At 64.5% G+C, this 57,413-nt stretch carries 48 protein-coding genes, 4 tRNA genes and 1 pseudogene (1 of these 53 running past the window's edge); 28 read left to right on the plus strand and 25 right to left on the minus strand.

The features are described 5' to 3' along the window. Positions 1-287: 287 nt before the first annotated feature. Both ACFZAI_RS24600 and ACFZAI_RS24605 read right to left on the minus strand, forming a co-directional pair. Positions 288-1,037, minus strand: coding sequence for a response regulator transcription factor (locus ACFZAI_RS24600; protein WP_391569388.1), 750 nt, complete (start codon positions 1,035-1,037; stop codon positions 288-290). Positions 1,038-1,599: 562 nt separating this feature from the next. Next, a complete protein-coding gene (locus ACFZAI_RS24605; protein WP_391569389.1) occupies positions 1,600-3,204 on the minus strand; it encodes a hypothetical protein in 1,605 nt (534 codons plus the stop codon). A 349-nt stretch (positions 3,205-3,553) separates the two neighbouring features. Here ACFZAI_RS24605 and ACFZAI_RS24610 point away from each other — a divergent pair, with 349 nt between their 5' ends. The 10 genes from ACFZAI_RS24610 to ACFZAI_RS24655 all read left to right on the plus strand — a co-directional run bounded on the left by ACFZAI_RS24610 (position 3,554) and on the right by ACFZAI_RS24655 (position 17,850). After that, positions 3,554-4,225, plus strand: coding sequence for a TetR/AcrR family transcriptional regulator (locus tag ACFZAI_RS24610; protein WP_391569390.1), 672 nt, complete (start codon positions 3,554-3,556; stop codon positions 4,223-4,225). A 60-nt stretch (positions 4,226-4,285) separates the two neighbouring features. Continuing rightward, positions 4,286-6,634 carry an acyl-CoA dehydrogenase gene (locus ACFZAI_RS24615; RefSeq protein ID WP_391569391.1) on the plus strand — a complete coding sequence of 783 codons (2,349 nt, stop codon included), beginning with the start codon at positions 4,286-4,288 and terminating at the stop codon, positions 6,632-6,634. 12 nt (positions 6,635-6,646) lie between these two features. Continuing rightward, entirely contained in the window at positions 6,647-7,942 is a 1,296-nt protein-coding gene (locus tag ACFZAI_RS24620) for an acetyl-CoA C-acetyltransferase (protein ID WP_391569392.1), read from the plus strand. Further along, a complete protein-coding gene (locus ACFZAI_RS24625) occupies positions 7,939-9,873 on the plus strand; it encodes a 3-hydroxyacyl-CoA dehydrogenase NAD-binding domain-containing protein (protein ID WP_391569393.1) in 1,935 nt (644 codons plus the stop codon). Before ACFZAI_RS24620 ends, ACFZAI_RS24625 begins: the two co-directional genes overlap by 4 nt. 137 nt (positions 9,874-10,010) lie before the next feature. Continuing rightward, positions 10,011-11,333, plus strand: coding sequence for an OmpP1/FadL family transporter (locus tag ACFZAI_RS24630; protein ID WP_391569394.1), 1,323 nt, complete (start codon positions 10,011-10,013; stop codon positions 11,331-11,333). 54 nt (positions 11,334-11,387) lie between these two features. Beyond that, entirely contained in the window at positions 11,388-13,778 is a 2,391-nt protein-coding gene (locus ACFZAI_RS24635) for a 3-hydroxyacyl-CoA dehydrogenase/enoyl-CoA hydratase family protein (protein WP_391569395.1), read from the plus strand. Between the two features lie 10 nt (positions 13,779-13,788). Next, positions 13,789-14,988: an acetyl-CoA C-acyltransferase gene (locus ACFZAI_RS24640; protein WP_391569396.1), complete on the plus strand. Its 1,200-nt coding sequence runs from the start codon at positions 13,789-13,791 to the stop codon at positions 14,986-14,988. Positions 14,989-15,024: 36 nt separating this feature from the next. After that, complete coding sequence (locus ACFZAI_RS24645; protein ID WP_391569397.1) at positions 15,025-15,570, plus strand: DUF4442 domain-containing protein; 546 nt, start codon at positions 15,025-15,027, stop codon at positions 15,568-15,570. Continuing rightward, entirely contained in the window at positions 15,534-16,124 is a 591-nt protein-coding gene (locus tag ACFZAI_RS24650; RefSeq protein WP_391569398.1) for a chalcone isomerase family protein, read from the plus strand. Before ACFZAI_RS24645 ends, ACFZAI_RS24650 begins: the two co-directional genes overlap by 37 nt. 16 nt (positions 16,125-16,140) lie before the next feature. After that, complete coding sequence (locus ACFZAI_RS24655) at positions 16,141-17,850, plus strand: AMP-binding protein (protein ID WP_391569399.1); 1,710 nt, start codon at positions 16,141-16,143, stop codon at positions 17,848-17,850. Between the two features lie 43 nt (positions 17,851-17,893). On the opposite strand, the gene ACFZAI_RS24660 is transcribed toward ACFZAI_RS24655, so the two are convergent. Both ACFZAI_RS24660 and ACFZAI_RS24665 read right to left on the minus strand, forming a co-directional pair. Next, positions 17,894-19,462, minus strand: a complete 1,569-nt coding sequence (locus ACFZAI_RS24660; protein ID WP_391569400.1) for a sulfatase-like hydrolase/transferase — start codon at positions 19,460-19,462, stop codon at positions 17,894-17,896. Positions 19,463-19,473: 11 nt separating this feature from the next. Beyond that, positions 19,474-20,445 carry a Bug family tripartite tricarboxylate transporter substrate binding protein gene (locus ACFZAI_RS24665; RefSeq protein ID WP_391569401.1) on the minus strand — a complete coding sequence of 324 codons (972 nt, stop codon included), beginning with the start codon at positions 20,443-20,445 and terminating at the stop codon, positions 19,474-19,476. A 178-nt stretch (positions 20,446-20,623) separates the two neighbouring features. Here ACFZAI_RS24665 and ACFZAI_RS24670 point away from each other — a divergent pair, with 178 nt between their 5' ends. The 6 genes from ACFZAI_RS24670 (at position 20,624) to ACFZAI_RS24695 (ending at position 27,868) form a co-directional block, all read left to right on the plus strand. Continuing rightward, positions 20,624-21,160 (plus strand): MarR family winged helix-turn-helix transcriptional regulator, encoded by a 537-nt coding sequence (locus tag ACFZAI_RS24670; protein WP_391569402.1) that lies wholly within the window; start codon positions 20,624-20,626, stop codon positions 21,158-21,160. Between the two features lie 294 nt (positions 21,161-21,454). Beyond that, positions 21,455-23,521 carry a TonB-dependent siderophore receptor gene (locus ACFZAI_RS24675; protein WP_391569713.1) on the plus strand — a complete coding sequence of 689 codons (2,067 nt, stop codon included), beginning with the start codon at positions 21,455-21,457 and terminating at the stop codon, positions 23,519-23,521. A gap of 183 nt (positions 23,522-23,704) precedes the next feature. Further along, positions 23,705-24,694, plus strand: coding sequence for a 2-keto-3-deoxygluconate permease (locus tag ACFZAI_RS24680; protein WP_391569403.1), 990 nt, complete (start codon positions 23,705-23,707; stop codon positions 24,692-24,694). Next, positions 24,691-25,908: a D-threonate kinase gene (gene dtnK / locus ACFZAI_RS24685; protein ID WP_391569405.1), complete on the plus strand. Its 1,218-nt coding sequence runs from the start codon at positions 24,691-24,693 to the stop codon at positions 25,906-25,908. The genes ACFZAI_RS24680 and dtnK overlap by 4 nt, the downstream gene beginning before the upstream one ends. After that, complete coding sequence (pdxA, locus tag ACFZAI_RS24690; protein ID WP_391569406.1) at positions 25,905-26,957, plus strand: 4-hydroxythreonine-4-phosphate dehydrogenase PdxA; 1,053 nt, start codon at positions 25,905-25,907, stop codon at positions 26,955-26,957. Before dtnK ends, pdxA begins: the two co-directional genes overlap by 4 nt. A gap of 5 nt (positions 26,958-26,962) precedes the next feature. Further along, positions 26,963-27,868, plus strand: a complete 906-nt coding sequence (locus tag ACFZAI_RS24695; protein ID WP_391569407.1) for a GntR family transcriptional regulator — start codon at positions 26,963-26,965, stop codon at positions 27,866-27,868. Positions 27,869-27,878: 10 nt separating this feature from the next. On the opposite strand, the gene ACFZAI_RS24700 is transcribed toward ACFZAI_RS24695, so the two are convergent. Genes ACFZAI_RS24700 through ACFZAI_RS24720 form a run of 5 tightly spaced genes read right to left on the minus strand, consistent with a single transcriptional unit; the run spans position 27,879 to position 32,909 of the window. Then, complete coding sequence (locus ACFZAI_RS24700; RefSeq protein ID WP_391569408.1) at positions 27,879-29,420, minus strand: class I adenylate-forming enzyme family protein; 1,542 nt, start codon at positions 29,418-29,420, stop codon at positions 27,879-27,881. A gap of 9 nt (positions 29,421-29,429) precedes the next feature. Then, complete coding sequence (locus tag ACFZAI_RS24705) at positions 29,430-30,164, minus strand: CoA-transferase subunit beta (protein WP_391569409.1); 735 nt, start codon at positions 30,162-30,164, stop codon at positions 29,430-29,432. Then, positions 30,157-30,990 (minus strand): CoA transferase subunit A, encoded by an 834-nt coding sequence (locus tag ACFZAI_RS24710; protein WP_391569410.1) that lies wholly within the window; start codon positions 30,988-30,990, stop codon positions 30,157-30,159. Before ACFZAI_RS24710 ends, ACFZAI_RS24705 begins: the two co-directional genes overlap by 8 nt. A 30-nt stretch (positions 30,991-31,020) precedes the next feature. Beyond that, positions 31,021-31,743 (minus strand): enoyl-CoA hydratase/isomerase family protein, encoded by a 723-nt coding sequence (locus tag ACFZAI_RS24715; RefSeq protein WP_391569411.1) that lies wholly within the window; start codon positions 31,741-31,743, stop codon positions 31,021-31,023. Beyond that, on the minus strand, positions 31,740-32,909 hold the full coding sequence (locus ACFZAI_RS24720; protein WP_391569412.1) for a CaiB/BaiF CoA transferase family protein: 1,170 nt from the start codon (positions 32,907-32,909) through the stop codon (positions 31,740-31,742). Before ACFZAI_RS24720 ends, ACFZAI_RS24715 begins: the two co-directional genes overlap by 4 nt. Before the next feature lie 312 nt (positions 32,910-33,221). On the opposite strand from ACFZAI_RS24720, the gene ACFZAI_RS24725 reads away from it, so the two are divergent. Continuing rightward, positions 33,222-34,187 carry a Bug family tripartite tricarboxylate transporter substrate binding protein gene (locus ACFZAI_RS24725; protein ID WP_391569414.1) on the plus strand — a complete coding sequence of 322 codons (966 nt, stop codon included), beginning with the start codon at positions 33,222-33,224 and terminating at the stop codon, positions 34,185-34,187. A gap of 11 nt (positions 34,188-34,198) precedes the next feature. Next, positions 34,199-34,711, plus strand: a pseudogene (locus ACFZAI_RS24730) (FAD/NAD(P)-binding protein); the annotation flags it as partial. A 1,036-nt stretch (positions 34,712-35,747) separates the two neighbouring features. On the opposite strand, the gene ACFZAI_RS24735 reads toward ACFZAI_RS24730, so the two are convergent. Together ACFZAI_RS24735 and ACFZAI_RS24740 are read right to left on the minus strand one after the other, a co-directional pair. After that, positions 35,748-36,512, minus strand: a complete 765-nt coding sequence (locus tag ACFZAI_RS24735; RefSeq protein WP_391569415.1) for an IclR family transcriptional regulator — start codon at positions 36,510-36,512, stop codon at positions 35,748-35,750. 80 nt (positions 36,513-36,592) lie between these two features. Continuing rightward, on the minus strand, positions 36,593-37,219 hold the full coding sequence (locus tag ACFZAI_RS24740) for a cysteine dioxygenase (protein WP_391569416.1): 627 nt from the start codon (positions 37,217-37,219) through the stop codon (positions 36,593-36,595). 189 nt (positions 37,220-37,408) lie between these two features. On the opposite strand from ACFZAI_RS24740, the gene ACFZAI_RS24745 reads away from it, so the two are divergent. The 3 genes from ACFZAI_RS24745 (at position 37,409) to ACFZAI_RS24755 (ending at position 39,239) form a co-directional block, all read left to right on the plus strand. Next, positions 37,409-38,188 carry an NAD-dependent deacetylase gene (locus ACFZAI_RS24745; RefSeq protein WP_391569417.1) on the plus strand — a complete coding sequence of 260 codons (780 nt, stop codon included), beginning with the start codon at positions 37,409-37,411 and terminating at the stop codon, positions 38,186-38,188. Between the two features lie 109 nt (positions 38,189-38,297). Then, positions 38,298-38,894 (plus strand): helix-turn-helix domain-containing protein, encoded by a 597-nt coding sequence (locus ACFZAI_RS24750; protein ID WP_391569418.1) that lies wholly within the window; start codon positions 38,298-38,300, stop codon positions 38,892-38,894. A gap of 96 nt (positions 38,895-38,990) precedes the next feature. Then, on the plus strand, positions 38,991-39,239 hold the full coding sequence (locus ACFZAI_RS24755) for a hypothetical protein (RefSeq protein WP_175171395.1): 249 nt from the start codon (positions 38,991-38,993) through the stop codon (positions 39,237-39,239). A 12-nt stretch (positions 39,240-39,251) separates the two neighbouring features. Here ACFZAI_RS24755 and ACFZAI_RS24760 read toward each other — a convergent pair whose 3' ends face one another. Further along, positions 39,252-40,136: a LysR family transcriptional regulator gene (locus tag ACFZAI_RS24760; protein WP_391569419.1), complete on the minus strand. Its 885-nt coding sequence runs from the start codon at positions 40,134-40,136 to the stop codon at positions 39,252-39,254. Positions 40,137-40,272: 136 nt separating this feature from the next. Here ACFZAI_RS24760 and ACFZAI_RS24765 point away from each other — a divergent pair, with 136 nt between their 5' ends. Next, positions 40,273-40,869, plus strand: a complete 597-nt coding sequence (locus tag ACFZAI_RS24765; RefSeq protein ID WP_391569420.1) for a short chain dehydrogenase — start codon at positions 40,273-40,275, stop codon at positions 40,867-40,869. A gap of 189 nt (positions 40,870-41,058) precedes the next feature. Here ACFZAI_RS24765 and ACFZAI_RS24770 read toward each other — a convergent pair. Then, a tRNA-Arg gene (locus tag ACFZAI_RS24770) sits at positions 41,059-41,135 on the minus strand. A gap of 174 nt (positions 41,136-41,309) precedes the next feature. Between ACFZAI_RS24770 and ACFZAI_RS24775 the strand changes: the two genes are divergently transcribed. Next, the gene (locus ACFZAI_RS24775) at positions 41,310-41,534 is read left to right on the plus strand and encodes a DUF3079 domain-containing protein (RefSeq protein ID WP_391569421.1); all 225 of its coding nucleotides are present in this window, start codon (positions 41,310-41,312) and stop codon (positions 41,532-41,534) included. Positions 41,535-41,743: 209 nt separating this feature from the next. Here ACFZAI_RS24775 and ACFZAI_RS24780 read toward each other — a convergent pair. Next, a tRNA-Arg gene (locus tag ACFZAI_RS24780) sits at positions 41,744-41,820 on the minus strand. A gap of 137 nt (positions 41,821-41,957) precedes the next feature. Next, positions 41,958-42,034: transfer RNA gene (locus ACFZAI_RS24785), tRNA-Arg, on the minus strand. A gap of 304 nt (positions 42,035-42,338) precedes the next feature. Here ACFZAI_RS24785 and acpA point away from each other — a divergent pair. Further along, positions 42,339-44,075 (plus strand): acid phosphatase, encoded by a 1,737-nt coding sequence (acpA, locus tag ACFZAI_RS24790; protein WP_391569422.1) that lies wholly within the window; start codon positions 42,339-42,341, stop codon positions 44,073-44,075. Between the two features lie 47 nt (positions 44,076-44,122). Here acpA and ACFZAI_RS24795 read toward each other — a convergent pair whose 3' ends face one another. Continuing rightward, positions 44,123-44,926, minus strand: a complete 804-nt coding sequence (locus ACFZAI_RS24795) for an ankyrin repeat domain-containing protein (RefSeq protein WP_391569423.1) — start codon at positions 44,924-44,926, stop codon at positions 44,123-44,125. A 15-nt stretch (positions 44,927-44,941) separates the two neighbouring features. Further along, entirely contained in the window at positions 44,942-45,454 is a 513-nt protein-coding gene (locus ACFZAI_RS24800; protein ID WP_391569424.1) for a DUF2199 domain-containing protein, read from the minus strand. Between the two features lie 86 nt (positions 45,455-45,540). Here ACFZAI_RS24800 and mnmH point away from each other — a divergent pair, with 86 nt between their 5' ends. Beyond that, entirely contained in the window at positions 45,541-46,587 is a 1,047-nt protein-coding gene (mnmH, locus tag ACFZAI_RS24805) for a tRNA 2-selenouridine(34) synthase MnmH (RefSeq protein ID WP_391569425.1), read from the plus strand. A 76-nt stretch (positions 46,588-46,663) separates the two neighbouring features. Here mnmH and ACFZAI_RS24810 read toward each other — a convergent pair. The 6 genes from ACFZAI_RS24810 to cysS all read right to left on the minus strand — a co-directional run bounded on the left by ACFZAI_RS24810 (position 46,664) and on the right by cysS (position 52,590). Further along, positions 46,664-46,756: transfer RNA gene (locus tag ACFZAI_RS24810), tRNA-Ser, on the minus strand. A 91-nt stretch (positions 46,757-46,847) separates the two neighbouring features. Further along, a complete protein-coding gene (locus ACFZAI_RS24815; protein WP_391569427.1) occupies positions 46,848-48,113 on the minus strand; it encodes an aspartate kinase in 1,266 nt (421 codons plus the stop codon). Between the two features lie 147 nt (positions 48,114-48,260). Then, positions 48,261-49,235 (minus strand): tRNA lysidine(34) synthetase TilS, encoded by a 975-nt coding sequence (tilS, locus tag ACFZAI_RS24820; RefSeq protein ID WP_391569714.1) that lies wholly within the window; start codon positions 49,233-49,235, stop codon positions 48,261-48,263. A gap of 233 nt (positions 49,236-49,468) precedes the next feature. Then, entirely contained in the window at positions 49,469-50,434 is a 966-nt protein-coding gene (locus ACFZAI_RS24825; RefSeq protein ID WP_006225512.1) for an acetyl-CoA carboxylase carboxyltransferase subunit alpha, read from the minus strand. Positions 50,435-50,470: 36 nt separating this feature from the next. Further along, positions 50,471-51,115, minus strand: a complete 645-nt coding sequence (locus tag ACFZAI_RS24830; RefSeq protein ID WP_054426750.1) for a DNA-3-methyladenine glycosylase — start codon at positions 51,113-51,115, stop codon at positions 50,471-50,473. Positions 51,116-51,135: 20 nt separating this feature from the next. Then, positions 51,136-52,590: a cysteine--tRNA ligase gene (gene cysS, locus ACFZAI_RS24835; RefSeq protein ID WP_391569428.1), complete on the minus strand. Its 1,455-nt coding sequence runs from the start codon at positions 52,588-52,590 to the stop codon at positions 51,136-51,138. A 316-nt stretch (positions 52,591-52,906) separates the two neighbouring features. Here cysS and ACFZAI_RS24840 point away from each other — a divergent pair, with 316 nt between their 5' ends. The 3 genes from ACFZAI_RS24840 (at position 52,907) to ACFZAI_RS24850 (ending at position 55,000) form a co-directional block, all read left to right on the plus strand. Further along, positions 52,907-53,590, plus strand: coding sequence for a tetratricopeptide repeat protein (locus ACFZAI_RS24840; RefSeq protein WP_391569429.1), 684 nt, complete (start codon positions 52,907-52,909; stop codon positions 53,588-53,590). A gap of 134 nt (positions 53,591-53,724) precedes the next feature. Next, complete coding sequence (locus ACFZAI_RS24845) at positions 53,725-54,234, plus strand: peptidylprolyl isomerase (RefSeq protein ID WP_391569430.1); 510 nt, start codon at positions 53,725-53,727, stop codon at positions 54,232-54,234. Further along, the gene (locus ACFZAI_RS24850) at positions 54,227-55,000 is read left to right on the plus strand and encodes a UDP-2,3-diacylglucosamine diphosphatase (RefSeq protein WP_391569431.1); all 774 of its coding nucleotides are present in this window, start codon (positions 54,227-54,229) and stop codon (positions 54,998-55,000) included. Before ACFZAI_RS24845 ends, ACFZAI_RS24850 begins: the two co-directional genes overlap by 8 nt. Before the next feature lie 109 nt (positions 55,001-55,109). On the opposite strand, the gene ACFZAI_RS24855 is transcribed toward ACFZAI_RS24850, so the two are convergent. Together ACFZAI_RS24855 and ACFZAI_RS24860 are read right to left on the minus strand one after the other, a co-directional pair. Further along, positions 55,110-55,973: an undecaprenyl-diphosphate phosphatase gene (locus tag ACFZAI_RS24855; RefSeq protein WP_391569432.1), complete on the minus strand. Its 864-nt coding sequence runs from the start codon at positions 55,971-55,973 to the stop codon at positions 55,110-55,112. Positions 55,974-55,992: 19 nt separating this feature from the next. Next, positions 55,993-57,413, minus strand: the 3' portion of a protein-coding gene (locus tag ACFZAI_RS24860; RefSeq protein WP_391569433.1) for a TerC family protein. 166 nt of this gene lie beyond the right edge of the window; 1,421 of the gene's 1,587 nt are visible here — the last part of the coding sequence; its start codon lies off the right edge, out of view — the gene reads right to left on this strand; the stop codon is at positions 55,993-55,995.

The following is a 57,413-nucleotide window of genomic DNA, read 5'->3' on the forward strand; positions in this document are numbered from 1 at the left end:
GGTTCTTGTGCGGCGACGACCCCTAGGGAATCTCGTCCGCGCTATTGGATTGTGATGGCGAGGTGTGGTGATTCGCGCTCTCAACCCATGCTTGCGGACACAACCCATGCTATCAGTGGCTACGTTCGCTGAATCTCGTTCAGGAGGATGAATGGTGGTTGAAAGGCGCGCCAGCAAAGGCGCTGCGTACTGCGATGTATGTACTAGGCGGGATGGTGGGGCGAACCCGGCAGCAACAGAACAGGACCTGTTCCTGGGCTGCCGGGCAGGCGGCGCGGCCTGTTCACTTACCCAAGCTTGCGCCCATAAAGCTGCCCGGCGTCCGAATCCCTGTTATTGGGTTCATGCCATTCCAAGGTTGCTCCGCGTTGCAGCGCGGCGTACACGGCTTCGCCCTTGTTCTTGACATGCAGGCGCTGGTAAAGCGTGCAAGCGTGCGTCTTGGCGGTCGCAACCGAGATGTTGAGCATGCGGCTGACCGTCTTGATCGGATAGCCCCGAGCCAACAGCACCAGCACTTCATATTGACGGGGCGTGATTTGCAGCAATTGCGCGCCCGCGCTGACCGGCATCGTGCCCTTGCTGGACACGTCATCGGCATCACGGGTGGGCAAGGCGCAGACCGCGGCGGCGGGCGCTTGCAACGCCTGCTCGCTGGGAAAGCATTGTCCGCCCGCCATCACCAGGCGTATCGCGGCTTCAAGAATCTCGACCGAGGCGGTCTTCATCAGGCAGCCATACACGCTTGCGCCAGGCAGGCCCTGCACCGGCATCGGCAGGGGCATCACATCCGTCAACAGCAGAATCCGCTTCGGCGTGAGCACGCGCTGAATTTCGTGCAGCGCGCTCCATGCTTCATCGGTATCTACCGGCAACCCATAGATCAGGAGATCGGCGCCAGCGTGCGCGCCATCGGCCTTGGACAAATCCGCCAGGCCCATCCCCTCGATCTCCCACACATCATCCAACTTGCTAAGTATCTGCCACAACCCCAACCGCAGTAGCGGATGGGCTTCAATCAGGACCATCTTGGCCATGGTGTCCTCCCGGTTTTTCGACGGGCCTAGAAGGGATCTTCGCTGTGCTGAAGACTATTTTTTTTCCAGCCCCGCGGGGGTGGTCCGCAATATCCCGGAATATCTAATGAAGCTGGACCGGGGCATTTGGGCTGGGCAACTTTGGTAGCCAACATAACGGATGGCATGAACCCATCTTATGGTTCGAAACCTTCAAAATCAAGACGTTTCAGGGCGATATAATCCGATAAAAACAGAAATCATTCGTTAGCCTTAATCACTATCCTAAATAGGGATGAGATGACGTCCTCAACCTTTTAACCGCTAGGGTTTTTACTAGCTCTCGCCGTGCGCCCAGGGGATTCCCTCTATGAGAACCCGCCCCCAACGCCAATATCAACGGGGTTTTGACCCCGATACCAGCCGAAAAAAAGCCGCGGCCCGGCACATGCCGGGCGCGGCAAGAAAGAAGCTTTTTCGACGAAAAGACTGTCGATATGTTTCCGCCGACACAACCTGCCCGTGCCGGGGATGGGCAATCGAAATATAGGTAACATTTTTATTTTTGTGCCGGACCTGCCATTTACTCCATATAGGCGAAGTCAAATACCGTATGACCCCCCTGATGGTGCCAATGGTGCATTGAAGCATGACGCTTCCTCAGGAAGCTTGCATAGTGGATTTCGCCGTCGGTTTCAACGTAGGTGGACGGGGTGAGTTCTTCGATGCGGTTGAGCGACACGCCCTTTCCGTAGTGGCAAAAGCCCTGGTACTGCGCGCAGCGGATGACGTCTCCGCTAGGCGAGACAACGATTCCCGCGTTGCGGGCCCGCATGGGGTTGCGAACGATGGGGTTGCAGGCGTGGGGCGTCCACTCAGTCGAACGCGGCGAATCCGAGAAAAACGCGAACAATTCATCGCAATGGCTTTGCCCGTCTGTTCTGTCTATATTTGTTAATAACCACCAGTATTCCCCGTGTTTAAAAATAATAGTATCCACGGCGGATATATTGGTCATTAACGTAACATCCAGCTCCCACTTAAGTGGAAATTCTGTGCATTTCCACAGCTCTATACTGCGATTTCCACACGTCTCCGGCACCATGTAAGTGACGCCTTCGTGTTCAAAAATATACGGAAAAGATAAATGATAGGGCAGGTTCAGCGCAGTGCCCAACAGCCGGAAAGCCCCGTCAGAGTAGGTCGCAACGGAAATCGTGCCCTTGCGCGAAGTGAAATCGTAATCTTCAAAAAATATATAGGGTTTTTTATCATGCGTATAAACAAACGGATCGGCGAAGAACCTGCCCTTTGGAGGTTGCAGCACCATAGCTTCGGATACCACCGCTTGTTGGCGGGATGACGGAAACATACCGATCCGCCATCGCACATTGCGTTTCATGATGCGCCGCACAATCAAATCCGATATTAACCACGCTTGACGCGCAATATATGAAGCGCTGTCCCACTCCGCCGGGTCGCCGCGCCGAGGCCCGCTCATGATCTGCATCTCGGGCGCGGCAACGGCCTGCCTGGCCCGCGCCAGCGCCTGCAAGGCGTCATAGACCATGAAATTTCCCAAGCTGAATGCGCGCGCCTGATTTTTCAACCAGAACACTTCGGTGTTGAAACTGCGCTGGTCCAGCAGTTCGTCCTGATCGGCTTCCGGCCCCACGCGCCAGAGTTTCACCGTGGTGTGATCCTCGCGCTGGTAGACCTCCCAAAATCCCGCGTAGCGGCTGGTCGACACGGCAATGTCGGAATAACTCAGCTGCCAGACCCCCAACCGCGCCCACCCCGTCATTTGCGCGCGTGTGGCCAGCGACGCGCCCAGGGTGATCACCAGGTCCAGCCCCAGCGCCCCCACGGCTTCTTGCGCCCCCGCCTCGGGCTCGCCCGGTTCAAGCGGCAGCACCGGCGTGCTGGCCGGCAGGCTCTTACGCATATCGCGGCAGTCGGCCAGCATCTGCCGTTGTTTGGCGGGCAGCATGCGGGCCTCGAAGCGCGACAAGGTTCCGAACAGCGCCCTCATGCCCAGCCTTGGCCCTTTGCTGACGCCCGCTGCCGTCATCACCAGCAACGCGGACATGACGAAGTCCTGACTATGGATCAGCCAGTCAACCATCTCATGCATCCAGCCGGGTTGCTCATACCCGTCAACCAGCAGTCCCACTCGGTAGGTCTTCATTTTGTCCTGCTCCTGTGTCAGGGCGTACGGTTCGCCGGGGCTACGCATAGGTCTACGCGCTGATACTGATGCGTTTTCGCCCTGCCTTCCAGACCACATTCATCCTAGGGCGGCCGTCCGAGGACAAACGGTTCACTTACCCCCCTGTGACGGAGATCCGGCTCGTCCGACGGCGCGAGGCGCCTCATCCATCTGAGCTATCTGACCCGGTGCGTCAGTACCTGAAAGGCGCACAATGCAGCACACCCGAAACCCCTTAGGGGTAAACCCTATTGGGGATAGCCGAGGCTCGCGTCTCCATCAACCCTCACGCATAATGGTTTTTAAACGAACGTTTGAATTCAACCTTATGCAAGAAATCAGAACTCCCAACACCCGCGAAACCATCCTCGACACGGCCGAAGCCCTGTTTGCGCAGCAAGGCCATGACGGCACGTCGATGCGTCAAATCACCGGCGCGGCCGGCGTCAATCTGGCCTCGGTGAACTACCACTTCGGCTCGAAAGAGTCACTCGTGCAGGCGGTGCTCAAACGCCGCCTGGAAGTCCTGAATCACGAGCGCCTGCGCCTGTTGGACGAACTGGAGGCGCAATCCGGCGGCAAGCCCTTGAAGCCCTCGCAAATCGTTGACGCGTTCTTCGGCACGCTCTTGCGCCTGGCCGCCGACCCGGCTCAAGCAGGCAGCACGTTCCTGCCCCTGCTGGAACGCACCATGACCGACCCGTCCGACTTCATCCGCGCACTGTTCGCGGAGGAATACGCGGATGTGCTCGAGCGTTATCGCAACGCCCTCTTTGCCGCGCTGCCCGATGTGCCCAAGACGGAAATCATGTGGCGCTTCCAATTCATGTTGGGCGCGACGTCCTACGCCATCATCGGCACCGACCTGCTGCGCTCCGTGACGGGAATGACCGTCGATGAATCCGAACAGCCCGACAACCCCGACCTGCTGCTGCCGCGCCTGATGAGCTTCCTGCTGGGCGGCCTGCGCGCGCCGTTGCCGCCGGTGGCGGGCGCCTAGCCGCGCCGCCCGGATGGCGGCCAGGACAGAACAAGACAGAACCCCTACGGAGACAAAGAAATGAACGCAGTCCTCCTCGCGCTGGTCGTCATCGCGCTCCTTGCCGTCATCGTGCTGGCCGTGCGGCCCGTGCGCCGCGCACTGCTGTCAGCGCCGATCTTCAATCTGTACCGCAAGGTGCTGCCGCAGATGTCCGACACCGAGCGCGATGCGCTGGAAGCCGGCACCGTGTGGTGGGAAGGCGAATTGTTCCGCGGCCGGCCCGACTGGAGCCGCCTGCTGGCCTACCCGCGCCCGACGCTGACCGCTGAAGAACAACACTTTCTGGATAACCAGGCCGAAGAGGCCTGCCGCATGGTCAACGACTGGAGCGTCACGCAGGAACGCTACGACCTGCCGGCCGACGTCTGGAACTATCTGAAGACCCAGGGCTTTCTGGGCATGATCATCCCCAAGGAATATGGCGGCCTGGCGTTCTCGGCCTATGCCCATTCCGAAATCGTGACCAAGCTGTCCACGCGCTCGTCCGCGCTGGCGGTCTCGGTGATGGTGCCCAACTCGCTCGGCCCCGCCGAGCTGCTGCTGCACTACGGCACCGAAGAGCAAAAGAACCACTACCTGCCGCGTCTGGCGCGCGGTGAAGACGTGCCCGCCTTCGCGTTGACCAGCCCCTGGGCCGGGTCGGACGCCGCCGCCATTCCCGACAGCGGCATCGTTTGCAAAGGCGAATGGCAAGGCCGCGAAGTGCTGGGCATGCGCGTCACCTGGGACAAGCGCTACATCACGCTGGCGCCCGTTTGCACCTTGCTGGGGCTGGCGTTCCGCCTGTACGACCCCGACGGCCTGCTGGGCGGCAAGAAAGACCTGGGCATCACGTGCGCGCTGGTGCCGCACGACCACCCTGGCGTGGACACCGGCCGCCGCCACTTCCCGCTGAACGCCATGTTCATGAACGGGCCCACGCGCGGCAATGACGTCTTCATGCCGCTGGACTTCATCATCGGCGGCCCCGCGATGGCCGGCCAAGGCTGGCGCATGCTGATGGAATGCCTGGCGGCCGGCCGCTCGATTTCACTGCCCTCTTCCAATACCGGCATGTCCAAGCTGACGGCGCGCGCCGTGGGCGGCTACGCCCGCGTGCGCAGCCAGTTCCGCATGCCGGTCGGCAAATTCGAAGGCGTGGAAGAAGCGCTGGCCCGCATCGGCGGCAACACCTACATGATGGACGCCGCGCGCAGCATGACGGCGGGCGCGGTGGATCTGGGCGAAAAGCCCTCAGTGGTATCGGCCATCGTCAAATACCACGTCACCGAACGCGCACGCCAGGTCGTCAATGACGGCATGGACGTGATTGGCGGCAAGGGCATCTGCCTGGGTCCCAACAACTTCCTGGGCCGCGCGTATCAGCAGATTCCCATTGGCATCACGGTTGAAGGCGCCAACATCCTCACGCGCAGCCTGATCATCTTCGGCCAGGGCGCCATCCGCTGCCATCCGTACGTGCTGGCGGAAATGCGCGCCGTGCAATCGCCGACCAAGCAGCAGGGCCTGACCGATTTCGACAGCGCCTTCTGGAGCCACGTGGGCTTTGTCGTGCGCAACAAGCTGCGCGCGTTGGGCACCGCGCTGACCGGCGCGCGGTTCGTTACCGTGAACGCCGATGTCGCCCCCGGCATGAAGCGCTACTACCAGCTGCTTAGCCGCTATTCCGCCGCGTTCGCGCTGCTGGCCGATACGTCGATGCTGGTGCTGGGCGGCAGCCTGAAGCGCCGCGAACGGCTGTCGGCGCGCTTGGGCGACGTGCTGTCGCAAATGTACCTGGTGAGCGCCACGCTCAAGCGCTATGAAGATGAAGGCCGCCAGGCCGCCGACGCGCCGCTTGCGCACTGGTCCATTCAAGACGCGCTGTACAAGTTGCAGGAAGCCATTGACGGCGTGCTGGAAAACTATCCCAACCGATTCGTGGCCTGGGGCCTTGCCCGCATCATCTTCCCGTGGGGCCGCACCCAGAAGCTGCCCTCTGACCAACTGGGCCAGGATGTGGCCCGGCTGCTGATCAACCCCTGCGACACGCGTGACCGCCTGACCGCCGGCTGCCATTTGCCCGCCACCGAAGACGAGCCGGTGGGCGCCATCGAACAGGCGCTGGCCGCAACGCTTGACGCCGAGCCCATCGAAGCCAAGATCCGCGAACTGGAAAAGCGCGGCGCGCTGGAAGGCAACCCGCAAGCCAATGTGCGTGACATTGCCGACGCCGCGTTCGCCATGGGCGGCATCACGGCGGAAGAATATACCGTTGTGAAACGCCGCAACCGCTTGCGCGATGCCGTTGTGAAAGTGGATGATTTCCCCTTTGATCTTGGCGCATCGGACGCAATCAAGCCTGCGGCCGAACGCAAGGTCGCTTAAGGGAGGATACGGATGGCATTCAAACCGGTTTACGTCGTTGATGGCGCCCGCACTCCTTTCCTGAAAGCTCGCACCGGGCCGGGGCCCTTTTCCGCTGGCGACCTGGCGGTGCAGGCGGGCCGCGGCCTGCTGCTGCGCCAGCCCTATGCGCCTACGGAATTGGACGAAGTCATCATCGGCTGCGCCGCCCCCTCGCCCGACGAAGTCAACATTGGCCGCGTGATCGCGCTGCGCCTGGGTTGCGGCAACAAGGTGCCGGGCTGGACGGTGATGCGCAACTGCGCATCCGGCATGCAGGCGCTGGATTCCGGCATCGCCAACATCCAGTCCGGCCGCTCGCAATTGGTGCTGGCCGGCGGCACAGACGCGCTATCGCGTGCGCCGCTGTTGTTCTCAGACGACATGGTGCGCTGGCTCGCCGGCTGGTACGCGGCGCGCGGCATCGGCGCAAAACTGGCCGCGTTGCGCGGCTTCAAGTTGAAGCATCTGGCGCCCGTCATCGGTCTGCTCAAGGGTCTGACGGACCCCGTCGTGGGCCTGTCGATGGGGCAGACCGCCGAGAACGTCGCTACCCGCTTCGGCATCGACCGCGCCGCCATGGACGCCTACGCGGCCAGCAGCCACCGTCGTGCGCTGGCCGCCCGCGCCGCCGGCGCCATGACCGAAATCACGCCGCTGATCGACACGCAAGGCAAGCTCTACCCTGATGACGACGGCGTGCGCGAAGACTCCACGCCCGAAAAGCTGGCCAAGCTCAAGCCCGTGTTCGACAAGCCCTGGGGCAACATCACCGCAGGCAACAGCTCGCAAGTGACGGACGGCGCGGCGATGCTGGTGCTGGCGTCTGAAGAAGCCGTCGCCAAATGGAACCTGCGCCCCATCGGCCGCATTGTCGACAGCCAGTGGGCCGGGCTGGACCCGGCGCAGATGGGGCTGGGGCCAGTGCATGCCGCCACGCCCATCCTGCAACGCCACGGCCTGGGCTTGAACGACCTGGACTTGTGGGAAATCAACGAGGCGTTCGCCGCCCAAGTGCTAGGCTGCCTGGCAGCATGGCAAGACGACGCCTATTGCCAAGAACACTTCGGTACGCCAGCATGGGGGCCACTGGACCCCGACAAACTCAACGTGGACGGCGGCGCCATTGCAATCGGCCATCCCGTGGGCGCCTCCGGCGCCCGCATCGTGCTGCATTTGCTTGACGCCCTGAAGCGCCGCGGCGCCAAGCGCGGCATGGCCGCCATCTGCATTGGCGGCGGACAAGGCGGTGCGATGCTGGTTGAAACCCTGGACGAGGACCGCCCATGACGACACTGGACACGCTTTCCCACTGGCGCCTGGACCGCGACCCTGACGGCCTGGCCTGGCTGACGTTTGACCGCGCGGGCAGCGCCGTCAACGCGCTGTCGGCCGACACCATGGCCGAGCTTGCCCTGGTGCTGGATGCGCTGGACGCCGCGCCGCCGCCGGGCTTGATCATTCAATCCGGCAAGTCCACCGGCTTCATCGTGGGCGCCGACGTCAACGAATTCGCCAGCCTGGACACGCCCGAGCAAGCCCGCGCGCTGGTGGCTCGGGGCTGGAATCTGTTCAAGCGACTGGCCGCCGTGCGCTACCCCACGCTGGCGCTGATCCAGGGCCACTGCCTGGGCGGCGGACTGGAACTGGCGCTGGCCTGCCGCTACCGGCTGGTGGCGGATCAACCCGGCACCTCGCTTGCGCTGCCCGAAGTGATGCTGGGCATTTTCCCAGGCTGGGGCGGCATGCTGCGGCTGCCGCAGGTGATTGGCGCGCCCGCCGCGCTGGACATGATGCTGACCGGCCGGGGCGCGGATGCGCGACGCGCCGCCGCATTGGGCTTGGCCGATGCACGCGTGCCGCCCCGCTTGCTGCTGGCCGCCGCCCGCCAGACCGTGCTGTCGAAAAAACCGCCACGCCGCGCGCGCGGCTTTGGTGCGCTGGCCAATCTGTGGCCGTTGAAATTGCTGGTCGCCAACCGCGCCCGCAAGCAGATCGCCGCGAAAGACCCCTTGGGCCACTACCCCGCCGCGCCCGCCATCGTGACGCTGTGGGAAAAGCATGGCGGCAATGCGCTGCAAGCGCCGGAACTTATCGACGGCATCATCTCGTCTGACACCGCCCGCAATCTGCTGCGCGTGTTCCGCCTGCAAGAACGCCTGAAGGCGAACGGCAAACAACCGGGCGTTACCCCAGCACGCCACGTGCATGTGGTGGGCGCGGGGGTGATGGGCGGCGACATCGCCGCGTGGTGCGCGTTCAAGGGCATGACCGTCACGTTGCAAGACCAGGACATGGCTCGCATTGCGCCCGCCATCAAGCGCGCGGCCACGCTGTACGCGCGCCGTCTGAAAGACCCGCGTCTGGCGCGCGCCGCGTTTGACCGGCTGATTCCCGACCCGGCAGGCGCTGGCGTGCCGCTGGCCGACATCATCATCGAAGCCATCAGCGAACAGCCCGAGGCCAAGCGCGCGCTATACGCGTCGCTGGAACCGCGCATGAAGGCCGGCGCGCTGCTGGCCACCAACACGTCCAGCCTGTCGCTTGAAACCCTGCGCACGGGACTCGCCCGCCCCGAGCGGCTGGTTGGCATTCATTTCTTCAACCCGGTGGCGAAGATGCCGTTGGTGGAAGTGGTGCATGCCGAGGGCGATGCCGGCGACGCCACGGCACGCGCCTGCGCGTTCGTGGGCCAGATCGACAAGCTTGCGCTGCCCGTCAAGAGCGCGCCGGGCTTTCTGGTCAACGCGGTGCTGGCCCCCTACATGCTGCAAGCCATGCGCAGTGTGGATGAAGGCATCGCGCCCGAAACCATCGACGCCGCCATGGTGGCCTTCGGCATGCCCATGGGGCCGCTGGAACTGGCCGACACGGTGGGCCTGGACATCGCGCGCGCGGCAGGCGAAGAACTGGCCGGCGGCGCCGAACCCCCGCGCTGCCTGGCCGAACGGCTGGCGCGCGGCGATCTCGGCAAAAAAAGCGGCAAGGGCTTCTACACATGGCGCGACGGCAAGCCGGTCAAACAAGGCGGGGCCAGCCCCGCCGCCGCGCCTGCGGGTTTGGCGGAGCGCCTGATTCAACCGCTGGTGGACGCCACCCGTCAGCGCGTGCAAGCCGGCGTCGTCGCCGATGCCGATCTGGCCGACGCCGGTGTGATTTTCGGAACCGGGTTCGCGCCATTCACGGGCGGCCCCTTGCATTACCAAAGCAGCAGTGCGTAGCACCACGGAAAACCCCGCAGTCATAACCGCAATAACCGCAATAACCGCAACAAAAAACGGCTCACGCCGAGTAGACCGGCCAGCATACAGACCGGCAGTGGAATAGAGACATACATCCAACTCGAGGAGGCAGTACCATGCGCAGACGTTCATTGTCCCTGAGCACCTTGTCGGCCCTTGTGGTCGGCCTGGGCGCATCCGCAACGTCCTACGCCGCCGGCTTTCAGCTTTTAGAGCAGAACGCCAGCGGCCTGGGCAACGCTTATGCAGGCTCGGCGGCAAATCCGGAAAACGCCAGCATCATCTACTTCAACCCGGCAGGCATGACCTACCTGCCCGGCGTGAACTTTTCGGGCGGGGTCAACCTGATCAAACCGTCCTTCAAATTCAAGGACAACGGCGACAGCCGCAACCCCAGCGTGCCCGGCCTGCCTGGCTCGGGCCTGAACGGCTCGGTTCCCACGGGCGGCAATGGCGGCGACGCCGGCAACCTGGGCGTGGTGCCGAACCTGTACGCCTCCTGGCAGTTGAACGAACAGTGGTACCTGGGCCTGGGCGTGGGCGCCCCGTTCGGCCTGATGACCGAATACGACGATGGCTGGGTCGGCCAATACCACTCCAACAAATTCGAGATCAAGACGATCAACGTCAACCCGTCGATTGCCTACAAGGTCAACGAAAAGTTCTCGATGGGCTTCGGCGTGAACTGGCAGCACATCGACGCCAACTACAAGAAGAAAACGGTGGTGCCGATTGCCGGCCTGCCGGTCGCCACCAACGGCGACGCCGACTTGAACTTGAAGGGTGACGCCTGGGGCTGGAACGTTGGCTTCATGCTGCAACCCACGGAAGACACCCGCATCGGCCTGTCGTACCGCTCGAAGATCAAGCACACCGCCAAGGGCGACACCGACATCACCAGCATCGGCCCCACCAAGCAGTCGGTGTCGTTTGACGCCAAGGCCTCGGTGGACCTGCCCGACACGCTGATTCTCAGCGCCGCGCATCAGCTGAACGAACGCTGGGAGCTGCTGGGCGACGTGTCGTGGACGGGCTGGAGCAGCATTCCCGACCTGAAGATCCGCAACTCCGGCGCGGGCGCGCGTGATGACGACCTGCCGCTGAACTTCCGCGACACGTGGCGCGTGGCGGTGGGCGCGAACTACAAGTTCGCCCCCGACTGGAAGTGGAAGTTCGGTCTGGCCTACGACCAGTCGCCCGTCCACAAGGAAGCCGACCGCCCGACCTCGCTGCCCGACAACGACCGCTACTGGTTCTCGACGGGCGTGCAGTGGCAAGCCACCAAGAGCACCACGCTGGACCTGGGCTACACCTATCTGTACCTGCGCAAGACGGACATCGACACCACGTCCGGCAATCAGCTGACCAAGGGCCGCGTGGCGGGCTCCTATGACAGCAGCGGCCACATCCTTGGCCTCCAACTGTCGTCCCGCTTCTAGCCTATGCGCGGGCGGCCGGCCACGCGCCGCCGCCCGCTTTTTCAGGAGAATCCCTTGAGCAAGTTCGTCGTCAAACACGTTGCCGTGCTGGGTGCCGGCGTCATGGGCGCGCAGATCGCCGCCCACCTGGCCAATGCCGGCGTGCCCGTCACGCTGTTCGATCTGGCCGCGGCCGAAGGCGACCGCAACGGCATCGTCAACAAGGCGCTGGCCGGCCTGAAAAAGCTGGAACCCGCGCCGCTGGCGGGCGCCGCCCGCATCGCGCTGATCACCCCCGCCAACTACGACGACCATCTGGACGCGCTGCGTGGCTGCGATCTGGTCATCGAAGCCATTGCCGAACGCATGGACTGGAAGACGGCGCTGTATGAGCGCATCGCCCCGCATGTGTCGCCCGACGCCATCATTGCGTCGAACACGTCCGGCCTGTCGATCGACGCGCTGGCCAACGCGCTGCCCGCGAGCCTGCGCGACCGCTTCTGCGGCATCCACTTCTTCAATCCGCCCCGCTACATGCGGTTGGTGGAAATCATCGCCACATCGCACACGCAGCCGGCCGTGCTGGACCAGTTGGAAACCTGGCTGACGTCCACGCTGGGCAAAGGCGTGATCCGCGCACTGGACACGCCCAACTTCGTGGCCAACCGCATCGGCGTGTTCTCCATTCTGGCCGCCATGCATCACACCGCGCGCCTGGGGCTGGGCTTTGACGAGGTCGACGCACTGACCGGCCCGAAGATCGGCCGCCCCAAGAGCGCGACCTACCGCACGGCGGACGTGGTCGGTCTGGACACGCTGGCCCACGTGGTCGGCACCATGGAAAAGAACCTGCCGAAAGACCCGTGGCACCGCTACTTCGCGCTGCCGGCGTGGTTGTCTGCACTGATCCAAAAAGGTGCGCTGGGCCAGAAGACAGGCGCGGGCGTGTACCGCAAGCAAGGCCGCGACATCCTGGTGCTGGACCTGAAGGCGCAAGACTACGTGCCCAGCGCCGGTAAGCTGGCCGACGAGGTCGCCGTGCTGCTGAAAGAACGCAACCCCGCCCGCCGCTTCGCCGCGCTGCGCGCAAGCGAACACCCGCAGGCCCAGTTCCTGTGGAGCCTGTTTCGCGACATCTTCCACTACAGCGCCGTACAGCTTGAGCACGTGGCCGACAACGCCCGCGACCTGGACCTGGCCATGCGCTGGGGCTTTGGCTGGTCGCAAGGCCCGTTCGAAACCTGGCAAGCTGCGGGCTGGCAAGACATTGCCGCTGCGGTGGCCGAAGACATCGCCGCAGGCCGCGCCATGAGCGATGCGCCGCTGCCCGCCTGGGTGCAAGAGCCCGATCGCCAGGGCGTGCACACGCCCGAAGGCTCGTACTCGGCACGCACCGGCACGCTGCATCCGCGCTCGTCGCTGCCCGTGTACCAGCGCCAGCTGTTTCCCGAACGTGTCTTTGGTGAAGGCGCTGACGACCGTGGCGTCACCGTCTGGGAAAACGAAGGCGTGCGCCTGTGGAACCTGCCTGACGTGGATGCCGGCATCGCCATCCTGTCGGTCACGTCCAAGAATCACACGCTGGGCGGCGAAGTGCTGGAAGGCGTGCTGCAAGCCGTGGCCCGGGCCGAACGCGAATTCGACGGCCTGGTCATCTGGCACGAACCGCCGTTTGCGGTGGGCGCCAACTTGCAGCAAGTGGTCGAGGCCTGCGCCGCGGGCCAGTTCGACATGCTGGAAGCCATGGTCGAGAAATTCCAGCGCGCGTCCCAATCATTCAAGTACGCGCAGATTCCCACCGTGGCGGCCGTGCAGGGCATGGCGCTGGGCGGGGGCTGCGAATTCCTGATGCACGCCTCGCACCGTGTGCTGGCGCTGGAAAGCTATATCGGCTTGGTGGAAGCGGGCGTCGGCCTGATTCCCGCGGGTGGCGGCAGCAAGGAATTTGCGGGCCGCGCCGCCGCGTTGGCGGCCAAGACCGCAACGCCCGGCGAAGTCTTCCCCTATCTGCAACCCGTGTTCCAGACCATCGCCATGGCGCAGGTAGCCAAGAGCGGCCTGGAAGCCATCGACGCCGGTTTTGCCCGCGAGCACGACATCGTGCTGTTCCACCCCGACGAGCTGCTCTTTGTGGCCATCGGGCAAGCTCGCGCCGCAGCCCAGGCCGGCTACACGCCGCCCCCGCGCCTGTCCAACATTCCGGTCGCAGGCCGCAACGGCATCGCCAACTTTGAAATGGTGCTGGTCAATATGCGCGAAGGCGGCATGATCAGCGCGCACGATTACCGCGTGGCCCGCAGCGCCGCCGTGGCGTTGTGCGGTGGCGAAGTCGAAACCGGCACGAAGGTGGACGAAGAATGGCTGCTGGCCGTGGAACGAAAGGAATTCGTTGCGCTCTTGCGCACGCCTGAAACCCAGGCCCGCATCCGCCACACGCTGGAAACCGGCAAGCCCTTGCGCAACTGAGGAAACGATCATGACGAAGCAGATTCAAGACGCCTACATCGTCGCCGCCACGCGCTTGCCGGTGGGCAAGCGCAACGGCGCCTACATCACCACGCGCCCCGACGACATGCTGGCCGCCGCGCTGAACGGCGCGCTGGCGCAAGTGCCAGGGCTGGACACCGCGCGCATCGAAGACGTGATCGCCGGCTGCGCCATGCCGGAAGCCGAGCAAGGCATGAACGTGGCGCGCATCGGCCTGCTGCTGGCGGGCCTGCCGCAAAGCGTGGCGGGCGTGACCGTCAACCGCTTCTGCGCGTCGGGCCTGCAAGCGGTGGCAGACGCCGCCGCCCGCATCCGCACGGGCGAAGCCGACATCATGATCGGCGCAGGCACCGAGTCCATGAGCGCCATGCCGCAGATCATGGGCAACAAGGTGTCGATGAACCCCGCCATCTTCGCGCACGAAGAAAATATCGGCATGGCCTTCGGCATGGGCCTGACCGGTGAAAAGGTGGCCGAGCGCTGGAAGGTGTCGCGCGAAGATCAGGACGCCTTTGCGCTTGCTTCGCACCAGAAGGCCTGCGCCGCCATTGCCGCCGGCCATTTCCGCGCCGAGACCACGCCGTTTGAAGTCGTGCAACATCTGCCTGACGGCGCAAGCGGCGCGGTGCGCGTCGTGCGCCGGCTGGTGGAAGTGGACGAAGGCCCGCGCCCGGACAGCAGCGCCGAAGCCCTGGCCCGCCTGCGCCCCGTGTTCTCGGCACGCGGCAGCGTCACGGCCGGCAACAGCTCGCAGATGTCTGACGGCGCGGCCGCCATCGTGCTGGTGTCTGACCGCATCCTGCGCGAATTCAACCTAAGCCCGCTGGCGCGCTTTGTCAGCTTTGCGGTGGCCGGCGTGCCGCCCGAAGTGATGGGTATCGGCCCGGTGGCCGCCATCCCCAAGGTGCTGGACCGCGCCGGCATCACGCAAGACGCGCTGGACTGGATCGAACTGAACGAAGCCTTCGCCGCGCAGTCGCTTGCCGTGATCCGGGAACTGAAGCTGGACCCCGCCAAGGTCAACCCGCTGGGCGGCGCCATCGCGTTGGGCCACCCGCTGGGCGCCACGGGCGCCATCCGTACCGCCACCATCACGCACGGCTTGCGCCGCACGGGGGGCAAGTATGGTCTGGTCACCATGTGCATCGGCACCGGCATGGGCGCGGCCGGCTTGTTCGAGGCCTTGTAATCGCGGCCGCATGATGCTCACCCACCTGGACCCCGCGTGAAGCCTTATTGGTTCAAGAACCTGTCGCCAGAATGGCGTGCGCGCCTGATGCGGGTGGGCTTCAACCTGCATCCCGCGTTTCGCGCCACGGGCGGCCGGGTGTTGCACGTATCGCCGGACTTTCAGCACATCCGCATCAAGCTGCCGCTCTTGCGGCGCACACGCAATATTGTTGGGTCGATGTACGGCGGGTCGTTGTTTGCGGTGACGGACGGCGCCCATCCCACGATGCTGATGTCCGCGTTGGGCGCGGATCACATCGTGTGGGACAAGGCGGCGTCCATTCGCTACCGCAAGCCCGCCTACACGACGTTGTATGTCGACTTCCGGTTGCCGCCCGGAGAAATCGCGGCCATCCGCGAGATCCTTGCGCGCGACCATGAAACCACCCGCACGTACACGGTGGAATTGAAGGACAAGGACGGCGTGGTGTATGCCGTCGTGGAACGCACGATCTATATCGCAGACAAGAAGTTCTACAAGCGAAAAAACACTGGAGGAGACCCATGCAACGCATCTCTGGAGGGCGATCCGCCGCCCTGAGCCTCATCCTTGCCGCCAGCCTGGCGGCCGCGCCCGCGTTCGCCGCCGACATCGAGGTTGCCGGTAAACGCGTCCCCGAACAATTGTCCGAAGGCAGCCATGCGCTGGTGCTGAACGGCGCTGGCGTGCGCACCAAATTCGTCGTGAAGGTCTATGTGGCCGCACTCTACGTCACCGCCAAAAGCAGTGACGCGGCCGCGGTGATCAACAGCACGGAGCCGCGCCGCATCCGCCTGCAATTGCTGCGCGATGTCGACAGCAAAAGCCTGGACGAAGCGCTGCAGGAAGGTTTGCGCGACAATACGCCCAAGCAGGAACTGGCCACGCTGAAGGCGTCGGCGGATCGCTTGTCGCAAATGATGGCCGAGATCGGCAACGCCAAGGAAGGCGATGTGGTCGATCTGGACTTCGACGCCCGCGGCGTCACCTTCACCGGCAACGGCAAGCAGCGGGGCCGCATCGACAACCCTGCATTCTCGCGCGCCTTGCTGCGCGTTTGGCTGGGCGATAAGCCGGCACAGACCTCCCTGAAGAAAGCCCTGTTGGGCAACTAGGCGGAACCTCACCACGATGGAACGAATCTGGCACAAGAGCTATCCCTCTGGCGTCCCCGCTGAGATCGAGATGGACGGCGTCACCACGCTGGTCTCGGTTGTGCGGGACAGCTGCCGCCGCTACGCCGGGAAGACGGCGTACATCAGCATGGGCAAGTCCCTCAGCTATGCCGAGCTGGACGCCCTGACCCGCGACTTCGCCGCCTGGCTGCACGCCAATGGGCTGGGCAAGGGCGACCGCGTCGCGCTCATGATGCCCAACCTGCTGCAATACCCCATCTGCCTGTTCGGCGCCCTGCGCGCCGGCTGCATCGTGGTCAATTGCAATCCGCTCTACACCGCGCACGAGCTTGAACATCAACTGGCTGATTCCGGCGCGCGCGCCATTGTGGTGGCCGACAACTTCGCCGCCACGCTGCAAAAGGCCTTGCCGAACACGGCCGTCGAACACGTGCTGGTGACGTCCATCGGTGAAATGCTCGGCCCCGTCAAAGGCCGGCTGGTGGACTTCGTGATTCGCCGCGTCAAGCGCATGGTGCCCGCGTGGTCGCTGCCGCGCGCCATCGGCCTTCGCGATGCGCTGAGCCAGGGCCGCAATGCGCCTTTCACCGAAGTGCCGCTGGACCAGCGCGACCTGGCGTGCCTGCAATACACGGGCGGCACCACGGGCGTGGCCAAGGCGGCAATGCTGTCGCACGGCAATCTGGTGGCCAACCTGAGCCAGGCGCATGCGTGGATCAAGCCGCTGGTAAAAGAAGGCGAAGAATGCGTCGTGACGGCGCTGCCGCTCTATCACATCTTCGCGCTGACGGCGAACTGCCTGACCTTTATGAAGATCGGCGCCAGCAACCTGCTGATCATCAATCCGCGCGACATTCCCGGCCTGATCAAGGAAATGAGCAAGGTGCCGTTCTCGGCCTTCACGGGCGTGAACACGCTGTTCAACGCCCTGCTCAACCATCCCGATTTCGCCAAGCTGGATTTCTCGCGGCTGCGCTTGACCATGGGCGGCGGTATGGCGGTGCAACGCGCGGTGGCCGACCGCTGGCGCGCCGTCACCGGCAAGTCGCTGGCGCAGGCCTACGGGCTGACCGAGACCTCGCCTGCCGTCACCGTCAACCCGCTGGACGTCAAGGTGTTCACCGGCTCGATCGGCCTGCCGGTGCCATCTACCGAAATCTCCATCCGCAACGATGAAGGCGTTGAACAAGGCATCGGCGAAAGCGGAGAAATCTGCGTGCGCGGGCCACAGGTCACGCAAGGCTACTGGAACCGCCCCGACGAAACCGCGCTGGTCATGTACGCCGACGGTTTTCTGCGCACGGGCGACATCGGCTACGTGGACCAGGACGGCTACGTGTTCCTGATCGACCGCAAGAAAGACATGATTCTGGTGTCGGGCTTTAACGTGTATCCCAACGAGGTCGAAGACGCCGCCGCGCTGCACCCGGGCGTGCGCGAAGTGGCCGCCGTCGGCGTGCCAGACGAACGCTCGGGCGAAGCAGTCAAGCTGTACGTGATCCGCAAAGACCCGGGGTTGGACGCCGAAACGCTGATCGCCCATTGCCGCACGCAACTGACGGGCTACAAGGTGCCGCGATACGTGGAGTTCCGCGATGATCTGCCGCGCACGAACGTGGGCAAGATATTGCGTCGGGAGTTGAAGCCCGAGGCGCCGAAGGTGGACGCGGCGCAGCCCGAAACGCAGGCGTCCGGCCAAGGCTAGATGAGTGGGGCGGCGCCGACATTTCGGTAAGCCGCCCCCGCCCCTACCACTGCCCGAAAAACACCCCTGCCCGCTTGTGCGCGTTGGTGGCGTTTTCAACGGCTTCGTCGCTAATGGTGGTGCGGCGTTTGCCGCGCAGCATCCAGTCCAGCAGGCGTGCGCGCAGGTCCGCGCGCACGCCGGCATGCGCAGTGCTGCTACCCAGATCCTGGAATTCGTCGGGGTCGGCGTGCAAATCAAACAGCTGCTCGGGTTCGTCCAGCCAATGCACGTAGCGCCAGCGGCCGGTGCGCACGGACCACGCGCGTGCGTTCTGCGGCGTTTTGCCGCGCAGGATGCGCGCCTGGCGAAAGCTGTAGTCCAGTTCCGAAAACACGCAGTCGCGCCATGGCGTGGCGGCATCCCGGCCGTGCAGCAGCGTTTGCAGTTCGCGGCCTTCCAGCCGATGCGCAGGCCCCGGCGTGCCCAATGCGCGCAGCACGGTTGGCACGACGTCCACGCTTTCGACCATGTCGTCCAGCGCCTGGCCGCGCGTGGCGTTGGCGGCGGTGGACGGGTCCATCACGATGAACGGCACGCGCTGCACGGTGTCGTAGAACAGTTCCTTTTCGCCCAGCCAGTGGTCGCCCAGGAAGTCGCCGTGATCGGCGGTGAAGACGATCAGCGTGTTCTGCATCAGGCCCGCGCCTTCCATGTAGTCGAACAGGCGGCCAAGGTGGTCGTCCAGTTGCCGGATCAGACCTTGATACGCGGGCCGCACGACGCGCACGCATTCGTCCGTGGAAAAGCTGATGCTTTCTTCTTGTTGCCGATAGGCGGCCACAACGGGATGCGCGCCGCGCAGTTCTTCCTGGTTGCGCCGCACCGGCAGGCATTGATCGGCGGTGTAGCGCTGGTGGTAGGGCGCTGGCGCCATGTATGGCCAGTGCGGCTTCACGTAGCTTAAGTGCAGCACCCAGGGCTGGCCGCCGCGGCGCTTCATGAAATCCAGCGCCTGGTCCGTCATGTAGGCGGTTTCGGAGTGCGGCTCGGCCACGCGTGATGGCAGATGCACATTGCGCATGTTCCAGCCGCTGACGACCTGGCCGCTGGCGTCCACGCCTGCGATGACGTAGTCGGTCCAGGGGTCTGCGCTGTCATAGCCGTGGCGGCGCAGGAAGGCCGGATAGCCGCTTTCCTGGCCGGGGGTGTGGTGGCCGTCGTAGCGGTCCAGTTCGGTGAAGCCGCCCCGGCTGAGCAACACGCCGAGTTCCGACGCGCCATCGATCGCCAGGCGTTCCATGCCCGCGCGGTCGGGGATGATGTGGGTCTTGCCGGCCAGGGCTAATTCGCGCCCCTGCCCCGCCAGGTATTCGCCCAGCGTGATCTCGTTGACGGACAGCGGCACGCGATTCCACGTTGCGCCATGACGCGACGGATAGCGGCCGGTGTAGTAGCTCATGCGTGACGGCCCGCACACGCCGGAATTCACGAAGGCGCGATCAAAGCGCACGCCGCGCGCGGCCAGCGCGTCCAGGCTGGGGGTCTGCAAGTACGGATGGCCATAACAGCTGAGGTGGTCGGCACGCAGCTGGTCAGCCATGATGAACAACACATTTTGCACCGTGTTCATTGGGGCGCCCCTTATTGGGTGGCCGTGAAGCCGGAGGCCCGCACCACGGGCTCCCATTGCTTGCGGTAGGCGGCCAGCGCCCCAGCCGTGGCGGCTGCGTCCAGCGACGCGGGCTCCAGGAACACGCCGCGCACGGCGTCCTGCATGGCGGGTTCGCGCAGGATGGCGGCAATGTCCGCGCCCAAGCGGTCGACCTTCGCTTGCGGCATTGCGGCGGGTGCGAAGAAGGCGTTCCAGCCATCGGCGGCCAGATCCACGCCGCTTTCCTTGAAGGTGGGCACATCTGCCAAATCAGCATCGCGCGTGTCGCCGGAGGTTGCCAGGATGCGGATCTTGCCCGCGCGGTGTTGCGGCAGCAGCGTGTCCAGCGTGTCGATGCCTTGCGGCAGGATGCCGCCGATAAGTTCCGAGATCAGCGGGGCCGATCCCCGGTAGCCGATCACCTCCGGCTCCTGCTTGATTTCACGGCCCAGCATCAGCGCGAAAAAGTGCGGCAAGCTGCCGGTGGCCGGCACGCCAACGGTGAATTGTTTGGGATTGGCGCGCAGCCACTCACGCAATGCCGGCACATCCTGAATGGGCGAACTGGCCGGCACGGCCAAGGCGAACTTGTAGCGGCTGGCCAGCGACACGGGTTTGAAGTCCTGTTGCGCGTCGTAGCCCGGCTGCGCATACACCAGCGGCGCCACCACCATGACCGCCGGGTTGGCCAGCATCAGCACGTTCTGATTGGCGGGTGCGGCGTGCAGGCCCTGCGCCGCAATGCGGCCGCCCGCGCCCGTCTTGTTCTCGACCACGACGGGCACGCCGACGCGGTCTTTCAAGCGGTCGGCCACCAGCCGCGCAATGCGGTCGGAACTGCCGCCCGGCGGGTAGCCGACCACAATCGTCAGCGCGCCGTCCAGCGCCGGTTGCTGCGCACTGGCCAGCGGCGCCAGCCCTGTCAACGTCGCCGCCAGGGCGCTCGCCATCCATTTCCGCATCGTCTTCTCCTGGAGGCAGTGGCCAGCTGCCGGTTATGGTTATTGATGCCTGGCCGATACCTAAATAAGCAAATTGACTGTAGCAACGCAGCCATTGCTTGATCTAATCCAGCACTATCCATAACGATATGAAGCGCGCGCTGCGCGCGTTGCGCCATCAGACCCGGAAAGAGACGCCATGCCTGAATTGCCCGCGCCCGAGACCGCGCCCGAACCCCGCCATCTGGCCGACATGCTGATGTACCGGCTGTACCAGGCCTGGTCGCAGTCCAATCCCGTTTTCGTGCGGCTGTGCGAAGGGCGCTTTGGCATCACGCGGCGTGAATGGCGCATCCTGGCCTGTGCCGTGGAAGGCGGCATCATGAATTCGGCCGAGCTGGCCCACGCCGCCAAGCTGGACCTGGCCCGCACCTCGCGCACCTTGAGCGCGCTGTGCGAAAAAGGCTGGCTGCGCCGCTTGCACGACAGCGCCGACCGCCGCGTGGTGCGCGTCGAAGCCACCGCCGAAGGCCTGGCCCGTTATCACGCGCTGCTGCCGGAAGTGGCGGGCTTGAATGACCTGCTGGTGCAAGACTTGAGCGATAGCGAAATCGCGGTCTTGCGTGACCTGCTGGGCCGCATCGAACACCGCGGCCGGCGCATGGCGGAAGACAACATCGTGTCGGAAAAAGCCAGCCGCCGCGAAGGCGGCACGCGACGGGCGCAGTACGCCTGAAACAACGGTTGTCGCGCCCGTCCAACAACCGCAGCGTTTGCGCGCCGCAGGCACAAGCCGCGCCAAACCCCTGAAAAATAGGGTTATTTCTGTATCTCACCCTGCCTGCCGGCGTGGCTTGCAGGGCTTTTTTACATCTGCGATGGGCAAAAAACCGCGTGATCGCGGAATCATTAATTAATAATAATTATCGTTGCTATTCCTATATGTAATCGTCGGCGCAACCGCCGCCAGGGGACTCTCTTGAAACGCCATCTCGTCCATGCCGCCCACCGCGTGCGGCCTCAACCGCTATTGCCCATTGCCGCCGCGCTGGCTGCTTGCTTGAGCGCCGCCGCGCACGCCCAGACGGCCGAACCCACGACCGTCCTGCCCGCGGTGCAGGTGACAGGCACGGGCGAAACCGCGACGGGGCCGGTGGATGGCTACGTCGCCACGCGCAGCGCCACCGGCACCAAGACCGACACGCCGCTGTCGGAAACGCCGCAGGCCATCACCGTGATTCCCCGTGGCCAGATCGTGGACCAGGGGTCGCAGAACGTACAAGACGCCATGAACTACGCGGCCGGCGTGCGCCCCAACGCGTATGGCGTGGACAACCGCGGCGACTATGTGCGCATTCGTGGCGTGGAGCCCGCCCAGTACCTGGACGGCCTGCGCCAGTACTTCAACTACAACAATCCGCGCACCGAGATCTACGGCATGGAACGCGTGGAAGTGCTGCGCGGCCCGTCCTCCATGCTGTACGGACAGGGCAGCACCGGCGGCATCGTGAACCTGGTCAGCAAGCGCCCGCAGGCCGAAGCGCAACGCGAGATCGGCGTAGTGCTGGGCAACGATAACCGCCGCGAAATCCAGGCCGACCTGACGGGCCCGGTGACGGAAGACGGCCAATGGCTGTACCGCGTAGTGGCGGTGGGCCGCGACAGCGACACGCAGGTGCAGCACGCCCCCGACGACCGCCTGATGCTGGCCCCGTCCCTGACCTGGCGCCCCAGCGCCGCCACATCGCTGACCTTGCAAGCCTTGTGGCAAAAGGACAAGGCCGGCACGACGCAATCGTTCCTGCCCTGGAGCGGGTCAGTACAAGAGAACCCCAATGGCCGCATTCCCACGCGCCGCTTCGTCAGCGAGCCGGGTTGGGACGCCTACGACACCGAGCAATTCAGCGTGGGCTGGCTGTTCGAACATCAGTTCAACGACACCTGGAAATTCCGCCAGAACTTCCGCAACACGGTCAGCCGCGTCGACTACCAATCGCTGTACCCGAACGTGTATGGCGAGCGGCGCGGCAATTCCTACATCGACCCGGACCAAACCACCACCGACCGCTTCTTCTACGTCAACAAGCCGCGCATGCGCACGCTGCTGGCCGACCAGAACATCGAAGGCAAACTGAACTGGGGCCGCACCGAGCACACCGTTATCGTCGGCATGGACTATTCGCATTACCGCGAAACCAGCCGGACGGCCAGCGGCCTGGGCGCGCCGCTGAACCTGTACCACCCCGTGTACGGCAACATCCCGGAATACGAGCTGTCTGACACACCTAAGCAAAAGCAGCAGCAACTGGGCTTTTACGCGCAGGACCAGATCAAGTTCGACAAGAACTGGATCTTTCTGGCGGGTATCCGCCGCGACCGCGCCGACAACCGCATCGATGGCCAGGACAAGGAAACCGATTACGCCACCACCAAGCGTTTCGGCCTGATGTATGCGGCCGACAATGGCTGGTCGCCATACCTGAGCTACAGCGAATCGTTCACGCCGATTGCCGGCACGAACTTCTACAACGAGCGCTACAAGCCGATGCGCGGCAAGCAGGTCGAAGCCGGCATCAAGTACATGCCGAAGGACGCCGACATCGAATTCACCGCCGCCGCCTACGACTTGCGGGAAAAGAACCGCCAGACGAACGACCCGGAAAACCCCAACAACCAGCTCCAGGCCGGCAAGACGCGCACGCGCGGGGTCGAGCTGGAACTGCGCGGCCGCGTGACCAAAGACGTGGATGTGATCGCCAACTACATCTACACCGACCCGGACCCGCAGCTGGAAGGCCTGCCCAAACACATGGCGTCGTTGTGGGGCAAGTACCGCTTCGCGCTGGCCGGCCAGCCCGGCTTTGCCGTGGGTGCGGGCGTGCGCTACCTGACCGCATTCCGCGATGGCGGCGCGCCCGAAACGCCCGCCGTCACGTTGTTCGACGCCATGGTCAGCTACGACAACGGGCCGTGGCGCTACGCCTTGAACGTCAACAACATTGCCGACCGCACGTATGAAGTCGTTTGCCTGGACCGGGGCGACTGCTTCTACGGCGCGCGCCGCACGGTGATGCTGAGCGCGGCCTATCGCTTCTAGGCGGGATCGCCCTTCCAGGACGGGTTAACCTGTACGTACAGCTAGTACGTACAGGTGTACACTACGGGTTTTCAACCCCCACTGACAGACGCGTCAACGAACGTCTGCAACCCACCAGAACCGTCCTGGAGACTCACGCAAGTGTCGACCGCCGCCTCTTCCCGTTCGCCTTTTTTTGGCACCATGCAGAAAATCCCTGGTGGATTGATGCTCGTGCCGCTGATCCTGGGTTCCCTGATCGGCACCTTCGCCCCTGATGCGCTGGCCATCGGCGGCTTCACTACCGCCCTCTTCAAGAACAGCGCCCTGCCGCTGATCGCCCTGCTGATCTTCGCGACCGGCACGCAAGTCAACGCCCGCACCGGCGGCCCCATCCTGGCAACCGCCGGCACCATCCTGTTGATGAAGACGCTGGTGCCCGCCACGCTGATCATCATCCTGGGCAGCTACGTCGGCCTGGACGGCGTGCTGGGCGTGTCGATCCTGGCCATGCTGGCCGCGTTCGATAACAGCAACGGCGGCCTGTGGCTGGCCTATACCGGCCAGTACGGCGACGCCCGCGACCGTGGCGCCTATGTCGCCAGCGCGGTCAACGACGGCCCCTTCTTCAGCCTGCTGTTCCTGGGCGCGTCGGGCCTGGCCGATATTCCGATGATTGCCCTGGTGGCGGCGCTGGTGCCGTTCCTGCTGGGCGTCGTGGTCGGCAACCTGGACCCGAAGTGGCGCGACGTGCTCAAGCCCGTGCCGAACATCGTCATCCCGTTCTTCGCCTTTGCGCTGGGCACCGGCATCAACCTGGGCGCGGTCGTCAGCGGCGGCATGAGCGGCCTGATCCTGGGCCTGATCATCAGCCCCATCACCGGCGGCCTGGTCTACCTGGGCTATCGTATGATCCTGCGCCGTGGCGGCAAGAGCGGCCTGGGTTTTGCAGCGGGCACCACGGCCGGTAACGCCATCGCCACGCCCGCCGTGGTGGCGGCAGCCGACCCCAACTTCCAGCAATACGTTGCGACCGCCACCGCGCAGGTTGCCGCGTGCGTGCTGATCAGCTCGATCCTGGCCCCGATCCTGGCTTCGTATTTCCTGAAACGCGCGGGTGAACTCAAGTCCGAAGATGCGGACGTAAGCAGCGGCACGCCCACCTTGGGCGAGGCGCGCGGAGAGGCGCTTTGAATCCCACCATCGCCATCGTCGCTGATGATCTGACCGGTTCCGGCGACACCGCGGTGCAGTTTGTGCGCGCCGGATGGAGCACGCACCTGTCCATCGGCGGCGCCGACGAAGCCTTATCCGGCCCGGCGACGGCCGGTGTCGAAGTGCTGGCCGTCACCACCAACAGCCGCGCCCTGCCCGCCGCCGACGCCGCCCGCGTCATCCAGCAAAACGTGCAGCAACTGCGCGCGGCCGGCGTATCGCGCTTGTACAAGAAGGTGGACTCCACCTTGCGCGGCGCATTCAAGGCCGAGATCGATGCCGCGCGCGAAGCCTGGGGCCCGGACACGGTGGCGGTGATCTGCCCCGCGTTCCCGGCCACCGGCCGCACCGTCGAGCACGGCATTCTCTACGTGAACGGCAAGCCGGTCACCGAGACCTCGGCCGCCACCGACCCCGTCACGCCCGTGACCGAAAGCCATATCCCCACGCTGCTGGGCTGCGCCCACGTGGCCGCGCAAGCGGGCGATACGCCGGAAACGCTGGCCCAACACATCCGCCAGGCCGGCCACACCGTGGTGGTGGACGCCGCCTCGGACGCCGACCTGGAGCGCCTGGCGCGCGCCATCGGCCTGCTGGGCGAACGCGCGCTGCCCGTGGGCGCGGGCGGCCTGGCCGTGCCGCTGGCCCGCGTGTGGGCCGGAGCGGATCAGACGGCGCCCGTCGTGGTCGTCGTCACGTCGCAGCACAGCGCGGCGCGCGCACAAGCCGCCGCGCTGCAAGCGTCAGGCGCCGACACCTGGACGCCGTCGCTGGCGCAATTGGCCGACGATGCCGCGTGGCAGGCCTGGAGCCAGCCGCTGCTGCAATCGCACGCGCAATCCCCCGCCGAGGCGGGCACCGTGCTGCTGCTGGCGCCCGAAGGCCAGCTGGACGGCCTGGATTCTGAAAAAGTCGCTGACAGGCTGGGCAGCCTGGCGGCGCAATTGATCACCACCTCGCGGGCCGCGGGCGTGGTCGCCACCGGTGGCGACGGCGCACGCAGCGTGCTCGTGGCGCTGGCCGCGCGCGGCATTGCGCTGGTGGATGAAGTGATGGGCGGCGTGCCGTTGGGCACGCTGACCGGTGGCACGGCCGCAGGCCTGCCCGTGGTGACCAAGGCCGGCGGCTTTGGCACCGAAGACGTACTGGTTCGCGCAGTGCGCGCGATCCGCGACAGGAGATTCAAGCGATGACACAACCCCAACCCAACAAGCTGCCTTTGCTGGCCGTCACCCTGGGCGACGTGGCGGGCATCGGGCCGGAAATCACGGCCAAGATGCTGATGGGCCACGACGAACTGCGCCAGAAGGCCCGCCTGCTGGTGGTCGGCGACGTGGACGTCATGATCAACGCCGTGCGCGGCTTAGGCGGCGACCCCGCCATCGTGAAGAAGCTGGACCGCCCGGCTGACTGCACCAACACGCCCGGCACGATTGAAGTGCTGCAAGCCGGCCCGTCGCTGGCCCACGTCAAGCTGGGTGAAATCAGCGCCGATGCGGGCGACGGCTCGGTCCGTTTCGTGACCACGGCCTGCGCGCTTGCGCGCGCCGGCGAAGTGGATGGCATCGTCACCGCGCCGCTGAACAAGGCCGCCATGCACGCCGCCGGCCACAAGTGGCCCGGCCATACCGAGCTGCTGGCCCACGAGTTCGGCGTCAAGACCTTCTCGCTGGTGCTGTCGGCCGGCGACCTCTACATCTTCCACGCCACCACCCACGTGTCGCTGCGCCAGGCCATCGAAGACCTGACGCCCGTGCGCATGCGCGCGGTGCTGCGTCTGGCCGGTTCGTTCGCCAAGGCGCTGGGCCGGGGCGACCAGCCGGTTGCCGTGTCGGGCCTGAACCCGCACGCTGGCGAAAACGGCATCTTCGGCAGCGAAGACGCCGACATCCTGGCGCCTGCGGTGGCCGAAGCCAACGCGGCCGGCATTCTGGCCGCCGGCCCCATCCCGGCCGACGCGCTGTTCCCGCAAGCCGTGCGCGGCAAATGGCAGTTCGTGATCGCCTGTTACCACGACCAAGGCCACGCGCCCTTCAAGGCCGTGTACGGTGACGACGGCGTCAACATCACGGTCGGCCTGCCGGTTGTGCGCGTGTCCGTGGACCACGGCACCGCGTTTGACATCGCCGGCAAGGGCATCGCCCGTGAAGACAGCCTGATCCTGGCCGCCGAGCGCGCCGCGCATCTGGCCCCGGGCTGGACGCATGTGTGGGAAACTGCGCGGGCACAAACCGGAGGTTGATTTCCATGGCGCCCGCCACGCACGACGCATTGCCCGTTCTTGATCGCTCTGGCGATATCCCGCTGCACGCGCAGGTGGCCACCCTGCTGCGCGGCGTCATCCGAACGAACAAGCTTGCGGCGGGCGCCGTGCTGCCTAGCGAAGCCGCGCTGTGCGAACGCTTTGGCGTGGCGCGCAGCGTGGTGCGACAGGCCCTGGCGGCGCTGGCCGCCGAAGGCCTGATCCAGCGCGAAACCGGCCGCCCCGCCACTGTAGCGGCGCCGCAAGAGCACCGCCGTCTGGTGCAGCGGTCTACCGGCCTGTACGAACAATTCGCCCAATCGGGCGTAGCGCTGCAAACCCGCGTGCTGGCCTTTGCACGCGCCGAGCCGCCCGCAGACGTGGCGGCATTCTTCGGCACGAATCAATTATTGATGTTGGAACGCCTGCGCCATGTGGCCGATGCGCCGCTGGCCTACGTGCGCACCTGGCTGCCCGCTGATGCGGTGCCGGGCTTGCGCGCCGATGACCTGGCCGATGCGTCGCTACATGGCGTGCTGACGCGCCGCTTTGGCTTGCGCCCTGGCGCGGGCCGCAATCAAATCCGCGCCGTGGCCGCCGACGCCACCCTGGCGGACTTGCTGGACACCCAAACGGGCACGCCCTTGCTGATGCTGCAAGGCCAGGGCATGGACCAGCACGGCCGGCCGCTGGAATGGTTCACGACCTGGCACCGCGCCGAACAGCTGGTGTTCGATGTGGACGTCAGCATGGGGCACGAAAGCGTGCATCCGCGCTTGCAGGATGCGCCTGCGGCCACCGACGCTTCTACCGTGGCAACGCCGGATGCCGGCGCAGACCCTTTGGCGCGCGCCGAAGCGTTGGTGGCGGAACTGTCGGCCGAACTGGCCCGGCTGCGCCGCGCATCCTGATTGGCGTTGCTTAAGCGCTGGCCGCCGCCTTCACCCGCTGCGCCAGCGCCTTGCGGTCCACCTTGCCCACGGCATTCTCCGGCAGGCGATCTACCCACAGCACATCGCGCGGCACATAGATGCGGCCTAATCCGGCCAGCACGCTGGCCTGAATCTGCGCGCCTTCATCCGCGCCTTCATCTACGCCTTCATCGGCGCCTTCATCGGCGCCTTCCGGTGCATCGCCCTTGCGCTGCACGAAGATCACCGGCACTTCGCCCAGGTCTTCATCGGGCGCGCCCACCACGCAGCAGGCGGCAACAAAGGGCAGTCCCGTGACAACCCCTTCGATCAGCGCGGGCGACAGGTTCTCGCCGCCGCGGATGATCACGTCCTTGATGCGGCCGGTGATGCTCAGGTAGCCGTCGTCATCAAAGCGCCCTAAGTCGCCCGTATGCAGCAGCTGCGGCGCGCCGTCCTCACCATTGTCCACACCCAGGTAACCCAGCATCAGGCTGTCGCCCGCGATGCAGATTTCGCCTTCGCCGCCGCGCGCGGCTTCGGTGCCGTCCGGCAAGCGCAGCGTCACGCGTTGCCCGGCCAACACCGTACCCACCGTCCCGACACGGCGCGCCGCAGGCGGGTTCATGGTTGACGTGCAGGTCGCTTCCGACAAGCCGTAGGACACCACCAGCGGGCAGCCCAGAAAGGCTTCGATGCGCCGATGCAGCGCCTCGGTGATGGGCGCCGATCCGCAGCGGGCAAAGCGCAGCCCCGCCAAGCTTTGCGCGTCGAACTCCAATTCCAGCATGCGTGCATACATGGTCGGCACGCCAGTGATGATGGTGGGCGCAAACGCACGCAGCAGCCCCGGCATGTCGTCGGCGCGAAAGCGCCCCGCCAACGCCACGCTTGCGCCCGCCAGCAGCGGCGCGAAGATTTGATTGTTCAGCGCATTGGTGTGATGCAGCGGCATCACGTGCAGCAAGCGGTCGGACGGCGTCAAGGCCGTATGCGCCAACACGCCGCGCGCATTGTTCGCCAGGCCCCGATGGCTGAGCAACACACCCTTTGGGTTACCCGTGCTGCCGGAGGTAAACAGCAACAGGCCCGGGGCGTCAGGGGCCGGGTCTGCGCCCAAACCTGCGCCCGCATCGCTCCACTGCGCGACATGTTTTGCATCAAGCCGCCGTGATTGCCCCAAGCCGCTCGCCTGCGCCGTGGCCGTGTTGGCGTCGTCGTGAACCATCCACGTCAGTCCCACCGCCGTCACCCGGCGCGCGGTTTCTTCAACCGATAGCCGGGGTTCCAACGGGCAAGGGCACGCCCCCGCCACCATCACGCCCAGAATCATCAACACCTGATCGAGCGACCGCTCCATCGCAATCGCCACGTAGCTGCCGGGCGTGACGCCCGCGGCCTGCAAGCCTGCGGCGATGTGCCCGACCCGGCGATGCAGGCCGGTATACGTCAGCGTCTCGTCCGCCGTCACGATGGCGGGTCGCGCGGCCCATTCAGGCTGACGCCATGCGCGCGAAAACGCCGCCACCAGCGTGGCATCGGCAATCGTCATGGTGGTCTCCTAGCGCAGCGCGACAGCGGCGTCGCGTTCGAACTGTCCGTCCGCGTCCAGCTCACGCAACGCGCGGGCTTCGGCAGCCGTGGGCGGTTCCGAGGGCGCGGCGCCCGTGGCGTCAAACTCAAAGCCCGTGCGCTCGCGCACTTCCGACAGGCTGGACTCCGGATGCCACGATTGCAGCGCCAAGCGCCCGTCGCGCTTCACGAACACGGCGATCGGCGTCACCACCCCATGGAAGCCGCCCCACGACGTCATGAAGTCCAGCTTCGGCACGAAGGTGCGGCGCGAATGTTCCGTGCGCCAGGTGCAGGCGCGTTTGGCGGTAGGCAGCATCACCGCGCCGCCACCGCCGCCTGGCAAGCGCACCTTGGGTGCATGCCAGTCGCCAATGCAGGAGTTGTTCGCGCAGCCCGCGCCGTCGATCTGCGCCGCGCCCAGGAAGGTCAGGTCCATGCGGCCGCGCGTGCACAGGTCGTAGAAGTCTTCGTTGGAAAAGATCGACGCGGTGTGCTCGGCCAGCACCGGGTCCGAGCTTGAAATCGGAATGTGCGACGGGCGCGGGTTCACGCCGCCCGCCACGTTGATGTAGACGAAGTCCCAGTCGTAAGCGCGTTTGGCCAGCAGGCACGCCAGCATCGGCATGGTGGAATTCACGCCGCTGAAGGTGATTTCATCCGGGCGGATGAAGCGCGCCAGGTTGGTGACGATGTACGAAAAAGCCGACCATTGCTCAGCCATGATTGCGCCCTTGCGCTTCCGGTGCGGCCGCCAGATGCGCCGCCAGATCGCTGTTCTTGTCCATGTAGGATTCCACCGCCGGGTAGTCGATGGCGTAATCGGGCCAGCACGAACCCGGCCACGCGCTGCCCGGCGCCACCGCGTAGGCCTGCACCATGAAGTACGGCACCAGCGTGGACTCCGGTTGCGCTTCGAACACGGCGCTGTCCACCACTTTCTCGGCCACCACCAGCACGCTGCCCGCCGCGCGCGACATGATGCGGTCCCAATGGGCCGTGCCGTGTACGCGCACATTGCCCAGCGCATCCACCTCTGACGCCTGGATCACGGCGAAGTCCGGGCGGATGGCCGGCACCACATACGTCTTCTGCCCGCTGCCGTAGGGGTCGTCCAGGCAGGCCCAGCCGTTCAATTCCGGCAGGCCGCTGCCGTGCAGGCCGCCACAAGGCTGAAACGGCACGCCGAAGGCCGCCGCCCGCAGGCCCGCCGTCAGGCTGGCGCAGGCGTGTTCTTCCAATTCAATTTCATGGCGTTCAACGGCGCGCCGATACCACGGCGCCAAACCGAAGTTGCCTTCCATGGCGACGATGCCTGCGCGCACACGGCGCAACACGCCCGCGCGGCAAAGAATGTCGACGTCGTAACCCGGCGACTGCTTGATCAATTCCAGATCGCGCTTGCCCTGGCGGATCAGTTCACGCACGAATGCGAACGGCCCGCGATGCAGAAAGCTGCCGCCCAGCGCAATCGAGGCGCCGTTGGGCACCAGCGCCGCCAGTTCCGCCACCGAGCACTGCTTGTTCTTTTGATTGAAACCCGAAGCCATTGTCTTCCTCCCTGCTGTTTTTTCTTGGCGTTAGCGCGCTTGCAGATAGGCGGCCACGCGGTCTTTCAAACCGGGCGCGGCAGCGGAACGCACCAGCCGCGCCAGATCGGCGTCTGGCGATTCCTGCGACAGCGCCGCATACAACTGCGCACGGCTGGCGTCCGTCAACGCGGCTGCGGTGTCGGCCGCCTGCTGCTCGATCTCCGCCCATTCCTGCGCCACGGCCAGCCACGTGGCAAAGCCGTCGCGCAAGGCCTCCTCTGCGCTGAAGGTCGCCGCTTGCTCCAGCACCGCGCGCGCCCGCTCTGCGCCCACCAGCGCGGCAAAGCGGCGCGTGCCCAGCACCAATCCAAACTTCAGGCCCGGCATGCGGAACGTGGCGTCCGGTGCGCTGATGCGCCATTTGCAGGCGCCAAACAGATCCACGCCTGCGCCAAAATTACGGCCATGCGCCAGCGCCACCGTCAGGCAGGGTGAGCCCGCCAGCCGTTGCAGCAAGGTTTCGATGCGCACAAAGCGCAGCAGCAGATCGCCTTCGCTTTGCGTTTGCCAATCGCCAAAGTCAAACCCCGCGCTGAAGTTCTTGCCCTCGCCCTTCAGCACGATCAGCTTGGCGCCTTGCGCTTCGGCGTCATCCAGCGCCGAGATCAGCGCTTCCACCAAGTCGGCGGACAGCGCATTCATTTTTTCAGCGCGCGTCAGTGTCAGCACATGGCGCGCGCCTTGTTTGTCGATACGCAGAACGCCGCTCATACCTTGCCCTCCTGCTTGGCGGCGCGCAATGCGCCCAGCACTTCGTCGTTGTGCTCGCCCAGCGCCGGCGGACGCAGCCGCAGCGCGGTGGTTTGGCCGTCAAAGCGCACGGGCAGGCCAAAGGTGCGGGTCTGCACGCCGTTGGGCAATTCCACCGGCTGCACCCAGCCCATGTGCTCGACTTGCGGGTCGGCAAGCACTTCGGAATAGGTGTTGATGGGCGCGCAGGGCACGCCTGCCGCGCGAAAACGCGACAGCCAGGTCTGGGCGTCTTCGCTGGCGAAGATGGCTTCCAGAATGTCCCGCAACGCCGTCTGGTTGCGCGCGCGCGCGCTGGTGTCGGTAAAGCGCGGATCGGCCAGCAGGTCTTCACGGCCCACCGTGGCGCACACGGCTTTCCACAAGGCCTGATTGCCTGCGGCCATGCCGAAGTAACCGCCTTGGCAGCGAAACGCCTGATACGGCGCATTGCGCGGATGCGCGGAACCCAGCTTGACCGGGTCTTTGCCGCTGCCGAAGAACTCTGACGTCTGCAACGCGGCAATGCCAAGCGTGGCGCCCAGCATCGGCACGTCGATATGCGTGCCCTGCCCGCTGGCCTGCGCGGCGCGCAAGGCCGAGGCGATGGCGAACGCGCCATACAGGCCCGCTGAAAAATCCGCTACCGGCACGCCGCATTTGACGGGCTCACCGCCCGCCTCGCCCGTCACGCTCATGATGCCGCTCATGGCCTGGATGGTCAGGTCGAAACCGCCTTCCTGCGAGCGCGGGCCGGATTGGCCGTACGCCGAGATCGAGCAGTAGACAAGCTTGGGATTGGCCTCGCGCAATTGCGCATAGCCCAGGCCCAGGCGGTCCATCACGCCGGGGCGGTTGTTTTCGATCAGCACGTCCACGGTTTGCGCCAGCTCGCGCGCCAGCGCCAGATCGGCCGGGTCTTTCAGGTTCAGCGTCACCGACTTCTTGTTGCGGTTCAACGACGCGAAGTTCTCGCTATAGCCATCGGAAATGGGCGGCCAGCTGCGCAGCGTGTCGCCGCCTTCCGGGTTTTCAACCTTGATCACGTCGGCGCCCATATCCGCCAACAACATGCCGCAAAACGGTCCCGCCGCGACATTGCAAATTTCCAGCACGGTGATGCCGGTAAGTGCCGAACTGGGTGTCATGTCTGACCTCTCGTTATGAAAATTCAATATTTGGGATGCGAAAAATATTATAAGAGCGCGGCTTTCTAGATGGCATCATGCCCGGCGACGTGTGCCACGCCGTGACACTTACCGCATGAATCCTAGTGCAATCCCTAGGTGCCGCGCTTAATTGTTGACCAGCATATCACCGTGTGGAATTCTAGGTAAACCATTTATTGGAATTCGAGTCCTATATTTTAGGACTTATAAAAACGGACCTCAGCCTAGCAAATGCCCGCCAACGCGGCGCCGGCTCGCGCATGACGGCCCGATCACACCAAGGAGACTTTCATGAAGCAGACGTGGCGCATTGCCCTCGCGGGCGCCGTCCTGGCGCTGGCCGCCGGACCCGTATCGGCGCAAGCCTGGCCCGCCAAACCCGTACGCATGGTGGTGCCGTTCCCGCCGGGCGGGGCCACAGATGCCGCCGCCCGCATCTACGCGCAACACCTGGGCGACTTCCTGGGCCAAGGCGTCGTTGTTGAAAACAAGGCGGGCGCGGGCGGTGAGATCGGCGCCGAATACGTGGCCAAGTCCGCACCCGACGGCTACACGTTGCTGATGGGCGCGGTGGGCAGCCACGCCATCCACGCCGCCATGCCGGACAAGCCCGGCTATGACTTCGCCACCGCGTTCGTAGGCGTGTCCATGGCGACCAGCATGCCGATGGCGGTGGCCGTCAACAGCAAGGTGCCGGCCAACAACGTGCAGGAATTGATTGCGCTGGCCAAGAGCAAACCCGGCACGATCACGTTCGGGTCAGCCGGCCCCGGCACCTCGCAACACATGGCGGGCGAGCTGTTCCAGGTGGTGACGGGCACCAAGCTCATGCACGTGCCGTATCGCGGCAGCGGCCCTGCCATCACCGACTTGCTGGGCGGCCAGATCGACATGGTGATCGAGACCCTGCCCGCGCTGCTGCCGCAAGTGGCTAGCGGCAAGATCCGGCTATTGGGCGTCACCACCGCCACCCGCGCCACCGCGCTGCCTGACCTGCCCACGCTGATGGAGCAAGGCGTGAAAGACTATTCCGTCGCCACCGCCTATGCGCTGCTGGCGCCGGCCGGCACGCCGCCCGCTATCGTCGACAAGTTGTCCGCCGGCATGCAGAAGGCCGCCGCGATGGCGTCGGTGCAGCAGGCCGCGCTGAAGCTGGGCGCGGATGCCGTGGCTACCTCGCCCGCGGACACCAGCCGGGTGCTGAAGCAGGAAGTGGCGCGCTGGGGCGATGTGGTGCGGATGTCGGCGGCGAAATGACGAACGGCATGATGCAACACGCAGACCTGGCGATTGTGGGCGGCGGCTCTGTCGCCGTCAGCTTTCTGTACCAGTTTCTGCTGTCAATGGAAGCGGCGGATGCGCGCCATCCGCTGACGATCGCGCTGTTCGAGCCGCAAGCGGAGCCTGGCCCGGGCGGCGCGTATCAGGACGACCTGCCCAGCAATCTGCTCAACATCCCGGCCGGCAATATGTCGGCGCGGGCAGACCAGCGGATGGACTTCGTCGAATGGCTGCGCGGGCAGGACGCCGAGTGGCTGCGTGGCTATGGCGTTCAAGCCATTGCGCCGTCGGACTTTCTGCCGCGCCCCCTGTTCGGCGCGTACTTGCGCGATGTGTACGCGCGCTGCCAGACGCTGGCGCGGACGCTGGGCGTAGCGCTTCTGCATGTGCCGCAGCGCGTGCAACGCGTGTTGCCCTTACCTGATGGGCCCTTACCTGATGGCGGCATGCGTATCGAGCCGCATCAAGGCGCGCCTTGGCAGGCCCGCTATGCGGTGCTGTGCAATGGCAACCTGCCCTCGCAAGCGTTTCCTCACTTGCAGGATGCGCCGGGGTATTTCAACAGCCCCTATCCCGTCGCGGAATTGGCGCGCGGCATTGCGCCGGACGCTTCCGTGTGCATCGTCGGCACCAGTCTTAGCGCAGTGGACGCCATTGCCGCGTTGACGCGCGCGGGCCATCGCGGCCCGCTCCTGTGCGTGTCGCGCAATGGGCGGCTGCCGTCGGTGCGCAGTCCGCACAATCAGCCGCCGGCCGCACTGCGCCACTTAAGCCGCGACGGCGCCCGGCAATTGGCGGCAAGCCATGGCGGTGCGCTGTCGGTGGACGTGATTCTGCGCGCATTGCAAGACGAGGTGCGCGCCATGAACGGCGCGCTGGACGCGGACGACGTGCTGGGCTTGGCCACCGACGCGCACACCGCGCTGGACGACGAGATACGCCGTTCATCAGACGCCGCGCGCCCCTGGCAAGCCGTGGCGGCCGCCACCAACGCGGCGGTGGATCAGATCTGGCATCTGATGCCGGACGCCGAACGCCATCTGTTCCATTCGCGTTTCCGGTCATTGTGGATGGCGCGGCGCGCCACCTTCCCGATGCGCAACGCGCTCACGCTGCAAGCTTTGTTCAAGCGCGGCCAGCTGCAAGTGCGCGCAGGCTATCTGGATACGCGTTACGACCCGGCCGATGGCCAGTTCCACACGCGGCTGCGCGGTGCGCAAGAAGACATCACCACGCGCAGCTCGTATCTGATCAACGCCACCAGCTTCTCGGTGGATGCCGCGCGCACCACTGACCCGTTGATCTCCGCCTTGCTGCGCGACGGCCATGCATGCGCCGACCCCTTCGGCGGGATGGCGCTGGACTACGACACAGGTTGCGTGAAAACGGCGCATGGCGCTGTGCTGCGTCAGCTATCGGTGCTGGGCAGCCTGGCGGGCGGCACGTACTTCTGGACCACATCCATGGATGTGAATGCGCGGCTGGCGCAAGACCAGGCGCGGCGCATCGCGGCCGCCCTGATGCAGCCTATGCCGCTTATTGATCCAGATAGCCGCGCCGATATCCCATCCCCTGAGAGATGGACTGCGCACAGGCCGACACATCCGGCGCCAGCTGCTTCATCCTAGCGGCGCTCAGGCGGTCAAGCGGGCCAGAGATGCCCACGGCCGCCACGGGCTGGTCCAGGCTGTTGAACAGCGTCACGGCCAGCCCGCCCACGCCCTCGCGCCATTCACCGCGATTCACGGCGTAACCGGCGCGGGCAATCTTGCGCAGTTCATCTTTCAGCAAGGGCATGGAAACGATCGTGGACGGCGTGTGGCGCACCAGCTGCTCGGCATAACGCTCCACATAGCCCTCGGGCTGATAGGCCAGCAGCGCCTTGCCAGTGGCCACCGCGTACGCCGGCGCGCGCCCGCCCACCATCGAGTAAGCGCGTATGGGCTGCGGGCTGTCGATTTTGTCGACATAGACCACATCAAAACCATCCAGCACCGACAAGTGCACGGTCTCGCCTGTTTGATCGGCCAGCGTGCGCATGTAGGGCGCGGCCAGCTTGCGCACGTCCAGCTGCGCCAACTGGCGGGCGGCCAATTCAAACAGACGCACCGCGCCGCGATAGCCGCCGCCGTCGTCGTCTTTGATGACGTAGCCGGCGTGGATCAGCGTCTGCAACGTGCGATGCGTGTTGCTGCGCGTCAGCCCAACCCGGGCGGCCAGCGCATCGATGGTGCGCGGCGGATTGTCCACATCGGTCACCGCCTCCAAAACCATCAACCCCTTGAGCAGCGTCTTGTCCATCTTGATTTTCCTAATATTTAGGACGGGAACATAGCACGAGACGCGCCCGGGCGGACAGCGCTTTCGGGAATGAGCGGCGCCTAAGTCTTCAGGCCGGGAATGTTGGCGCGCACGGCGGCCGAACGATCCCACAGGTTCGGCAGGCTGGGCGACGAATAGCCCGACACAAACGGTTTGGGCTGGCCGGTTTCGGGGTCATACACATGGCGCGACACCGCGCCGATGTTGCCGCCATACAGATGCACGCTGATCGACACGCGGTCGGCAAAGGCATTGGAAACGCGGTGGATGTCGCCTTCTGCCGGCGACAAGCGTTCGACATCACCGGGCTGCAAGGTGGTGGCTTCGCCCGCCGCCGTCAACCGGCCATCCGCATGGCGCACATAGCGCTGATTGATCTCGGCGCCACGCAGCATGCCCACGTAACCCCAGACCTCGTGGTCATGCACCGGCGTGAATTGGCCCGGCCCCCACACGAAGCTCACCAGCGAAAAGCGCTCCAGCGGATCGCAATGCAGCAGGTATTGCTGGTAGTACTGCGTATGCGGCGCGGTACAGGCGTCGGGCAGCCAGTCGTCATGGCGCACCAGATCGGCAAACGCGGCTAGCAGCGCGGGCGTCTGCGCCAAGGCGTCCGGCGTCGCCAAGCGGGTCGCCGTTGCGATGAAACGGCGCAGCCGGTCCAGGCCGGTAACGGAATCGGGCATTGCGGGTCTCCAGATCGATGGGAATATCCCAGATGAGAAAAGCAGTATCCATCATTCGGGACGCGTGTGCACGCGCGGGCCTGCCGCTATCGTAGGGATCACGCCGATGCCGGCGCTCGCCACGTCACGCCAGGCTTGACAGGCTGGCGCCCGAGCGCGCAGCGTATCGGACTGTCTTGAAGGTTGGAAATGAAAAACCCGCATCACGATATTCCGCCCGCGTTGGTGGACGCATTACGCGGCGCGCAGCGCGTCGTGATTTTCACCGGCGCCGGCGTCTCGGCCGAAAGCGGCATCGCCACGTTTCGCGATGCGCTGACGGGTTTGTGGTCGCGCTTTGACGCGCAAGCCTTGGCCACGCCCGAGGCGTTTCGCGCGCAGCCCGATGTGGTCTGGGGCTGGTATGAATGGCGGCGTGCGCAAGTGCTGCGCGCCGCGCCGAACGCCGCGCATCATGCCATCGCGGCATTGGCGCAGCACGTGCCAGAACTGATCGTCGTCACACAGAACGTGGATGACCTGCACGAACGCGCAGGCAGCAGGCATGTGGTGCATCTGCATGGCAGCCTGCATGCGCCACGCTGCTCCGCGTGCGCCGCGCCCTATCTCTTGGGCGACGAGATCCCGCAGGAACCCGACGAAGGCCGGCGCATCACGCCGCCCGCTTGCACGGCCTGCGGCGCGCCCGTGCGGCCCGGCGTCGTATGGTTTGGTGAAAGCCTGCCGGGCGACGCCTGGAGCACCGCGTTGCGCGCGGCGGAACAATGCGATCTGCTGTTTGCCATCGGCACATCAGCGCTGGTCTACCCCGCCGCGGAATTGCCGCAGCGCGCCTTGGCCACCGGCGCCACAGTCGTGCAGGTGAACCCCGGCGTGACGCCGCTGGACTCGCACGCACATTGCAATCTGCACGGCCTGGCAGCCGACGTGATGCCGCGTGTGCTGGCCGCCGCAAGTGAACATTTGTGAGCATCTTCCCATCTGATCTGCGGTAGAAAGGAGCCTGCTGCACCACTCGAGGGGAAACCCCAAATCTCACCGCTTGGCCACCGCGATACAGTGGCGAGTGGTTTTGGCTGTGGAGAGCATCATTCCGTTTTCCTGGAGACTTCCCGATATCTTCGTGCGTTCATCGGACGGTGCCTTGCATCGTGTGGTGCGCCACGCCACGACCACCGAAACCATTGCCAAACTTGAGAGCATTCCCAGCAATTACCACCTGGATTGCGAGTGCAAGCTGGACAACGGTGAAACGCTTTCCTGGATCGGAAATAACCAGTATCGTCAGACTAATGGCGGCGCAATTTATACCGCCGAATCCAACGTCACGACGCCGCGTGGCGATGCCCGTAAAGGCAGCGCCAAACGGAACGTGCCGGATGCATACCGGGCGGCCCCGCACCAGAAACTGAATGCCGGGCACAGTCCACTACCACTAGCTGTCATTAATCTAAAAACCGGCAACGATTGGAGTTTGATACGCGCCTGGCGCGAGCATCTCAATATCACCACAGCGGATATGGCGGCTCGTCTGGGAGTGGATCACTCCATCTACATCGAATTGGAACGGCCACGTCCAAGGCCTCGGCAAATCGTCCTGGACCGCGTGTCGGAGGCGTTAGGCGTGTCACCAGACCAACTCGATGATTCATTGTTAGGAGGGCGGCTTCAATAGCGCCATAGCGGGGGCATCCGCTCGCCCGCTTCGCAGATTGAAGCGTCCACGTGACTTTGGCGCCGCAAAAAAGACGGCCCGCAGGAGGTACTGAGTATGCTCGGCACCGCAAGACGCTTGACCGATGTGCTTGTCACATCGCCTGATGGCACCCTGTATCGCATCGAACGCTTCGTGGCGGATCTTGATGCGTATTCCGCGCTGGGCACGTCCCGGTTCGACCCCAAGATGCATTGCATCTGCCGCACGAGCTCGGGTGAGAAAGTCACCTGGCTGGGCGGCCAGGCGTATCAGATGCTGAAGAACGGCATCGCGCTGACGGCGGTGGACCGGCGACGGCGCTGAACGCCTCCATCCCTATCGCGTAAACCGATCCACCAGAAAGTCCACGAAGGTCGTGAGCTTCGGCAGCGCCTGCCTGTCCTTCGGATACAGCAGCGAGATCGGCCGCGCCACGGGCCAGTACGGCTGCAAGATCGGCACAAGCCTGCCTGCGCGCACATCGTCGCCCAGCAGCAGCTCGGGTTGCAGCACGACGCCAAAGCCCGCCAGCGCGGCTTGCCGCAAGGCCTGGCCATTGTTCGACACGAAGCGGCCGGTGGGGTAACCCGCCCGGCCGCCATCGTTGCTGGCCAGTTGCCAGCCCGTGCGGCGGCTCCAGTAAGAAAAATCCAAGCACTGGTGCTGCATCAGGTCGTCGGGGGTGGCGGGCGTGCCGTAGCGTTCCAGATACGCGGGCGCGGCGCAGATGATCATCTGGTAGCGTCCGATCGTGCGCGCGACCAGCCCCGAATCTGCCGGCTCGCCAATACGCACGGCAAGGTCGTAGCGTGCGGCGACGATGTCCTCGACCATATCGCTTAACACCAGTTCAACGCTGACGTCGGGATAGACGGACAGGTAATCGGTAATGGCGGGGGTGAGCGAGAACGATCCGAAGGAGACCGTTGACGTGATGCGCAGATGCCCGCGCGGCGTCAGCCGCAAGGCCTCGGCGCCCTGCTCGGCCTCACGGATATCCGACAAGATGGTTTTACAGCGCGCGAAATACGCCTGCCCTGCTTCGGTCAGGCTTTGCCGGCGCGTCGTGCGGTTCATCAGCCGCAGGCCCAGCCGCGCTTCGAGGCCCTTGATGTGCTTGGCCGCCATCGCGGCAGACATCTGATGGCGCGCGGCGGCGGCTGTCAGGCTGCCCAATTCCACCACCGCCACGAAGACTTCCATGCTGAGCAAGCGGTCCATGAATTACGCACCCTGAGTGTGAAGTGTTTCCACCATTGCCGGATTTTTCCATGGAAATCGAACGGCGAGAATGCTTGCATGCCCTGGCGCCTGGCCGGGGCGCCCTTTTACCCACCCGCAAGCTTGGGAGCACTCCATGAAAATCATCCTTATCGGCGCCACCGGCACCATCGGCCGCGCGGTCGCAGACGCTTTGGGCCAACGCCACGACATCATCAGCGTCGGCAACACGCATGGCCAGTATCAAGTGGACGTGACGCGCAGCGACAGCATCCGCGCCTTGTTCGAACAGGTCGGCAAGGTGGACGCCATCGTCTCCACTACCGGCGCGCTGCACTTCGGCCCGCTGTCGGAGATGACGGCCGAACAATTCAAGATCGGTCTGCACAACAAGCTGCTGGGCCAAGTGGACCTGGCGCTGATCGGCCAGCACTACGTGAACGCGGGCGGCTCCATCACGCTGACCAGCGGCATCGTCAGCGACGAACCCATCCGTCACGGCGCCAACGCATCGGCCGTGAACTCCGCCATCGACGGCTTCGTGCGCGGAGCAGCGGTTGAACTGCAAGGCATCCGCATCAACTCGGTCAGCCCGACCGTGTTGCAAGAATCGATGGGCAGCTACGGCCCCTTCTTCCCGGGCTTCGAAGCCGCCCCCGCCAGCCGCGTCGCACTTGCGTACTGCCGCAGCGTGGAAGGCGTGCAGACGGGACGGGTGATTCGGGTTTGGTGATTGGGGTATGGTGATTGGGGTATGGTGATTCGGGTCTGGTGATTCCGCTTTGCGGGTCGCAAGCCCGTTCAGACAAAAGAAAAGCGGCTTGATGGATAACCATCAAGCCGCTTTTTTGTCTTGCTTTGCCTTTCGGCTGAACCGCGATATCGACATGACATCGATACATACCGCGAGTTCTGAATAAGGTGGCGCGCCCGGCAGGATTCGAACCTACGACCCCCTGGTTCGTAGCCAGGTACTCTATCCAGCTGAGCTACGGGCGCTCCGAAAGAGGCGTGTTTATAACATGAAAAAAACACATCACGCAAATCGCCTGGGAAATTCTTGAAATTCCTGGCGCGGTTTTTCGCAACCAGCCATCGCTTGCGCCACATCAAAGGCCAGCGCGCAGGCTGCGCAGTACGCTAAAAAGCACGTAAGCGCCGGAGCAACAGGCCATGGCCAAGAAATTTCCAATGCATCCCAAACACCCCGAACGCGTCTGCTGGGGGTGCGACCAATACTGCGCAATGGACGCCATGAAGTGCGGCAACGGCTCCGACCGAACCATGCACCCCATTGAACTGCTGGGTGACGATTGGGCAAGCGTAGGCGACTGGGGGTTTGACGATGCCGGCAGCGCGCGGGAACAAGCGGCAGCGGCGAATCCGTCGATGGCTTAGCGATCGGCGCTTAACTTACTGCGCCGGCATCCACATTTTGCATGCCACCGAAACTAATCACCGAAACAAGCCACCAAAACAAAAAGGCCTTCGATTCGAGATCAAAGGCCTTTCCATTTTTACTGCTTGTGCGTACTGCATGTATGCCATGCGTGTACTGCTTTTTCTTTGCTGACGCGTTGCAATCACAAGTGATTAAACGCAGTCTTTGGCGCGCCCGGCAGGATTCGAACCTACGACCCCCTGGTTCGTAGCCAGGTACTCTATCCAGCTGAGCTACGGGCGCTCCGACAAAGAGGCAAAATTATATCAGAAAATTTTGCCGCTGTAAGGTCGATGCGGTTGTTTTTTACTTCCGTGTTTTTTTGCGGCTACCGCTGCAATCCACACCCAACAACATCAAACATTCCAGCAATGCAATCTTGGCGCGCCCGGCAGGATTCGAACCTACGACCCCCTGGTTCGTAGCCAGGTACTCTATCCAGCTGAGCTACGGGCGCATCAAAAAGCAAGCCTTGAATAATAGCGTTGTTTCAGAAAACGTGCAAGTCGGGGGATGAAAATATCGCATTGCAGACGCCCCCCTTCGCGCCTGGGTTCAGCTTCACGCTATCCGCATTCAGCTTCACGCTATCCGCATTCAGCTTCACAACATTCGCGCTCAGCTTTCCGACAGCGGATGGTCACACCGATTGAACCTTGTCTCTTTAGCCTAGCGGCCGTTAACGATGCCGGCTGTCATCCGGCGATCTCGCAGCGCAATGACAGTGCGCTGCGCCACCCGCTAGCTGAAGAGCCTCTCTCATGTCTGACAAAGAAAAAAATTCCGGCGCGCCCACCGACGCCACGGATCACGCATCCCCCGTGCGCGCCACGCGCCGCGGCTTTCTGACCGGCATCGCCGCACTCGGCGCCAGCGCCGCCGCGATGGGCGCGCTGTCTGGCTGCTCAAGCGATGATGACAATGACAGCACCCCCAGCACGCCCGCGCCCGCGCCTGATCCCACCCCCACGCCCGCGCCCGATCTGACGAAGCAATTGCGCGACAACGTGAAGACGGTTGTCGTGATCTTTGCCGAGAACCGCAGCTTTAATAATCTGTTCGCGAATTTCCCCGGCGTTGAAAAGCCCTTGTCTGCCGTCACCGCCGCCGACTACACGCAGAACGATCGCGACGGCACGCCGCTGTCCGTGCTGCCGCCCGTGTGGAACGGCATGGTGCCCACGTCGCAGCAGGCCAACCACATCACGTATCAAGTGGATCAGGCCGCGCCCTACATGAACAACCTGGCCAACGCGCCGTTTGCGCTGCTGGGCCCGCAAGGCGAGCCGCTGCCGCAAGGCGTGGTCACGCGTGACTTGTGGCATGTGTTCTATCAGAACCAGATGCAGATCAACGGCGGCAAGAACGACCGCTTCGTCGCGTGGGCAGATTCCGGTGCGCTGGTCATGGGGTACTACAGCGACTCGGCGTACAACCTGCGCCTGTGGAAGCTCGCACAAGAATTCGTGCTGTGCGACAACTTCTTCCAGGGCGCATTCGGCGGCTCGTTCCTGAACCACCAATACCTGGTGGCGGGCCGCCCCCCGTTCTATCCGGATGCCGCGGACTCGGTCGCCAAGACGCAGATCGCGCAGCTGCAAAGCGCCGACCCCACCGACACGCGCCTGCAACCCAAGGCCACGTCGCCCGCCAGCGCGCTTACCGGTATCCCGCAGTTCGGCGCCAGCGCATTGACGCCGGACGGCTACGGGGTGAACACGATGGCCCCGCCCTACTGGCCATCATTCAGCCGCGACACCACCGACCCCACGCTTGCCGACGCGACCAGCCCGCAAACGATGGTGCCGCAATCGCACAGCAACATCGGCGACCTGATGACCGCCAAGGGCCTGGACTGGGCCTGGTACGCCGGCGGCTGGCAGGCCGCGGTCGACTCCACCGCCAGCACCGGCTTTCCGTCGTCGCCCAACTTCCAGGCGCATCACCAGCCCTTCAACTACTTCAAGAGCACCGCGCCCGGCACCGCCGCACGCACCGCGCACCTGCGCGATGGCGGCCTGGGCGATCTGTCGTCCACCAACAAGTTCCTGGCCGACGCCGAAGCCGGCAAGCTGCCGGCGCTGACGTTCTACAAGCCGCAAGGCAACCTGAACATGCACGCAGGATATGCCGATGTGGATTCGGGCGACCGCCACATTGCGCACATCGTCGACAGCCTGAGAAAGAGCGCGCAGTGGGACAACATGGTGGTGGTGATCACCGTGGATGAAAACGGCGGCTGGTGGGACCACGTGGCGCCGCCGCAAGGCGACCGCTGGGGTCCCGGCACGCGCATTCCCGCGCTGGTCGTCTCGCCGTTTGCGAAAAAAGGCACCGTGGATCACACCGTGTACGACACGGGTTCCATCCTGCGCCTGGCGACCCGCGTGTTCGACCTGCCGATGCTGGAAGGCCTGAAGGCCCGTGATGACGCGATGACGGCCCGCGGCCAACAGCCCATGGGAGACCTGACGAATACGCTGCAATTCAGCGCATAAGCAATAGCGACGAAGGCGTGCGCCGCTATGACGCACGCCTTCGATTTTCAGTACAGAACCACCGTCGGCCGCCTGCCTGCGCTGCCGTTCCACGTAATCGGCAAACCGGCCGCCTCGGCCGTGCGAACGATCAGTTCGCCCACGCGCAACATATCTGAATCAGCGCCTTCGGGCGCGCCCCAGAACGCCAGATCCAAACGCCCTTCCCGCTTCGCCCGGTTGCGGTCTTGGCGCGTGTAGAAGCAAAACCCATGCAGGCCTGCCGACGCGCCGCCACGCTCATGAAAAATTTCCGAGCAGTCCGAAAAACCGTCCGACTGCGTCGTGCCCGCATCCTGCAACGCCACCAGGCCCGCTTCCGTCAACGCCTCGAAAAAGCGATCCAGCCGCGCTTGCGCCGCACGCCACTGCGCCGCGCTGAGCTTCACCGGTTCAGGTTCCCATTCGGGTTCTTGCAGCGCCACGCCCGTCAACGCCGACAACAGTTCCTGCACTTCCGGCATCATCGCGTTCACGGTGATGTGATTGCCGTGGCTATCGCTGATGTTCGCGTCGGCCCCGGCGTCGATCAGCAATTGCACCGCATCCGTGCTGGGCGCGAACTCGGCCGCCAGATACAACGCGGTGCGTCCTTCGCGCTGGAATTCCAACGGGCTGCCCGCATCGATCAGCAGCTTCAGCACCGCGAGGTTCGCCGCGATGTCCGTGTCGTTGGCGCCCATGGCCGCCGACTGCAACGCCGTGAAGCCGTAAGCATTGACCGCCGCCGGGTCCGCGCCCGCCGCCAGACACGCGCGCACCCGCTCCACATCACCGCCGCGCGCCGCTTGGAAAATATCGTCACCGTTCAAAAGAGGCTCCCAGAATTAAGCGCCATCGGCGCCGTGCACCAGCATCGCGTAGATCTCCGCAACCCGCTCCACGGATATTCCTTCGCGCTGCTCGACGGCAAGCGGATGGCTGGTCGGTTCCAATTCAATCAGCGGCCGGATACCGCCGTCACGCAAATGCACATGCGTCTTCAGGCTAAGGGTGTCGGGATACGGCGACAGCTGCGTATTCAGCCAGCCAAATAGCGGCGGCGTTTGCGCGCGCTCTGGCGCATCGTACGTGCGCACCCAGGTCTCGTAGCTGGCCAGGCTTACCGACACCCATACGCCCCACACGAACGGCTCGGCATGCCCATGAATGGGAAGCTCGATGCAGCCCCGCACAAAAAAATACTGCTCGTCGATCACGCAGTCATCGCTGCCCAGATCCCCGCGCTGCGGCCGTTCTTCCAGTGCGATGCAGTAATAGCTTTCGGGCGCATCGGCGCCAAAACTCGGCAAGCCGTGGTGAACCTGATTGCAGGTTGCGCAATGAAAAGAGAAATCCATGTCCGGCTTCGAAGTATGTGAGGTGCGGGAAAGCATTATTCTAGTGGCCGCCTTCCACCGCATTCATCCACGCATCGGCCATCATCGTGAAACACCTGTTAGTCACCCTGGACAAGCTGCACGACTTCGATGAAATCATCGATGTGCGTTCGCCGCTTGAATACGCCGATGACCACATCCCCGGCGCCATCAACGCGCCCGTGCTCAGCAACGAAGAACGCGTCGTCGTTGGCACGCTGTACCGCCAGACCTCGCCCTTCGAGGCCTCACGCACCGGCGCCGCGCTTGTCGCCCGCAACATCGCCCAGCACCTGGAAACGACTTTCGCCGATCGGCCGCAAGGCTGGCGCCCGCTGATCTACTGCTGGCGCGGCGGTAAACGATCCGGCTCCATGACGCTGATGTTCAACATGATCGGCTGGCGCGCACGCCAATTGGACGGCGGCTACAAAAGCTACCGCCGCGCCACGCTGGACGCATTGGAAGCCTTGCCCGCCGCGTTGCGATGCGTCGTGCTAGTTGGCCCCACCGGCAGCGGTAAAACGCGCTTGCTGCATGCGCTATCGCAAGCGGGCGCCCAAACGCTGGACCTGGAACAGCTGGCCGCGCATCGGGGCTCATTGCTGGGCGCCCTGCCCGGCATTGCGCAGCCCACGCAAAAGCACTTTGACACGCTGCTCGCCGCACGTCTGCGCACATTCGACACCACGCAACCCGTCTTCATCGAAGCCGAAAGCCGCAAGATCGGCGCCATCGAAATCCCGCCCGCCCTGCTGCACGCGATGCACCAAGGCGCGTGCGTCGATGTCGTCTCCACCCGCGAAGACCGCGCCGCGTTCCTTCAGCAAGACTATGCGCAACTGTTCGAAAACCCCGACTGGCTGAAAGCCCAGCTGCAACGCATGCTCGGCCTGCACAGCCGTGATGTGATCAAAGGCTGGCAACAGATGGTGGACGAGGGCCGCCGCATCGACTTAGCCCGGGAACTGATCGACCACCACTACGACCCCGCCTACACCCGCAGCAGCAACGCACAGTACACGCAGCTGCCGCAAGCCACGACCATGACGTTCAGGCCGAATGATGAGGATGTAGTGGAACAGGCGCGAAAACTGCTATCGGCGCTGCAATGAAAAAAACCCGCAATCGATTTCGCGATTGCGGGTTTTTTAAATTCAGCGCTGGGTGTTTAAGCCAGCGCCGAAGATCTGGCGGAGACGGTGGGATTCGAACCCACGATGCAGTTTTTAGCCACATACTCCCTTAGCAGGGGAGCCCCTTCAGCCTCTCGGGCACGTCTCCGAAAAGAGAACGAGATTCTAGCACGAATTTTTTAGGTGTGTCCCGCAAGTGGGGACATCATGCAAAAAAATCCGTGCCGGAGCCGTTGTCTTTATTCCTTGACGGCCGGCGCCTGGTCCAGGCCGAAGGCCTTGTGCAGTGCGCGCACGCCCAATTCCATGTACTTGTCGTCGATGATGACCGACGTCTTGATTTCGCTGGTGCTGATCATCTGGATGTTGATGCCTTCTTGCGAAAGCGTCTGGAACATCAGGCTGGCGACACCGACGTGCGAACGCATGCCGATACCCACGATCGAGACCTTGGCGACCTTCTCGTCGGTGGACAGTTCGCGCGCGCCCACGGCGGGGATGACTTCGCGCTTGAGCAAGTCCACGGCGCGCGCAAATTCATTGCGGTTCACGGTGAACGAGAAGTCGGTCGTGCCAGCCACGGACTGGTTTTGCACGATCATGTCGACGTCGATATTGGCGGCGGCGACAGGACCCAGGATGGAGAAAGCGATGCCCGGTTTGTCGGGCACGGCCAGCAGGGTGATTTTGGCTTCGTCGCGGCTGAAGGCGATGCCGGAGACAACGGCGGCTTCCATTTTTTCGTCTTCCTCAAAAGTAATCAGCGTGCCCGAGACCATTTCTTCTTCGAGCGGGATGAGCGGGTCGGTCAGCGAGGACAGGACCCGGACCGGTACACGATATTTGCCGGCGAATTCAACCGAGCGGATCTGGAGGACCTTGGAACCCAGCGATGCCATTTCCAGCATTTCCTCGAAGGAAACGACGGCCATGCGGCGCGCTTCAGGCACCACGCGCGGATCGGTCGTGTAGACGCCATCCACGTCGGTGTAGATCAGGCATTCGTCGGCCTTGATGGCGGCCGCCACGGCCACGGCCGAGGTATCCGAACCACCACGGCCCAGCGTCGTGATGTGGCCTTCCGGGTCGATGCCCTGGAAGCCGGTAACGATGACCACGCGGCCCGCGTCGAGATCGCCGCGGATGCGGGCGTCGTCGATGGAGCTGATGCGGGCTTTCGTGAACGACGAATCGGTGCGCACGGGCACTTGCCAACCGGCATAGCTGCGCGCCGGCACGCCTTCGGCCTGCAACGCAATAGCCAGCAAACCGCTGCTGGCCTGCTCGCCGGTGGCGGCGATCATATCGAGTTCGCGGCCGTCGGGCTGGGGCGAAATTTCGCGCGCCAGGCCCAGCAGGCGATTCGTTTCGCCCGCCATTGCCGACGGCACTACAACAACCTGGTGGCCGGCGGCATGCCACTTCGCGACGCGACGCGCCACGTTTCTGATGCGCTCAACCGAGCCCATCGAAGTACCGCCATATTTGTGAACGATCAGGGACATCTCGTACTCTGGCTGGGAACCCGCCGCGGAAGTGGTGACGGGCAAAACCATATATTCTAGCGCGGCGGTAAAAATTTGCTCAATTTGAGGAAATTTATGTTCATTGCGCGGCTATTTTTCTACGGATTCTTTCCGAAACCGCAGTTTTTATCCTCGCGTTTCCACCCAGACACGGCCGCGGTGGCAACGGATGACATGGCCCGCCTGCTCGACGCGCAACTGGCGGTCGTGCCCCAGGCTATGCAATTCGCGCAGTTGGCGCAGCAGGTCGCGCAGGCGCGCATCCGTGGGCATGCGCGCGCCGTTCTGGCTCAGCCAGTGGCGCAACACTTGCGCCTGACGCGGCGCAGACAACTCGCGCCACGCCTTTAACGAAAAACTGGCGCCGTCAGGGCTCGGGTCCAGGCGCGCGAAATCTTCACGCGCCACTTCATCGAGGATCTGCGCCGCTTCGGCCATGTGGCCGGCGTGGCGCGCGACGATGGCGCGCCAGCCGGGCCAGCGGCTGTCCAACACCGGCGCCAGCAATTCGCGCAGCGCGGCGCGGGTGTAGTGAGGGTCGGCGTTGGTGGGGTCTTCTACCGGGCGCCAGCCGCAGGCCGCTTCGACGGCATTGGCGGCTTGCAAAATAACGGCGCGGTCCTGGCCCAGCCACGGACGCAGATACGTCAGGCCGTCGCGCTGAGACACGGGCGCCATCGCCGCCATGCCGGCCAGCCCGGTGCCGCGCAAGAGACGCAGCAACACGGTTTCGGCCTGGTCGTTTCGGTGATGCGCCAGCAACACGTGGGTCACGCCATGCGCCTGCGCCAACTGCGCCAGTGCGGCGTAGCGGGCGTCGCGCGCGGCGGCCTCCACCCCCTTGCCGCCCGCCTCTTGCACCTGCACACGCGCCACGGCGACCGGCAGATTCAGCAAGCGGCCCAGCGCGTTGACGTGATCGCTCCAGGCATCGGCGGCGGCCTGCAAGCCATGGTGGACATGGAACAAGGCCACGCCTACGCCAAGATCATGCGCCGCCGCCGCTGCGTGCACCGCCAGCATGGCCGAGTCGGCGCCGCCACTGAGCGCCACGCCGATGCGCGCGGGACGCTCGGGCAGCGCCAGCAAGGCTTGGCGCAGCGGGGCGGTCAGAGTGGGAACGAGAGGAAGCACTGCGGGTGGCGAAGCCGGCAGCGCGTCTGGTGACGCGCCGGCTTCGGCTCGCCCAGTCTGCCGCCCGGCTTGGGGCGCCGAATGCGACACGCCCGACTCGGCCGCAAGGGGCGTGTCGGGCGTGGGCCGGGCAGTCATGCGAGAGGGCGCGGGGGACGCGGCCGTGGCGCTGGGCATGTCCGCCCGCGCCGCTGCCTGCATCAGGCGCGCACTTCCTGGTAGGCGCCGTAGGACAGCAGGCGTTGCACGCGCTGTTCAACGAGCTGTTCGGGCGTCATGCCTTGCAGTTGGCGCAGGGCGTCGCCCAGCGCGCGGCGCAGCAGGCGGGCCATGACGCGCGGATCGCGATGGGCGCCGCCCACCGGTTCGTTGACGACGCGGTCAACCAGACCCAAGTCTTTCAGGCGCGGGGCGATGATGGCCAGCGCTTCGGCGGCGTCTGGCGCCTTGTCGGCGCTGCGCCACAGAATGGATGCGCAACCTTCGGGCGAGATCACCGCGTAGGTGGCGTATTGCAGCATCAGCACGGCGTTGCCCACGGCAATCGCCAAGGCGCCGCCCGAGCCGCCTTCGCCGATGATCGTGCAGATCACGGGGACTTTGAGCTCGGCCATGGCGTACAGGTTGTGGCCGATGGCTTCGGACTGGCCGCGCTCTTCAGCGCCGATGCCGGGGTAGGCGCCCGGGGTGTCCACGAAGGTGAACACGGGGATGCCGAACTTTTCAGCCAGGCGCATCAGGCGCAGGGCCTTGCGATAGCCTTCGGGACGCGGCATGCCGAAATTTCGGGCGGCGCGTTCCTTGGTGTCGCGGCCTTTCTGATGGCCAATGACCATGCAGGGCGTGCCGTTAAAGCGCGCAAGGCCGCCGATGATGGACTGGTCGTCGGCGTACATGCGGTCGCCGTGCAGCTCATGGAAGTCGGTGAACATTTCGCGCACGTAGTCCAGCGTGTAGGGGCGCTGGGGGTGGCGGGCGACAAGCGCCGTTTGCCACGGCGTGAGCTTGGCGTAGATTTCCTTGGCCAAGGTCTGGCTCTTTTGCTGCAGACGTCCGATTTCGTCGGAGATGTCTACCGCAGAATCGGCCTGCACGTAGCGCAGCTGCTCGATCTTGTTCTCAAGCTCGGCCAGCGGCTGTTCAAATTCCAGAAATGTATTGCGCATGTAGTGTGGTTCCGTAGATGGGCTGCCTGGTGTGCATCAGTATTGAACCGGCGTCGGTTCCAGACTGCGCCACAAGTACCAGGTCGCCACGGTACGCCAGGGTTGCCACGCCAGCGAGACTTCGCGAGCCTCGAAGCGCGAGACAGGCTCGCCACTGAAATAATGTAGCGAGATTGCTTTGAGCAACCCGGGATCATCCAGCGGCAGAACGTCAGGCCGCTGTAGATTGAAAATCAAAAACATCTCCGCCGTCCAGCGCCCAATGCCCCGGATGGCGACTAATTCAGAAATAACGGCCTCGTCGTCCATGGCCGCCCATTTCTCGGGATGCACCCGGCGTTCGCCGAAGTGCACCGCCAGATCCAGCACGTATTCGGCTTTGCGCTGAGACAGGCCGGCTTTGCGCAGCCCGTCCACCCCCACACGCAGCACGGCTACGGGCGTCGGGCGCTTGCCCACCGCTTCGATGAATTTGGTCCAGACCGCGTCGGCCGCCTTGGCGGAGACCTGCTGGCCGATGATCGCGCGCGCCAGCGTAATGAATGGCGTGCCGCGCGAGGTCAGCCAGACCTCGGGGTGCTGGGGTATGACTTTTTTCAGGATGCGGTCGCGCCGCATCAGATGGGCGACGGCCGCTTCCCAATACTCAGGCTTGGGAACGTCGATTTCAGCGGTGGACATGTCGGGGGTATCCACTGGGCTCACGCCCGCCGCCATTGCGTCAAGCCGCCCGGCTTGTCGTCGAGTTCGATACCCGCCTCGCGCAGTTCGGCGCGGATGCGGTCGGCTTCGGCGAAGTTGCGGGCCGCCTTGGCGGCCGCGCGCGCGTCGATCAGCGACTGGATGGCGTCGGCGTCAAGCGTGGCGCGCGGGCCTTGCTCGATGGCCGCGGCCGAATAGCGGGTGGGCGACTGGAAGTACGTGGCCGGATCTTGTTGCAGCAGGCCCAGCAGCGACGCCAGGGCCTTCAGCTGGCCGGCGCTGCGTGCGCGCTTTTCGCGATTGGCTTCGGACGCCAGTTCGAACAGGGCCGCGATGGCGCCCGAGCTGTTGAAGTCGTCGTCCATGGCGGCCTTGAAGGCCTGGGCCTGGGGCTCGTTCCAGTCGATGCCTTGATCGTCGGCAGGCACGTTCTGCAAAGCCTGGTACAGACGGTCCAGCGCGTTTTGCGCGTCGATCAGGTTGTCGGGCGTGTAGTTCTGCGAGCTGCGATAGTGGTTGCGCACAATGAAGAAGCGCACCATTTCGGCTTCGCGCGGGTTAACGCGGTAGTTGGCGTCGTCAGCGGCCGGGTCACCCAGCGCCACGGTCTGGCGGATGGTGCGGAAGTTGCCCAGCGACTTGGACATCTTGTCCGAATCCACCATGAGCGGGCCGCAGTGCATCCAGATGTTGGCCAGCGTGCCGCCGAAGGCGCCTTCGGTCTGAGCGATTTCGTTTTCGTGGTGCGGGAACTTCAGGTCAGGACCGCCGCCGTGGATGTCCAGGGGCAGGCCCAGCAGCGATTTGCTCATCGCCGAGCATTCAATGTGCCAGCCCGGGCGGCCCATGCCGTAGGGCGATTCCCACTTGGTGTCGTCGGGTTCGTCGGCCTTGGCCGATTTCCACAAGACGAAGTCCAGCGGGTCGCGCTTGGCCGAGCCCACGGCGACGCGTTCACCGGCGCGCAGGTCGTCCAGCGTCTTGCCGGAAAGCTTGCCGTAGCCGGGAAAGCCGCGCACGGCGTAGTTCACGTCGCCGTCGTCAGCCTGGTAGGCCAGGCCGTTTTGCTCAAGCTTGCCGATGATGTCCAGCATGTCGCCCACGTATTGGGTGGCGCGCGGTTCGCGGTCGGGCGATTCCACGCCCAGCGCGCGTTCGTCGGCGTGCATGGCGGCGATGTAGAACTCGGTGACGTCACCGATGCGGCGGTTGGTTTCAACGGCGCGGCGGATGATCTTGTCATCGATGTCGGTGATGTTGCGCACGTAGTCCACGGCCAGGCCGCTTGCGCGCAGCCAGCGCTGCACGACGTCAAACGACACCAGCATGCGGGCGTGGCCCAGATGGCAGAAGTCATACACGGTCATGCCACACACGTACATGCGCACCTGACCAGCCTGGGCCGGTTTGAACGGTTCTTTGGTACGCGATAACGTGTTGTAGATTTGCAGCATGGCGCTTATGGATTCGTCTAAATATTCCGTGGCGGATTCGGAAAGTTGCTCGCGAAGGACAATACCTTCGAAGCGTGCCGCCTGCCCCCGATCAAGCCCGTGGCATGATCAGCCGGATTCAGCCTTGCTTTCAGGCTCCGCAATCGGCCCGGCGCCGACCCCGGCCTGGTCGCTATACGCGTTGTCACACGAGGTCTCGGACCCAATGCCGAACCAAAAACGCAACCGGGGCTAAAATGGCGGTCGTCAAGTATAGCAAGCGGCCCGGTCGCGCGCGTAAGTGCGGCTCGGCCACGACTTTTAACGGATAACCTACGTGACTATCAAGCCGCGTTTTTGTGTCGCCCTGCTCGCCCTGGCTTTGGCCGGCGCGCCGGTTGCTACCGCCCTTGCCCAGTCCATGGCCGGCGGCTCGGGGGCCAACCCCAACGCCACCCGGACCACGCTGGACCCCATCCCGCCCGAAGGCGGCTGGGACGGCCTGGCCAATCTGCTGGAAGCCGTCAAGCCGGGCGTGGATACGCGGCTTACGCCGTCGGCCTCGCAGATTACCGGCCGCATTGAAATGCTGTTGAATCGCGGCGATAACGAAGAAGCGCTGGCGATGATTGAAAAGCGCGAAGCGCAAATCAAAGATCAGCGCGGCACCGATGTGCAGCTGATGTTCCAGCACGCGCGCGCGCTGGCCGCCCTGAACCGCACGGGCGAAGCCATCGATATCTACACTGACATGACGACGCGTTTCCCCGAGCTGCCGGAACCTTGGAACAACCTGGCCGCTCTATATGCCAGCCGCGGAGAACTTGAAAAAGCGCAAGATGCCCTGCAAATGGCATTGCGCGCCGACCCGGGTTACGCCGCCGCCCGCGCCAATCTGGGCGATCTGCAACTTCTGCAGGCAATGCAAACCTACAAAAAGGCCGCCCGCGATGGCGTGCCGGGCATGCAGGACAAAGCCCGCGAAGTCGAAACCATGCTGAAGGATAAACAAGGCAAATGATGTCCCGATACTCTCCTTTCCACCTGCTGCGCCTGACGGCGTGCTCGTTCGCGCTGGCCGCATTTGCCCCAGCCCTCGTCAGCGCCGCCCCTGCGGCCACCTCTTCCACCTCCACTTCTGAAGGCACAAAAGCCATGAGCACCAATCCCCGCGTCAAGCTCGTCACGAACCAAGGCGACATGGTCATCACCCTGGACGCCGCCAAGGCGCCCAAGACCGTCGAAAACTTCCTGACCTACGTCAAGGAAGGTTTCTACAACGGCACGGTGTTCCATCGCGTGATCGACGGCTTCATGATCCAAGGCGGCGGCTTCGAACCCGGCATGAAGCAAAAGCAAACCCATGCCCCGATCGAAAACGAAGCCAACAATGGCCTGAAGAACGACAAGTACACGTTGGCGATGGCTCGCACCAGCGACCCGCACTCGGCCACCGCCCAGTTCTTCATCAACGTGTCGAACAATGACTTCCTGAACTTCACGTCGCCCACGCCGAACGGCTGGGGCTACGCCGTGTTTGGCACCATCACCGAAGGCACCGACGTCGTTGAGAAGATCAAGGGCGTGAAGACCGGCAACAAGGGCTTCCACCAGAACGTGCCGAACGAAGACGTGATCATCGAGAAGGCCGAAGTTCTTGAATAAGATTGCCCTGTCCGGTCCGATCTGGCTGGCGTCCGACCTGCATCTGGGGCCGGCCACGCCGGCTACCTCGGAGGCCTTTCTGGCCTTTTTGCTGGCCGCACAAGAAGACGCTGCCGCCCTGCTGCTGCCGGGCGACATCTTCGATGCCTGGATTGGCGACGACGTGATCCGCGCCGCACCGCCGTGGCTTGCCACGGTGTTGACGGCGCTGCGCGATACCGCCGCACGCATTCCGGTGTGGCTGGGCCGCGGCAACCGCGACTTCCTCATCGGCCAAGAGCTGGCCGATGCGGTGGGCGCCAAGCTGCTGCCGGAACCCGCCCTGCTGGAAACCGATTTCGGCCAGGTGCTGCTGACGCACGGCGACGAGTTCTGTACGGACGACGCCGCGTATCAACAGTTCCGCAAGATGGTCCGCAATCCGCAGTGGCAGGCCGAGTTCCTGGCCAAGACCATTCCTGAACGGCTGGCGATGGCGCAGCAGGCCCGCGGCGAAAGCCAGGCGGCCAACCAGACGAAGTCCATGGAAATCATGGACGTCAATGGCGCGGCGGTTGACGCCATCTTCCGCGAGACCGGCGTGCGCGTGCTGGTGCATGGCCACACGCACCGCCCTGCCCGCCACGTGCTGGATATCGACGGCAAGAAGCACGAACGCTGGGTGCTGCCCGACTGGGACTTCGACCACGTGTCGCCCCCGCGCGGCGGCTGGCTGGTCATCGACCAGGACGGCCTGGAGTTCTACGACCTGGAAACGGAATCGTAAGACGCCAGCCCCGGCCGCAAGACGGCGTCGGGACGGCCTGGCCGGCACGCCAAAGAAAAGAGCCTCGCACACTGCGAGGCTCTTTTCTTTGGCGTGCAGCGCCAAGGGCTTAGCGCGTGAAGATCCAGGCTGCGACCACCGCGCCGAACACGATGCGATACCAGGCGAACACGCGGTACGTGTGGTTGGCCACAAAGCGCAGCACCGCGCGCACCACGACCATGGCGCTCAGGAAGGCGGCGATAAAGCCCACGGCAATGCCGGACAGGTCGTGCTGAGTCAGCGCGCCGAAGTTCTTGTACATGTCGAACACGGCCGCGCCCAGCATCGTGGGCATGGCCAGGAAGAACGAGAACTCGGTGGCGGTCTTGCGCTGGATGCCGGCGATCATGCCGCCGATGATGGTGGCGCCCGAACGTGACGTGCCGGGAATCATCGCAAAACACTGCGCCACGCCTACGCCCAGCGCCTGCTTCCAGCTGATTTGCTCCAGCGTGTACGCGGAAGCCCGTTCGTCCGATGCCGTGTCGTCCGCCGCGCCTGGCTTGTCGCCCGGCGTGTGGTGCGTCTTGCGTTCGACATACAGCATGATCAGGCCGCCCAGCACCAGCGTCACCACCACCACGCCGGGGTGATAGAACACCGACTTAATGGTCTTGATGAAGATGGCGCCGATGACGGCCGCGGGCAGGAACGCGATGATCAGGTTGCGGGCGAAGGCCACTTCGCTTGGCACGCCGGTCAGCGCGCCGCGAATCAGCTGCATCAGCCGCGCGCGGAACACCCACATGACGGCCAGGATGGAACCCAGCTGGATGACGACTTCGAACACCTTGCCGTCGCCGGATTGGAAGTTGATCCAGTCGCCCACCAGGATCAGGTGGCCGGTGCTGGAGACGGGAATGAATTCCGTCAGGCCTTCAAGAATGCCGAGGATGAAAGCCTTGATCAGATAGAGCGCGTTTTCAGTCACGATGCGTGGGCGGTCCTGGTTAGTCGTTGGCTAAAGAGGCTTCGTCGGACAACATTTCCTGGGGCCGTTTTTCGACGCGCACCAGCGCGATTCGGCGGCCATCCATTTCCAGGACTTCGAAGCGGAAATGCTGATGATGGATTTCGTATTCGCAGACGTCGCCGGGCTTGGGCAGGTGGCCAAAGCGCGACAGCAGGTAGCCGGCCAGCGTCGAGAAGTCTTGCGCGTCGTCGACCAGCCCTTCGGTTTCCAGCACCTGTTCAACGTGGTGCAGGTCGGCTGCGCCGTCGATCTTCCAGGTGTTGTCGCCGTCTGCCACGATGTCGGGCAGTTCGTCTTCGTCGGGGAATTCGCCGGCAATGGCTTCGAAAACATCGATGGGCGTGACCAGGCCTTCGATGGCGCCGAATTCGTCGGCCACCAGCACGAGCTGGCCGCGCGAACGCTTGAGCGTGTCCATCAGGCGCAGGATGCCGATGGACTCGTGCACGATGATCGGGTCGCGCAGGCGGTTGCGGCGCACGCGGCCTTCGGTGATCAGGTCGGCCACCAGGTCCTTGGCGCGGGCAATGCCCAGCACTTCATCCAGCGAGCCGCGGCAGACCGGGAAAAAGCTGTGCGGGGCTTCGGTCAGTTGGCGGCGGATGAGTTCGGGATCGTCGTCGATGTTGATCCACGACACATCCGTGCGCGGCGTCATGATCGACCGGATGGAGCGTTCGGCCAGCGTCAGCACGCCGCTGACCATGTTGCGTTCTTCAACGCCGAAGGCCGGCATGGACGGGCCATCCGCGTTGGGCAGATCGGGTTCGTCGCTGGCAGGCGGACGCTTGCCCAGCATGCGCAGCACCGCCGAGGCGGTGCGCTCACGCATCGGACGGCCGCCGTCAAGCTTGAGCAGGTTGCGGCGCGCGACCTGGTTCAACGCTTCGATAGCCACCGAGAAACCAATGGCGGCGTACAGATAGCCCTTGGGCACCTTGAAGCCGAACGCTTCCGCCAGCAGCGAGAAGCCGATCATCAGCAAAAAGCCCAGGCACAGCACCACGACGGTGGGGTGCGCGTTGACGAAGCGCGTCAGGGGCTTGGACGCCAGCAGCATGATGCCGATGGCGATGACGACGGCAATCATCATGATGGCCAGGTGGTCGACCATGCCCACCGCGGTGATGACCGAGTCCAGCGAGAACACCGCGTCCAGCACCACGATCTGCGTCACGATGACCCAGAAGCTGGCGTACACGCGCGGGCCTGACGAGCCGGCATGCTGCCCGCCCTCCAGGCGCTCGTGCAGCTCCATGGTGCCCTTGAACAGCAGGAATAGACCGCCCACCATCAGGATCAGGTCGCGCCCGGAAGGCGACACGGGTCCGACGGTAAACAAGGGGGTGGTCAAGGTGACGAGCCACGACATGACGGACAAGAGGCCCAGGCGCATGA

This window comes from Achromobacter sp. NPDC008082 (genome assembly GCF_042957345.1).
Classification (GTDB): Bacteria; Pseudomonadota; Gammaproteobacteria; order Burkholderiales; family Burkholderiaceae_B; genus Achromobacter; species Achromobacter kerstersii_A.

Excerpts from the sequence above, each read along its gene's own strand:
- ACFZAI_RS24625 (WP_391569393.1), top strand. The coding sequence starts at position 7,939 with ATGACGACACTGGACACGCTTTCCCACTGGCGCCTGGACCGCGACCCT.
- ACFZAI_RS24670 (WP_391569402.1), top strand. The coding sequence starts at position 20,624 with ATGCCTGAATTGCCCGCGCCCGAGACCGCGCCCGAACCCCGCCATCTG.
- ACFZAI_RS24705 (WP_391569409.1), bottom strand. The coding sequence starts at position 30,164 with ATGGCTGAGCAATGGTCGGCTTTTTCGTACATCGTCACCAACCTGGCG.
- ACFZAI_RS24735 (WP_391569415.1), bottom strand. The coding sequence starts at position 36,512 with ATGGACAAGACGCTGCTCAAGGGGTTGATGGTTTTGGAGGCGGTGACC.
- ACFZAI_RS24815 (WP_391569427.1), bottom strand. The coding sequence starts at position 48,113 with ATGTCCCTGATCGTTCACAAATATGGCGGTACTTCGATGGGCTCGGTT.
- ACFZAI_RS24630 (WP_391569394.1), top strand. The coding sequence starts at position 10,011 with ATGCGCAGACGTTCATTGTCCCTGAGCACCTTGTCGGCCCTTGTGGTC.
- ACFZAI_RS24745 (WP_391569417.1), top strand. The coding sequence starts at position 37,409 with ATGAAAAACCCGCATCACGATATTCCGCCCGCGTTGGTGGACGCATTA.
- ACFZAI_RS24760 (WP_391569419.1), bottom strand. The coding sequence starts at position 40,136 with ATGGACCGCTTGCTCAGCATGGAAGTCTTCGTGGCGGTGGTGGAATTG.
- acpA (WP_391569422.1), top strand. The coding sequence starts at position 42,339 with ATGTCTGACAAAGAAAAAAATTCCGGCGCGCCCACCGACGCCACGGAT.
- ACFZAI_RS24600 (WP_391569388.1), bottom strand. The coding sequence starts at position 1,037 with ATGGCCAAGATGGTCCTGATTGAAGCCCATCCGCTACTGCGGTTGGGG.
- ACFZAI_RS24655 (WP_391569399.1), top strand. The coding sequence starts at position 16,141 with ATGGAACGAATCTGGCACAAGAGCTATCCCTCTGGCGTCCCCGCTGAG.
- ACFZAI_RS24615 (WP_391569391.1), top strand. The coding sequence starts at position 4,286 with ATGAACGCAGTCCTCCTCGCGCTGGTCGTCATCGCGCTCCTTGCCGTC.
- ACFZAI_RS24775 (WP_391569421.1), top strand. The coding sequence starts at position 41,310 with ATGGCCAAGAAATTTCCAATGCATCCCAAACACCCCGAACGCGTCTGC.
- ACFZAI_RS24800 (WP_391569424.1), bottom strand. The coding sequence starts at position 45,454 with ATGGATTTCTCTTTTCATTGCGCAACCTGCAATCAGGTTCACCACGGC.
- ACFZAI_RS24695 (WP_391569407.1), top strand. The coding sequence starts at position 26,963 with ATGGCGCCCGCCACGCACGACGCATTGCCCGTTCTTGATCGCTCTGGC.
- ACFZAI_RS24710 (WP_391569410.1), bottom strand. The coding sequence starts at position 30,990 with ATGGCTTCGGGTTTCAATCAAAAGAACAAGCAGTGCTCGGTGGCGGAA.
- ACFZAI_RS24755 (WP_175171395.1), top strand. The coding sequence starts at position 38,991 with ATGCTCGGCACCGCAAGACGCTTGACCGATGTGCTTGTCACATCGCCT.
- ACFZAI_RS24825 (WP_006225512.1), bottom strand. The coding sequence starts at position 50,434 with ATGCGCAATACATTTCTGGAATTTGAACAGCCGCTGGCCGAGCTTGAG.
- ACFZAI_RS24725 (WP_391569414.1), top strand. The coding sequence starts at position 33,222 with ATGAAGCAGACGTGGCGCATTGCCCTCGCGGGCGCCGTCCTGGCGCTG.
- ACFZAI_RS24765 (WP_391569420.1), top strand. The coding sequence starts at position 40,273 with ATGAAAATCATCCTTATCGGCGCCACCGGCACCATCGGCCGCGCGGTC.
- ACFZAI_RS24650 (WP_391569398.1), top strand. The coding sequence starts at position 15,534 with ATGCAACGCATCTCTGGAGGGCGATCCGCCGCCCTGAGCCTCATCCTT.
- ACFZAI_RS24660 (WP_391569400.1), bottom strand. The coding sequence starts at position 19,462 with ATGAACACGGTGCAAAATGTGTTGTTCATCATGGCTGACCAGCTGCGT.
- ACFZAI_RS24680 (WP_391569403.1), top strand. The coding sequence starts at position 23,705 with ATGCAGAAAATCCCTGGTGGATTGATGCTCGTGCCGCTGATCCTGGGT.
- ACFZAI_RS24610 (WP_391569390.1), top strand. The coding sequence starts at position 3,554 with ATGCAAGAAATCAGAACTCCCAACACCCGCGAAACCATCCTCGACACG.
- ACFZAI_RS24740 (WP_391569416.1), bottom strand. The coding sequence starts at position 37,219 with ATGCCCGATTCCGTTACCGGCCTGGACCGGCTGCGCCGTTTCATCGCA.
- ACFZAI_RS24830 (WP_054426750.1), bottom strand. The coding sequence starts at position 51,115 with ATGTCCACCGCTGAAATCGACGTTCCCAAGCCTGAGTATTGGGAAGCG.
- ACFZAI_RS24620 (WP_391569392.1), top strand. The coding sequence starts at position 6,647 with ATGGCATTCAAACCGGTTTACGTCGTTGATGGCGCCCGCACTCCTTTC.
- ACFZAI_RS24845 (WP_391569430.1), top strand. The coding sequence starts at position 53,725 with ATGAGCACCAATCCCCGCGTCAAGCTCGTCACGAACCAAGGCGACATG.
- ACFZAI_RS24605 (WP_391569389.1), bottom strand. The coding sequence starts at position 3,204 with ATGAAGACCTACCGAGTGGGACTGCTGGTTGACGGGTATGAGCAACCC.
- pdxA (WP_391569406.1), top strand. The coding sequence starts at position 25,905 with ATGACACAACCCCAACCCAACAAGCTGCCTTTGCTGGCCGTCACCCTG.
- ACFZAI_RS24715 (WP_391569411.1), bottom strand. The coding sequence starts at position 31,743 with ATGAGCGGCGTTCTGCGTATCGACAAACAAGGCGCGCGCCATGTGCTG.
- cysS (WP_391569428.1), bottom strand. The coding sequence starts at position 52,590 with ATGCTGCAAATCTACAACACGTTATCGCGTACCAAAGAACCGTTCAAA.
- ACFZAI_RS24720 (WP_391569412.1), bottom strand. The coding sequence starts at position 32,909 with ATGACACCCAGTTCGGCACTTACCGGCATCACCGTGCTGGAAATTTGC.
- ACFZAI_RS24700 (WP_391569408.1), bottom strand. The coding sequence starts at position 29,420 with ATGACGATTGCCGATGCCACGCTGGTGGCGGCGTTTTCGCGCGCATGG.
- ACFZAI_RS24665 (WP_391569401.1), bottom strand. The coding sequence starts at position 20,445 with ATGCGGAAATGGATGGCGAGCGCCCTGGCGGCGACGTTGACAGGGCTG.
- ACFZAI_RS24640 (WP_391569396.1), top strand. The coding sequence starts at position 13,789 with ATGACGAAGCAGATTCAAGACGCCTACATCGTCGCCGCCACGCGCTTG.